The sequence below is a fragment of the Streptomyces sp. NPDC055815 genome (genome assembly GCF_053616475.1).
On record NZ_JBSHDU010000014.1, the window covers coordinates 1 to 57,391 of the forward strand.

At 72.5% G+C, this 57,391-nt stretch carries 50 protein-coding genes (1 of these 50 cut by a window edge); 38 read left to right on the forward strand and 12 right to left on the reverse strand.

What is annotated here, in order from left to right:
- Positions 1-380 precede the first annotated feature (380 nt).
- The 9 genes from leuS to ACWGN5_RS12065 all read left to right on the forward strand — a co-directional run bounded on the left by leuS (position 381) and on the right by ACWGN5_RS12065 (position 12,640).
- Positions 381-3,257: a leucine--tRNA ligase gene (gene leuS, locus ACWGN5_RS12025; RefSeq protein WP_453513752.1), complete on the forward strand. Its 2,877-nt coding sequence runs from the start codon at positions 381-383 to the stop codon at positions 3,255-3,257.
- A gap of 129 nt (positions 3,258-3,386) precedes the next feature.
- Positions 3,387-4,136 carry a hypothetical protein gene (locus ACWGN5_RS12030; RefSeq protein WP_453513754.1) on the forward strand — a complete coding sequence of 250 codons (750 nt, stop codon included), beginning with the start codon at positions 3,387-3,389 and terminating at the stop codon, positions 4,134-4,136.
- Between the two features lie 98 nt (positions 4,137-4,234).
- Complete coding sequence (locus ACWGN5_RS12035; protein WP_453513756.1) at positions 4,235-5,080, forward strand: DegV family protein; 846 nt, start codon at positions 4,235-4,237, stop codon at positions 5,078-5,080.
- 133 nt (positions 5,081-5,213) lie between these two features.
- Complete coding sequence (locus ACWGN5_RS12040) at positions 5,214-6,245, forward strand: helix-hairpin-helix domain-containing protein (protein WP_453513757.1); 1,032 nt, start codon at positions 5,214-5,216, stop codon at positions 6,243-6,245.
- A gap of 266 nt (positions 6,246-6,511) precedes the next feature.
- Positions 6,512-8,821: a ComEC/Rec2 family competence protein gene (locus ACWGN5_RS12045; RefSeq protein ID WP_453513927.1), complete on the forward strand. Its 2,310-nt coding sequence runs from the start codon at positions 6,512-6,514 to the stop codon at positions 8,819-8,821.
- An 84-nt stretch (positions 8,822-8,905) separates the two neighbouring features.
- Complete coding sequence (locus ACWGN5_RS12050; RefSeq protein WP_453513759.1) at positions 8,906-9,526, forward strand: winged helix-turn-helix domain-containing protein; 621 nt, start codon at positions 8,906-8,908, stop codon at positions 9,524-9,526.
- Positions 9,523-10,794 (forward strand): MFS transporter, encoded by a 1,272-nt coding sequence (locus ACWGN5_RS12055; protein WP_453513760.1) that lies wholly within the window; start codon positions 9,523-9,525, stop codon positions 10,792-10,794. The genes ACWGN5_RS12050 and ACWGN5_RS12055 overlap by 4 nt, the downstream gene beginning before the upstream one ends.
- A 46-nt stretch (positions 10,795-10,840) precedes the next feature.
- Positions 10,841-11,635 carry an arylamine N-acetyltransferase family protein gene (locus tag ACWGN5_RS12060; RefSeq protein ID WP_453513761.1) on the forward strand — a complete coding sequence of 265 codons (795 nt, stop codon included), beginning with the start codon at positions 10,841-10,843 and terminating at the stop codon, positions 11,633-11,635.
- Positions 11,636-11,749: 114 nt separating this feature from the next.
- Entirely contained in the window at positions 11,750-12,640 is an 891-nt protein-coding gene (locus ACWGN5_RS12065) for a YceI family protein (RefSeq protein WP_453513762.1), read from the forward strand.
- Between the two features lie 10 nt (positions 12,641-12,650).
- On the opposite strand, the gene ACWGN5_RS12070 is transcribed toward ACWGN5_RS12065, so the two are convergent.
- Positions 12,651-12,893, reverse strand: coding sequence for a hypothetical protein (locus tag ACWGN5_RS12070; protein WP_453513764.1), 243 nt, complete (start codon positions 12,891-12,893; stop codon positions 12,651-12,653).
- A gap of 62 nt (positions 12,894-12,955) precedes the next feature.
- Between ACWGN5_RS12070 and holA the strand changes: the two genes are divergently transcribed.
- Positions 12,956-13,945 (forward strand): DNA polymerase III subunit delta, encoded by a 990-nt coding sequence (gene holA, locus ACWGN5_RS12075; protein ID WP_453513765.1) that lies wholly within the window; start codon positions 12,956-12,958, stop codon positions 13,943-13,945.
- An 831-nt stretch (positions 13,946-14,776) separates the two neighbouring features.
- On the opposite strand, the gene rpsT is transcribed toward holA, so the two are convergent.
- A complete protein-coding gene (rpsT, locus tag ACWGN5_RS12080; RefSeq protein ID WP_188270270.1) occupies positions 14,777-15,043 on the reverse strand; it encodes a 30S ribosomal protein S20 in 267 nt (88 codons plus the stop codon).
- Between the two features lie 185 nt (positions 15,044-15,228).
- Here rpsT and lepA point away from each other — a divergent pair, with 185 nt between their 5' ends.
- The 3 genes from lepA to hemW all read left to right on the forward strand — a co-directional run bounded on the left by lepA (position 15,229) and on the right by hemW (position 20,438).
- Complete coding sequence (gene lepA, locus ACWGN5_RS12085) at positions 15,229-17,094, forward strand: translation elongation factor 4 (protein ID WP_041129189.1); 1,866 nt, start codon at positions 15,229-15,231, stop codon at positions 17,092-17,094.
- 186 nt (positions 17,095-17,280) lie between these two features.
- Positions 17,281-19,158 carry an AMP-dependent synthetase/ligase gene (locus ACWGN5_RS12090; RefSeq protein WP_453513768.1) on the forward strand — a complete coding sequence of 626 codons (1,878 nt, stop codon included), beginning with the start codon at positions 17,281-17,283 and terminating at the stop codon, positions 19,156-19,158.
- Positions 19,159-19,205: 47 nt separating this feature from the next.
- Positions 19,206-20,438 (forward strand): radical SAM family heme chaperone HemW, encoded by a 1,233-nt coding sequence (hemW, locus tag ACWGN5_RS12095; protein ID WP_453513769.1) that lies wholly within the window; start codon positions 19,206-19,208, stop codon positions 20,436-20,438.
- A 353-nt stretch (positions 20,439-20,791) separates the two neighbouring features.
- On the opposite strand, the gene ACWGN5_RS12100 is transcribed toward hemW, so the two are convergent.
- Positions 20,792-21,595, reverse strand: coding sequence for a DUF3097 domain-containing protein (locus tag ACWGN5_RS12100; protein WP_453513771.1), 804 nt, complete (start codon positions 21,593-21,595; stop codon positions 20,792-20,794).
- 10 nt (positions 21,596-21,605) lie between these two features.
- Positions 21,606-22,334, reverse strand: coding sequence for an MBL fold metallo-hydrolase (locus tag ACWGN5_RS12105; RefSeq protein ID WP_453513772.1), 729 nt, complete (start codon positions 22,332-22,334; stop codon positions 21,606-21,608).
- 149 nt (positions 22,335-22,483) lie between these two features.
- Between ACWGN5_RS12105 and hrcA the strand changes: the two genes are divergently transcribed.
- From hrcA to ACWGN5_RS12155, 10 genes are all read left to right on the forward strand, one after another.
- A complete protein-coding gene (hrcA, locus tag ACWGN5_RS12110) occupies positions 22,484-23,503 on the forward strand; it encodes a heat-inducible transcriptional repressor HrcA (RefSeq protein ID WP_352017636.1) in 1,020 nt (339 codons plus the stop codon).
- The gene (gene dnaJ / locus ACWGN5_RS12115) at positions 23,504-24,640 is read left to right on the forward strand and encodes a molecular chaperone DnaJ (protein WP_369144189.1); all 1,137 of its coding nucleotides are present in this window, start codon (positions 23,504-23,506) and stop codon (positions 24,638-24,640) included.
- A 286-nt stretch (positions 24,641-24,926) separates the two neighbouring features.
- Entirely contained in the window at positions 24,927-26,018 is a 1,092-nt protein-coding gene (locus ACWGN5_RS12120; protein WP_453513773.1) for a nitronate monooxygenase, read from the forward strand.
- On the forward strand, positions 26,015-26,758 hold the full coding sequence (locus ACWGN5_RS12125) for a 16S rRNA (uracil(1498)-N(3))-methyltransferase (protein WP_453513775.1): 744 nt from the start codon (positions 26,015-26,017) through the stop codon (positions 26,756-26,758). Before ACWGN5_RS12120 ends, ACWGN5_RS12125 begins: the two co-directional genes overlap by 4 nt.
- A 120-nt stretch (positions 26,759-26,878) precedes the next feature.
- Positions 26,879-28,150, forward strand: coding sequence for an ATP-binding protein (locus tag ACWGN5_RS12130; RefSeq protein WP_453513776.1), 1,272 nt, complete (start codon positions 26,879-26,881; stop codon positions 28,148-28,150).
- Complete coding sequence (locus ACWGN5_RS12135; protein ID WP_453513778.1) at positions 28,147-29,241, forward strand: tetratricopeptide repeat protein; 1,095 nt, start codon at positions 28,147-28,149, stop codon at positions 29,239-29,241. The genes ACWGN5_RS12130 and ACWGN5_RS12135 overlap by 4 nt, the downstream gene beginning before the upstream one ends.
- A gap of 131 nt (positions 29,242-29,372) precedes the next feature.
- Positions 29,373-29,732: a histidine triad nucleotide-binding protein gene (locus tag ACWGN5_RS12140; RefSeq protein WP_453513779.1), complete on the forward strand. Its 360-nt coding sequence runs from the start codon at positions 29,373-29,375 to the stop codon at positions 29,730-29,732.
- A gap of 3 nt (positions 29,733-29,735) precedes the next feature.
- On the forward strand, positions 29,736-30,641 hold the full coding sequence (locus ACWGN5_RS12145) for a ribonuclease Z (RefSeq protein WP_453513780.1): 906 nt from the start codon (positions 29,736-29,738) through the stop codon (positions 30,639-30,641).
- Between the two features lie 2 nt (positions 30,642-30,643).
- A complete protein-coding gene (locus tag ACWGN5_RS12150) occupies positions 30,644-31,642 on the forward strand; it encodes an adenosine deaminase (RefSeq protein WP_453513782.1) in 999 nt (332 codons plus the stop codon).
- A gap of 103 nt (positions 31,643-31,745) precedes the next feature.
- A complete protein-coding gene (locus ACWGN5_RS12155) occupies positions 31,746-32,672 on the forward strand; it encodes an RICIN domain-containing protein (RefSeq protein ID WP_453513783.1) in 927 nt (308 codons plus the stop codon).
- Between the two features lie 56 nt (positions 32,673-32,728).
- Here the strand turns inward: ACWGN5_RS12155 and ACWGN5_RS12160 are convergent, their stop codons facing one another.
- The gene (locus ACWGN5_RS12160; protein WP_453513785.1) at positions 32,729-34,084 is read right to left on the reverse strand and encodes an MFS transporter; all 1,356 of its coding nucleotides are present in this window, start codon (positions 34,082-34,084) and stop codon (positions 32,729-32,731) included.
- A gap of 255 nt (positions 34,085-34,339) precedes the next feature.
- Here ACWGN5_RS12160 and ACWGN5_RS12165 point away from each other — a divergent pair, with 255 nt between their 5' ends.
- The 5 genes from ACWGN5_RS12165 (at position 34,340) to ACWGN5_RS12185 (ending at position 38,764) form a co-directional block, all read left to right on the forward strand.
- Positions 34,340-35,458, forward strand: coding sequence for a carbohydrate kinase family protein (locus tag ACWGN5_RS12165; protein WP_453513786.1), 1,119 nt, complete (start codon positions 34,340-34,342; stop codon positions 35,456-35,458).
- Between the two features lie 106 nt (positions 35,459-35,564).
- Positions 35,565-36,602, forward strand: coding sequence for a PhoH family protein (locus tag ACWGN5_RS12170; protein WP_453513788.1), 1,038 nt, complete (start codon positions 35,565-35,567; stop codon positions 36,600-36,602).
- Positions 36,603-36,614: 12 nt separating this feature from the next.
- Positions 36,615-37,112, forward strand: coding sequence for an rRNA maturation RNase YbeY (ybeY, locus tag ACWGN5_RS12175; protein WP_041129173.1), 498 nt, complete (start codon positions 36,615-36,617; stop codon positions 37,110-37,112).
- Positions 37,113-37,118: 6 nt separating this feature from the next.
- Positions 37,119-38,414, forward strand: coding sequence for a hemolysin family protein (locus ACWGN5_RS12180; protein WP_453513790.1), 1,296 nt, complete (start codon positions 37,119-37,121; stop codon positions 38,412-38,414).
- Positions 38,411-38,764, forward strand: a complete 354-nt coding sequence (locus tag ACWGN5_RS12185; protein ID WP_453513791.1) for an MmcQ/YjbR family DNA-binding protein — start codon at positions 38,411-38,413, stop codon at positions 38,762-38,764. Before ACWGN5_RS12180 ends, ACWGN5_RS12185 begins: the two co-directional genes overlap by 4 nt.
- A gap of 7 nt (positions 38,765-38,771) precedes the next feature.
- Here ACWGN5_RS12185 and ACWGN5_RS12190 read toward each other — a convergent pair whose 3' ends face one another.
- Complete coding sequence (locus ACWGN5_RS12190; protein ID WP_453513793.1) at positions 38,772-40,187, reverse strand: MFS transporter; 1,416 nt, start codon at positions 40,185-40,187, stop codon at positions 38,772-38,774.
- 178 nt (positions 40,188-40,365) lie between these two features.
- Between ACWGN5_RS12190 and ACWGN5_RS12195 the strand changes: the two genes are divergently transcribed.
- The 7 genes from ACWGN5_RS12195 (at position 40,366) to ACWGN5_RS12225 (ending at position 47,232) form a co-directional block, all read left to right on the forward strand.
- Positions 40,366-41,187 (forward strand): helix-turn-helix transcriptional regulator, encoded by an 822-nt coding sequence (locus ACWGN5_RS12195; RefSeq protein ID WP_453513930.1) that lies wholly within the window; start codon positions 40,366-40,368, stop codon positions 41,185-41,187.
- A gap of 27 nt (positions 41,188-41,214) precedes the next feature.
- Positions 41,215-41,577 (forward strand): cytidine/deoxycytidylate deaminase family protein, encoded by a 363-nt coding sequence (locus ACWGN5_RS12200; protein ID WP_189801886.1) that lies wholly within the window; start codon positions 41,215-41,217, stop codon positions 41,575-41,577.
- 270 nt (positions 41,578-41,847) lie between these two features.
- On the forward strand, positions 41,848-42,327 hold the full coding sequence (locus tag ACWGN5_RS12205) for a hypothetical protein (protein WP_453513795.1): 480 nt from the start codon (positions 41,848-41,850) through the stop codon (positions 42,325-42,327).
- Positions 42,328-42,569: 242 nt separating this feature from the next.
- Positions 42,570-43,901 (forward strand): beta-xylosidase, encoded by a 1,332-nt coding sequence (locus tag ACWGN5_RS12210; protein WP_453513796.1) that lies wholly within the window; start codon positions 42,570-42,572, stop codon positions 43,899-43,901.
- 64 nt (positions 43,902-43,965) lie between these two features.
- Positions 43,966-44,910, forward strand: coding sequence for a WxL protein peptidoglycan domain-containing protein (locus ACWGN5_RS12215; protein WP_453513797.1), 945 nt, complete (start codon positions 43,966-43,968; stop codon positions 44,908-44,910).
- A 21-nt stretch (positions 44,911-44,931) separates the two neighbouring features.
- A complete protein-coding gene (gene era / locus ACWGN5_RS12220) occupies positions 44,932-45,882 on the forward strand; it encodes a GTPase Era (protein ID WP_370468173.1) in 951 nt (316 codons plus the stop codon).
- Between the two features lie 42 nt (positions 45,883-45,924).
- The gene (locus ACWGN5_RS12225; protein ID WP_453513800.1) at positions 45,925-47,232 is read left to right on the forward strand and encodes a TerD family protein; all 1,308 of its coding nucleotides are present in this window, start codon (positions 45,925-45,927) and stop codon (positions 47,230-47,232) included.
- 3 nt (positions 47,233-47,235) lie between these two features.
- Here ACWGN5_RS12225 and ACWGN5_RS12230 read toward each other — a convergent pair whose 3' ends face one another.
- Together ACWGN5_RS12230 and ACWGN5_RS12235 are read right to left on the reverse strand one after the other, a co-directional pair.
- Entirely contained in the window at positions 47,236-47,487 is a 252-nt protein-coding gene (locus ACWGN5_RS12230; protein WP_453513801.1) for a protealysin inhibitor emfourin, read from the reverse strand.
- A 21-nt stretch (positions 47,488-47,508) separates the two neighbouring features.
- Positions 47,509-48,552 (reverse strand): M4 family metallopeptidase, encoded by a 1,044-nt coding sequence (locus ACWGN5_RS12235; protein WP_453513803.1) that lies wholly within the window; start codon positions 48,550-48,552, stop codon positions 47,509-47,511.
- Positions 48,553-48,845: 293 nt separating this feature from the next.
- On the opposite strand from ACWGN5_RS12235, the gene leuA reads away from it, so the two are divergent.
- The 3 genes from leuA (at position 48,846) to ACWGN5_RS12250 (ending at position 52,979) form a co-directional block, all read left to right on the forward strand.
- The gene (leuA, locus tag ACWGN5_RS12240) at positions 48,846-50,609 is read left to right on the forward strand and encodes a 2-isopropylmalate synthase (protein ID WP_453513805.1); all 1,764 of its coding nucleotides are present in this window, start codon (positions 48,846-48,848) and stop codon (positions 50,607-50,609) included.
- A 259-nt stretch (positions 50,610-50,868) separates the two neighbouring features.
- Positions 50,869-52,155, forward strand: coding sequence for a choice-of-anchor A family protein (locus tag ACWGN5_RS12245; protein WP_453513806.1), 1,287 nt, complete (start codon positions 50,869-50,871; stop codon positions 52,153-52,155).
- A 131-nt stretch (positions 52,156-52,286) separates the two neighbouring features.
- Positions 52,287-52,979, forward strand: coding sequence for a TerB family tellurite resistance protein (locus ACWGN5_RS12250; RefSeq protein ID WP_453513808.1), 693 nt, complete (start codon positions 52,287-52,289; stop codon positions 52,977-52,979).
- A 166-nt stretch (positions 52,980-53,145) separates the two neighbouring features.
- On the opposite strand, the gene ACWGN5_RS12255 is transcribed toward ACWGN5_RS12250, so the two are convergent.
- From ACWGN5_RS12255 to ACWGN5_RS12270, 4 genes are all read right to left on the reverse strand, one after another.
- On the reverse strand, positions 53,146-54,726 hold the full coding sequence (locus tag ACWGN5_RS12255) for a LuxR family transcriptional regulator (RefSeq protein ID WP_453513809.1): 1,581 nt from the start codon (positions 54,724-54,726) through the stop codon (positions 53,146-53,148).
- 63 nt (positions 54,727-54,789) lie between these two features.
- Entirely contained in the window at positions 54,790-56,160 is a 1,371-nt protein-coding gene (locus ACWGN5_RS12260) for an FAD-dependent oxidoreductase (RefSeq protein ID WP_453513811.1), read from the reverse strand.
- A 137-nt stretch (positions 56,161-56,297) separates the two neighbouring features.
- Positions 56,298-57,131, reverse strand: a complete 834-nt coding sequence (locus ACWGN5_RS12265; RefSeq protein WP_453513812.1) for a hypothetical protein — start codon at positions 57,129-57,131, stop codon at positions 56,298-56,300.
- 91 nt (positions 57,132-57,222) lie between these two features.
- Positions 57,223-57,391: the final stretch of a nuclease gene (locus ACWGN5_RS12270; RefSeq protein ID WP_453513814.1), read on the reverse strand. The gene runs 743 nt beyond the window's last position; only the last 169 of its 912 coding nucleotides appear in the window; the start codon falls outside the window, past its right edge — the gene reads right to left on this strand; the stop codon is at positions 57,223-57,225.

Here is a 57,391-nt window from a genome sequence, read left to right on the forward strand (position 1 = left end):
TTAATTCCACACGGCGGGTATATAGCTATTTTGTTAGAGCGCCTCATGGGAATGAAGGTGTAATGGATTACAATTCTCCTTAGCTCAACAGACTAGAAGCGGGCCACTCGGATCGAGTGGCCCGCTTCTTCGTTTCCCGCCCCTCCGGGCCCCGGCCGCCGCTCCGCTCCGTGGAACGCCGGTGCGGCCCGCTCGGGCCCTGCGGTACCCTGGCGCCATGCGTGCCGTACGCCTCCTGCTTACCGAGCCGCGCTGACCAGTCCCGACGGGTGACAGACATCCGTCGGAGTCGGCGCGGCATCCCCTCCTGTGCGAGGGGATTTTTCATTTCGGGCAGTTCGTGGCAGTGGGCAGAGACGATCGATGGAGCATCAAGGACCATGACCGAGATCACGACGGCCGCCGAGACGGCGGCCCCTCATCGCTACACGGCGGCCATGGCCGCCGACATCGAGGCACGCTGGCAGGACTTCTGGGACGCCGAGGGAACCTACGAGGCGCCGAACCCCACCGGTGACCTGGCGGGCGACCCCGCGGTCGCCGCCCTGCCCAAGAAGTTCATCATGGACATGTTCCCGTACCCCTCGGGTGCGGGCCTGCACGTCGGCCACCCGCTGGGCTACATCGCCACGGACGTCTTCGCCCGCCACGCGCGCATGACCGGCCACAACGTGCTGCACACCCTGGGCTTCGACGCCTTCGGCCTGCCGGCCGAGCAGTACGCCGTGCAGACGGGCACGCACCCGCGCGTGTCCACCCAGGCCAACATGGAGAACATGAAGGTCCAGCTGCGCCGGCTGGGCCTGGGCCACGACAAGCGCCGGTCGTTCGCCACGATCGACCCGGACTACTACAAGTGGACCCAGTGGATCTTCCTGCAGATCTTCAACTCCTGGTACGACGACGAGGCCAAGAAGGCCCGTCCGATCGCCGAGCTGATCGAGCAGTTCGAGAACGGCACCCGTGAGGTCCCCGGCTCCACGCGCGCGTGGAGCGAGCTGAGCGCCGCCGAGCGCTCCGACGTCCTGGGCGAGTACCGCCTGGCGTACGCCTCCGACGCGCCCGTCAACTGGTGCCCCGGCCTGGGCACCGTCCTGGCCAACGAGGAGGTCACCGCCGACGGCCGCTCCGAGCGCGGCAACTTCCCCGTCTTCAAGGCCAAGCTGCGCCAGTGGAACATGCGGATCACCGCCTACGCGGACCGTCTGCTGGACGACCTGGACGCGCTGGACTGGCCCGAGGCCATCAAGCTGCAGCAGCGGAACTGGATCGGCCGCTCCGAGGGCGCCCGCGTCGACTTCCAGGTCGGCGACACCGGTGCCATCACCGTCTTCACCACCCGCCAGGACACCCTGTTCGGCGCCACCTACATGGTCCTGGCGCCCGAGCACGACCTGGTCGAGAAGATCGTCCCGGCCGCCTGGCCCGAGGGCACTCACGAGGTGTGGACCGGCGGTCACGCCACCCCCTCCGAGGCCGTCGACGCCTACCGCAAGCAGGCCGCCTCCAAGTCCGACGTCGAGCGCCAGGCCGAGGCCAAGGACAAGACCGGCGTCTTCACCGGCGCGTACGCGACCAACCCGGTCAGCGGCCAGCAGGTCCCCGTCTTCATCGCCGACTACGTCCTGATGGGCTACGGCACGGGCGCGATCATGGCCGTCCCCGCGCACGACAGCCGCGACTTCGCCTTCGCGCGCGCCTTCGAGCTGCCGATGCGCTGCGTCGTCGAGCCGAGCGACGACCGCGGCACCGACCCCTCCACCTGGGACGACGCCTTCTCCTCCTACGAGGCGAAGCTGGTCAACTCGGCCAGTGACGAGATCTCCCTGGACGGCCTGGGAGTCGTCGACGCCAAGGCGAAGATCACCGCCTGGCTGGCCGACCGCGGCATCGGCGAGGGCACCGTCAACTTCCGGCTGCGCGACTGGCTGTTCAGCCGTCAGCGGTACTGGGGCGAGCCCTTCCCGATCGTCTACGACGAGGACGGCGTCGCCCACTCGCTGCCCGAGTCGATGCTGCCCCTGGAGCTGCCGGAGGTCGAGGACTACTCGCCGCGCACCTTCGACCCCGACGACGCGGACACCCAGCCGGAGACCCCGCTGTCCCGCAACGAGGACTGGGTCAACGTCACCCTGGACCTGGGCGACGGCCGCGGTCCGCAGCGCTACCGGCGCGAGACCAACACCATGCCCAACTGGGCCGGCTCCTGCTGGTACGAGCTGCGCTACCTGGACCCGAACAACGCCGAGAAGCTGGTCGACCCCGCCGTCGAGCAGTACTGGATGGGCCCCCGCGAGGGCATGCCGACCGGCGGCGTCGACCTGTACGTCGGCGGCGCCGAGCACGCCGTGCTGCACCTGCTGTACGCGCGCTTCTGGTCCAAGATGCTGTTCGACCTGGGCCACATCTCCTCGGCCGAGCCGTTCCACAAGCTGTACAACCAGGGCATGATCCAGGCCTTCGTCTACCGGGACGCCCGCGGCATCGCCGTGCCGGCGGCCGAGGTCGAGGAGCGGGACGGCGGCTTCTGGTACCAGGGCGAGAAGGTCAGCCGCGTCCTGGGCAAGATGGGCAAGTCCCTGAAGAACGCGGTCACGCCGGACGAGATCTGCTCCGAGTACGGCGCCGACACCCTGCGCCTGTACGAGATGGCCATGGGCCCGCTGGACGTGTCGCGCCCCTGGGACACGCGCGCGGTGGTCGGCCAGTACCGGCTGCTGCAGCGGCTGTGGCGCAACATCGTCGACGAGGCGACCGGTGAGGTCACGGTCGTCGACACCGCGCCCGACGAGGACACGCTGCGTGCCCTGCACAAGGCGATCGACGGCGTCGCGCAGGACATGGCCGCGATGCGCTTCAACACCGCCATCGCCAAGATCACCGAGCTGAACAACCACCTGACCAAGTCCGGTGGCGCGGTCTCCCGGCCGGTCGCCGAGCAGCTGGTGCTGCTGGTCGCCCCGCTGGCCCCGCACATCGCCGAGGAGCTGTGGCGCAAGCTGGGCCACACCGACTCGGTCGTCCACCAGGACTTCCCGGTCGCCGACCCGGCGTACGTCGTCGACGAGACCGTGACCTGCGTCGTGCAGATCAAGGGCAAGGTCAAGGCCCGCCTGGAGGTCTCCCCGTCGATCACGGACGCGGAGCTGGAGACCCTGGCGCTGGCCGACCCGCACGTGGTCGCGGCGCTCGGCGACGCACAGATCCGCAAGGTGATCGTGCGCGCGCCGAAGCTGGTCAACATCGTCGCCGGCTGACATCGGCCCTTCCCCTAGGGGAAGCGTGGGGGCAGGTTGAGGGTTCGAATGGAACCGTCGGCCTGCCCCTTCCGTTTACCGTGGAGGAACCACACCCGTGGGGATTCGACGGACGCCGGAGGGCCGCACATGGAAGCCACGATTATCACGATCATGGCGCTGCTCTTCTTGTCCTTCGTGGCGCTCGGAGTGTTCGTCACCGTGAAGGTCGCGAAGGCCGCCAAGCGCGGCGTCGACCGCACCATCGACCAGGCGCGGCGCACGGTCGAGGACACCACCCTGCGGGCCAAGAGCTTCGGCCAGGGCGGGGCCGCCGGGGAACTGGCCCGGCTGCGGCTCTCGCTGCGCACCTCGATGCGCGCCACGCAGGAGGCACTGCAGGCGGGCGTCGCCGAGGACGCCTCGCTGAAGGAGTCGCTCGACCTGTTCCACCGGCTCAGCGCCCACGGGCTCGAACTCGACGCGGACCTCAAGCGCCTGGAGCGCGAGCCCGACCGGGCGTGGGTGGCCGACCAGCTTCCCGAACTCGCCGCGCGGACCGAGCGGATCACCGGCTCCGCCGACGCGCTGCGGCGCGCCGCCCGGGACCGGGCGCTGAAGTTCGCCGAGGACGACCTGTCGACGCTCAGCGCGCAGATCGACGTCGAGGCCGGCGCCCTGCGCCACTGGACGGTGCAGGAGAGCGCCCCGGGGACGCCCCCGGCAGCCGCTCCCGGGGTGCCGGACGGCGCGACGGCCGACGGATGGGGGCAGCCCGCGGGGCCCGCCGCTCAGGGCGGTCCTCGGGCGGCCGGAGAGCCGTCCGCGATCACCGGGCCCGACCCTCGGCGGACCGCCTACCCCTGGGAGAAGTCCGCCCGCCCCGAGACCACCACCTGAGGGAACGGTCCTCGGCGAGACCCTGACGGGGCGCGGACTGACCGTCCGGTGGGGGGCCGGGCTGCCGCGCGACAGCCTCGGCGGGTAACCTCCCGCTCATGTCCCGGCATGTCGCGATCGTCACCGATTCCACGGCCTACCTGCCACGCCAGACGAGGGAGCGGCACGCCATCACCACGGTCCCGCTGACCGTCGTCATCGGCGACCGCGCCCTCGAGGAGGGCACCGAGATCTCGGCCAAGGCCCTTGCCGAGGCCTTGCAGAAGCGCCGGCCCGTCACCACCTCGCGGCCGAGCCCCGAGGTCTTCGCCGAGGCCTACCGCGAGGCGGCCGCGGCGGGCGCGAAGGGCGTCGTCTCGCTCCATCTGTCCGCCGAGGTCTCCGGGACCTACGACGCCGCCGTGCTCGCCGCCAAGGACGCCCCCCTGCCCGTACGGGTCGTGGACACCCGCATGGTCGGCATGGCACTGGGCTTCTGCGCCCTCGCGGCGGCGGAGGTCGCGGAGGCCGGCGGCTCCCTCGACGAGGCGGTCGCGGCGGCCGAGAAGCGTGCCGCGGGCACCTCCGCCTACTTCTACGTCGACACCCTCGACTATCTGCGCAGGGGTGGCCGCATCGGCGCCGCACAGGCGCTCCTCGGCTCCGCGCTCGCCGTGAAGCCGCTCCTCGAACTCGACGGCGGACGGATCGAACTGCGGGAGAAGGTGCGAACGGCCTCGAAGGCGATCGCGCGCCTGGAGGAGATCGCCGTGGAGCGGGCCGGCTCCGGCCCCGTCGACATCGCCGTGCACCACCTCTCCGCACCGGAGCGGGCCGACGCGCTCGCGGACCGGCTCGGGGAGCGGGTGCCGGGAATCGAGGATCTCCACGTCAGCGAGGTGGGCGCGGTCATCGGCGCGCACACAGGACCGGGGCTCCTCGCGGTCGTGGTCTCGCCGCGCTGAGACCCGTCGTCTCAGCTGGGCCGAGGCCCAGTCGTCCCCCGCAAGGGTGAGGGAGTTTTCCACAGCGGAGCGCCTGTCCACGGAAGACGGCTGAGCTCCGCACGGGCCTGCCGTGATCTCTACCGTCACGGACATGACTCTTCGTACACATATCTCATCGACCGCTTCCAGGACCCGGGGCAGGGCGGGTGGTCCGACCAGCGGGCCCGGGCGGGCGCCTGGTTCGGACGGGCGCAGTCGGCCGGGAGGGCGGGGCTCGCCCGCCGGCCGGGCCCGAAGGCGCGCCCTGGTGGTCCGGACCCTCGGGGTGCCGGGGGAGGCCGTACGGCGGCGGCGGGACGCCTTGTTCCCCACGGCGACACCGCCGGTGCCGGGGGTGGCACCGCCTCCGGTGCGCGCGCCGGAGGTCCGGGAGGTGCCGGAGGCGCCGGAGCGTGGTTCCCCGCCAGGGGTACGGGAGCGGCTGGCCGCGCTGCTCAGGGAACGGACTCCGCTGTGGGTGCAGACCAGGTGTGGGCTGGAGCCGAGGGCGCTGGCCGCGCTGACGGTGGTCCTGCTCGTGGCCGGGGGCCTCGCTGGCGGCTACTTCTGGACCGGTCGGCCGGAGGCGGTGCGCGCTCCCGAACTCGTCCGCGCCGCCGTCCCCGCCGTCCCCGCCGTCCCCGCCCCAGTGGGCGCCACCGTGCCCGCGCCGGCGCCCGTGCCGAAGGCCGGGGCGTCCGGGGCGCGGGTCGTCGTCGACATCGGTGGCAAGGTGCGCAGGCCCGGGGTGCTGACCCTGCCGGCCGGCTCGCGTGTGGCGGACGCCCTGCGGGCGGCGGGTGGGGCGGAGCCGGGTGCGGATCTCACCGGGGTCAACCGGGCCCGTGTCCTGTTCGACGGTGAGCAGGTCCTGGTCGGTCTTCCGGGGCCCCCGGCGGGCGGTTCGGGACCGGGCGGCGGCGCGGGCGGCGGTGTACCGGGCGGGCCGGGGGCGCCGTTGAGCCTCAACACCGCCACGGCGGAGCAGCTCGACGGCCTCCCGGGTGTCGGGCCCGTGCTCGCCCAGCACATCGTCGACCACAGGACGGAGCACGGCGGCTTCCGGTCGGTCGGGGAGCTGCGGGAGGTCAACGGCATCGGTGAGCGCCGGTTCGCCGATCTCGAACCGCTGGTCCGGCCGTGAAGCCCGGCGGGGCGACCGGCGGGGCGACCGGCGGGGAACCCGGCGTGCCGGGGCCGGTGCGGCGGGAGGAGACGGTCGATCTCCGGCTCGTTCCCCTCGCGCTGGCGGCCTGGGCGGCGGCGGCCTGGGCCGTGGGTGCCACCGGGTGGTGGGCGGTGGCCGGCGTCACGGTCTGCCTGGTCGGGGCGCTGGTCCTGTTGGTGCGCCGGCCGGTTCGGAGGCCCGCCGGCCGAGGTGGCGGTTCTGGCGCCGCCGAACCGGGGGCCATGCCCGGGTGGCGGTTACGGGCGACCGCGTGGGCCGGGGTGCTGCTCTGCGCCGCGGCCGGGGCCACCTCGGCGGGGCTGCACGCGGCGGACCTGCGGCGGGGGCCCGTGCCCGAACTGGCGCGGGAGTACGCGCGGGTGCGGCTGGAGGTGGCGGTCACGTCCGATCCACGGCTCACCCGGCCCAAGGTGCGGGGCAACGCGATGGCTCCGGTCTCGATCGTCCTGGACGGCGAGGTGATCCGGGTCGAGCGGTCGGACGGCTCGGTCCACCGGACCCGGACGCCGGTCCTGGTGATCGTGCCGTCGGGGGAGGGGCGGGAGGAATGGCTGCGGCTCCTGCCCTCCACCCGGTTGCGGGTCGGCGGCCGGCTCGCGCCGCCGCTGAGCCCGGGCGAGCCCTTCGCCGCGGTGCTCAAGGTCGCCGGGGCCGGACCGCCGCGGATCGTGGGACCGCCGAGCGCGCTGCAACGGACGGCGGGGGACCTGCGCGCCGGGCTGCGGAGGGCGACCGAGGGGCTCGACCCTGACGCGAGGGCGTTGCTGCCCGGACTGGTCGTGGGGGACACCTCCCGGATCGGACCCGAGCTGCGGGACGCCTTCGAGGCCACCGATCTCACCCATCTGCTCGCCGTGTCCGGGAGCAACCTCACGGTCGTGCTGCTGCTGCTCATCGGGCGGCCCGGGCGGGCGCACCAGGTGGAGCGGGGTGGGCTCGCGCCACGGATCGGGTTGTCCCTGAGGTTCACGGCGCTGGCCGGCGGAGGGCTGACACTGGCCTTCGTGATCGTCTGCCGGCCCGATCCGAGCGTGCTGCGCGCCGCGGCCTGCGGACTCGTCGCCCTGCTCGCGATCGGGACCGGACGCCGGAGATCCCTGATCCCCGCGCTGGCGGCGGTCGTCCTCGTCCTGGTGCTCTACGACCCCTGGCTCGCGCGGAGTTACGGCTTCCTGCTGTCGGTCCTGGCGACCGGGGCGCTGCTGACGATCGCCCCGCGCTGGAGCGAGGCGCTGCGCCGGCGCCGGGTGCCCGGCCGGCTGGCCGAGGCGCTGGGCGCGGCTCTGGCGGCGCAGGCGGTGTGTGCGCCGGTCGTGGTGGTCTTCGCGGCCCGGGTGAGTCTGGTCGCCGTCCCGGCGAACCTGTTCGCCGAACTCGCGGTGGCGCCGGCGACGGTGTGCGGGTTCGCCACGCTCGCCCTCGCGGCGGTCTGGATGCGGGCCGCGGAGGGGCTCGCGTGGGTGGCGGGATGGCCGGCCGGGTGGCTGGCCGGGGTGGCCCGTACGGGTGCCGCGTTGCCCGGGGCCGAGCTGGCCTGGCCCGGCGGGTGGTGGGGCGGCCTCGCGCTGGGGCTGCTCACGGCGCTGGTGGTGCTCGGGGCGCGCAGATTGCCCCACCGGGGTGTGGTCGGGGTGATCGTCGCCGGGGTGCTGCTGCTCGTGGTGGTGCGGCCGGCGCCGCTGGCCCGGTGGGTCACGGGGTGGCCGCCGCCGGGCTGGGTGTTCGCGATGTGCCAGGTGGGGCAGGGGGACGCGACGGTGCTGGCGGCGGGCGGGGACTCCGCCGTCGTGGTGGACGCGGGCCCCGATCCCGTACCCGTGGATCGCTGTCTGCGTGAACTCGGGGTGCGCCGGGTGCCGTTGCTGGTGCTCACCCACTTCCACGCGGACCATGTCGCCGGACTTCCCGGGGTGTTGCGGGGGAGGACGGTGGGCGCGATCCAGACCACGGGGCTCGAAGAGCCGCCCGGCCAGGCCGCGTTCGTGCGGCGGACGGCGGCCGCCGCCGGGGTGCCGCTGATCCGCGCGGCACCGGGCGAGCGGCGGAGGGTGGGGGCCCTGGAGTGGCGGGTGCTCTGGCCGTGGGCGGGTGGCGGGGTGCCGGCGGGCCCAGGGGCGTCGCCGGGATCGGAGGCGCCCGAGGGTTCCGAGGAGGGTGGCGGTGGGCCCAATGATGCCAGCGTGACGCTGCTCGTCCGGGCCGCCGGAGGGCTGAGTCTGCTGCTGCTCGGGGATCTCGAACCGCCGGCCCAGCGGGCGTTGACGCGGGTTCATCCGGGGCTCGGGCCGGTGGATGTGCTCAAGGTCGCCCATCACGGTTCCGCGTACCAGGACCCGGGCCTGATGCGGCTGGTGCGGCCGAGACTCGCGCTGGTGTCGGCGGGGAGCGGCAACCCGTACGGGCACCCGGCGCCCCGGACCCTTGAGGCGCTGCGGGCGGGGGGTGCGCGGGTGCTGCGGACGGATCGGGACGGGGCCGTCGCGGTGGTGGGGGCGGGGCGGGGGCTCCTGGCCGTACCGGGAGGGGGGTGAGGCCGCCGCTGAGCTTGCTCGCAGAGGAAACCCGCTTGTAGAGAAATGCTTGTAAAGGAGTCTTTCTAAAGATATCTTTTCATCATGCCGGAGATCAGGGAACCGCAGCCCGGGGGCGAACAGCCCCGCAGCATCCGACTGACCGACCCGCGCGCGCTGCGGGCCTACGCCCATCCGCTGCGGATGTCGCTGGTGGGGCTGCTGCGCAGCAGCGGGCCCTTCACCGCCACCAGGGCCGCCGAGCTGACCGGCGAATCCGTGGCCAGCTGCTCGTACCACCTGCGGATACTCGCCAAGTACGGGCTGGTGGAGGAGGCGCCCGGCGGTCGGGGGAGGGAGAAGCCCTGGCGGGCCACCGCCCGGTACACCGAATGGCCGGACTACAGCGAGGACGCGACGGTCGCCGAGGCGGCCGTAGCGCTCAGCGCCGCCGTCGTCGAGCGCTACTTCGAGCGGGTCACCCGGGCCATCGAGAACCGGCACCGGCTGCCGAAGGAGTGGCGGGAGGCCGAGCAGTTCGGCGACTCCCTGCTCCACCTCACCCCCGAGGAGCTGGCCGGCCTCGGAGAGCGGATCGGCGAACTGCTCAGGCCCTACGAGGCGCGGGGGTCCGACCCGGCCCTCAGGCCCGAGGGCGCCCGGCCCGTCAGCATCCTGCGGATCGCGTACCTGGACCAGGACATCCCCGACAGCGAAGAGGAGTGACCCAGATGGCCCTCAGGGAACGCATACCGGAGCTGCTGCGCGAGCGGACCTTCCGCCGCTACTGGACCGGGCAGACCGTCTCCCTCGCCGGGGACCAGATCTCGCTCATCGCGATCCCGCTCGCGGCCGTCCTGGTCCTCGGCGCGGACGCCACGGAGATGGGCCTGCTCAAGACGGCCGAACTCCTGCCCGCCCTGCTGCTCAACCTGCCGCTCGGCGCCTGGGCCGACCGGCAGAGGAGCCGCAGACGCGCCATGATCGTGGCCGACATCGCGCGGGCGGCGCTGCTGCTGACGCTCCCCGTGGCCTACGCCCTGGACGCGCTGACGCTCGGCCAGCTGTACGCGGTGGCCTTCGGGATCGGCGCGCTCACCGTGCTCTTCGAGGTCTGCAACACCACGCTGTTCGTCGCCCTCGTCCCCACCGAGCGCTACGTCCAGGCGAACTCGCTGGTCAACGGCAGCCGTTCGATGGCCTGGCTGGCGGGACCCGGTGTCGGGGGTCTGCTCGTGCAGTTCCTCACCGCGCCGTTCGCGCTGGTCGCGGACGCCCTCACCTACCTGGTGTCGGCCGGTTACCTGACCCGGATCAAGGCGGTCGAACCCCCGCCGGCGCCCGCCGCCAAGGGGCACTTCACCGAGGGGCTGCGCTGGGTGGTCCGGGAGCGTTCGATGCGCGCGCTCTTCGCGGCCTCCGGCACGGTCCAGTTCTTCAACTTCATGTTCAGCACCTTGTTCGTCCTCTACGCGACCACCGAACTCGGCATCGGCGCGGGCCTGCTCGGCCTCGTGCTCGCGGCCGGAGCCGTGGGCGGCCTCCTCGGGGCGCTGGCCAGCGGGGCGGTCGTCCGGCGGATCGGGATCGGGGGCTCGCTCGTCCTCGGCTTCCTCGGATTCACGACGCCGCTGCTCCTGGTGCCCCTGGTGGGCGGGCCGCTTCCGCTGGTGGCGGGCGTCCTGTTCGTCGCGGAGTTCCTCTCCTGCGCCGGGGTGATGATCGTGGACGTCGCCGCGGGATCGTTCCAGATGGCGGCGATACCCGACGCCGTGCGAGCGAGGGTCATGGGCGCCTACCGCACGCTCAACCACGGCTTCCGCCCGCTCGGCGCGCTCGCCGGCGGTCTGCTCGGCACCGCGATCGGCCTGCGCCCCACGCTGTGGATCGCCACGGCCGGGGCCGTCCTGGCCGTGCTCTGGCTGCTGCCCTCGCCGCTGGCCCGGATGCGGGAACTGCCCGTGAGGGAAGGGGAATCCGTGCCCGTCGGATAGAGAAAAGTCGGGTGATACGGGGATCACCGAGAGGCAGACTGCCGGTATGACCACACATTCACCTGCCACCATCGACGCCTATCTCCGTCGCATCGGGGCGGAGCGGCCCGCGCTCGCGGACGCCGCCGCGCTGCGCGAGCTGCATCTGCGGCACCTGCGGACCGTGCCCTTCGAGAACCTCTCCATCCATCTCGGCGAGCCCGTCGTCCTGGACGAGAAGGCGCTCCTCGACAAGGTGGTGGGCGCCCGGAGGGGCGGGTTCTGCTACGAGGTCAACACGGCGTTCGCCGTGCTGCTGCGGGGGCTCGGGTACGAGGTCGCGCTGCTCCAGGGACGCGTGATCGGGCCGGACGGGACGCCGGGCATCCCGTACGACCACATGGCGCTGCTCGTGGAGACGGCGGAGGGGGAGCGGTGGCTGGCCGACGTCGGGTTCGGCGACCACAGCCATCATCCGCTGGCCTTCGACGCGCGCGACGAGCAGGTGGACCCGGGCGGGGTCTTCCTGATCGTGGAGACCGCGGAAGGCGATCTGGACGTGCTCCGGGACGGGAAGCCGCAGTACCGGCTGGAGCGGCGGCCGCGGGAGCTCGCCGACTTCACGGCGGGCGCCTGGTACCACCAGACCTCGCCCGACTCGCACTTCCCGAAGTCCCTGATCTGCTCCCGGCTCACGGAGGACGGCCGGATCACGCTCAGTGCCCCGAAGCTCATCACCCGCGCGGGCGGCGAGCGCGAGGAGCGGGTCCTCGACGGAGAGGACGAGGTGAGGAGCGCGTACCGGGAGCTCTTCGGCATCGAGCTTGACGTGCTGCCGACCGCGCGTAAGCGGAATGCTTAATTCGGACCCTCGGTAACACTTGTCTCCACTCGCCCCGTTTGCCTCGAACGCCTCAGCGGTGATCGAATGCGACTTCGTTGCACAGTGAACGAGTCGCACGGGGGTGCGTGAAGAATGTTCGAAGGTCTCTTCGGGAAGCGTGCGTCGGGAGCCGCGCGCGGCGGTCCGCTCGCCGGCCTCGCCGTCCCCTCCTCGGCGGGCGTGCTCAGCTGCCGGGTGCTCGACCCCGTGCACGAACCCGTCCGCCAGGCCGAGTTCGTCGTCAGCGACACGGCGGGCCGCAAGGTCCTGGGCGGCGAGACGGACCCGTACGGCACGGTCCTCGCGACCGTGCCGGCCGGCGAGTACCGGGTCGCCGTCACCTCCGAGGGGTACACGCCCTACCACGGCAGCGCCGTCGTCACCGAGGGCGAGCACCAGGGCCTCGGGGACGTCCTGCTTCAGGTCGCGCCCCAGCCGCAGCTCCCGGAGCCGGGCGACTGGGAGATCGACCCCCTGCACTCGCAGATCGGCTTCACCGCGCGACACATCGGCCTCGCCAGGATCCACGGACGGTTCAACAGCTTCGCGGGCGCGGTGCGGATCGCCGAACGCATGGAGCAGTCCGCGATGCACGTCGTCATCGACGCCGCCTCCATCGACACCGGGGTGCAGATGCGCGACGACCACCTGCGCTCCGGCGACTTCCTCGACGTCGGCGCCTATCCGACGCTGGAGTTCTTCAGCGAGCGCTTCGTCCACCGGGGCGGCAGCCGCTGGGCCGTCACCGGGGCGCTCACCCTGCACGGCGTGAGCCGCACGGTGACCCTCGACACCCAGTACCTGGGCCTCGGGAACGGCCTGGAGGGCGAGACCCGGGGCGCCTGCCGGGCCACGACCGAGCTGCACCGCGAGGACTTCACGCTCACCTGGCAGACGCTGCTCGCGCGGGGGATCGCGGCGGTCGGGTCCAGCATCAGCATCGACCTCGACGTCCAGATCGTTCCGAAGACGGGGCGTTCCTGAGGGGTCGCCCCTACGGGGCCTCCAGCCAGCCCTCGTACTCGGCGGCCAGCGCGTCGAGCGCCGCCGGGTCGAGGCGGGCCTGGGGGTCCTCCACGACCACCAGCCACTGCGCGTCCTCGGCGTCGTCCTCCCCGGCCAGGGCGTCCCGCACGAGCTGCGGTTCCTCGGCCAGGCCGAAACGGTCGGGGAGCTCGCCGGCGACCTCCTCGGCGGCGTCGCGGTCGGGCAGTACCAGTACGTGTCGTTCACTCACCCCGCCATTCTCGTCCCCTTCGCGGGCGGTGGTGTCAGTGGCCCGTGGGATGCTGGATCGCGATGGCCACCAGAAAGACTTCCCCCGACGACCTCCTCGGCCCCGTGACGCTCGCCGTGGGGCAGGAGGACCTGCTCCTCGACCGAGCCGTCCAGGAGGTGGTGGCGGCCGCGCGGGCCGCCGACGCCGACACGGACGTGCGCGACCTCACCTCCGACCAGCTCCAGCCCGGGGGGCTTGCCGAGCTCACCAGTCCCTCGCTCTTCGCAGAGCGCAAGGTGCTGATCGTGCGGAACGCACAGGACCTGTCCGCCGACACGATCAAGGACGTCAAGGCGTACCTGGCCGACCCCGTCGAGGACATCTCGCTCGTCCTGCTCCACGCCGGCGGCGCCAAGGGCAAGGGGCTGCTCGACGCGGCGCGCAAGGCGGGGGCCCGGGAGGTCGCCTGCCCGAAGACGACCAAGCCGGCGGAACGGCTGACGTTCGTACGGCAGGAGTTCCGGGCGCTTGGGCGGTCCGCCACGGCCGAGGCCTGCCAGGCGCTCGTCGACTCGATCGGCAGTGATCTGCGGGAGCTCGCGTCCGCGGTCTCGCAGCTCACCGCCGACGTCGACGGGACGATCGACGAGGCGGTCGTCGGGCGGTACTACACGGGCCGGGCCGAGGCCTCCTCCTTCAACGTCGCGGACCGCGCCGTCGAGGGGCGGGCGGCGGAGGCCCTGGAGGCCCTGCGCTGGTCGCTCTCGACCGGGGTCGCGCCCGTGCTCATCACCAGCGCGCTGGCCCAGGGCGTACGGGCGATCGGCAAGCTCTCCTCGGCGCGGGGAGGGCGGCCCGCCGACCTGGCGCGGGAGCTGGGCATGCCGCCCTGGAAGATCGACCGCGTGCGGCAGCAGATGCGCGGCTGGACGCCCGACGGGGTGTCGCTGGCGCTGCGGGCGATCGCGGAGGCGGACGCGGGGGTGAAGGGCGGGGGCGACGACCCGGAGTACGCCCTGGAGAAGGCGGTGGTCGCGGTGGCGCGGGCGGCGAGGCTGCGGCGGGGGTAGTGGCCTGGGCGGGTTGCCGTGCGGCGCGGGTTGCCGTGCGGCGCGGGTTGCCGTGCGGCGCGGGGCTCGTCCTTGGTGCGGGCGCTGCGGGGTGCCGTCCGGAGGGTCCCCCCACCCCGCCCCTTCCCGAAACCCTGCCGGGGGCTGGTCGGGGTTGAGGCGAGTTCTCCGGGGGCTCCGCCCCCGGACCCCTGGGGCGGGTCGGCAGCTTCGCGCCGCCCGTTCGGCCATGCAGGCGGGCTGCGGCTTCGCGCCGCTCGTTCGGGCCCGTGCAGCGGGGCGGCGGCTTCGCGCCGCGCCCTCGGAACCTCGCAGCGGGCTGCGGTTTCGGGCCGCGTCCCGGGAACCCCGCAGCGGGCGGGGGCTTCGCGTCGCCCGTTCGGGCCCGTGCAGCGGGGCGGCGGCTTCGCGCCGCGCCCTCGGAACCTCGCAGCGGGCTGCGGTTTCGGGCCGCGTCCCGGGAACCCCGCAGCGGGCGGGGGCTTCGCGTCGCCCGTTCGGGCCCGTGCAGCGGGGCGGCGGCTTCGCGCCGCGCCCTCGGAACCTCGCAGCGGGCTGCGGCTTCGCGCCGCGTCCCGGGAACCTCGCAGCGGGCGGCGGCTTCGCGTCGCCCGTTTGGGTTCCTGTGGCAGGGCGGCGTCCAGTGAACGTTCCTGCCCCCGGTACGACGAAGGCCCCGCCGCTCCTGGGGAAGGAGGCGGTGGGGCCTTCGGCGTTACAGACGGTGGGCTCGCGCCCGCGTGGCGAACGCGTCCGCGCGCGAGTCCGGGTGGCCGGGCGGGAGCGGGGTAGAGGGCCCGCTGGGTCCCGTACAGCCGATCACATCAGAGCTCAGCCCTGGAGGGAGGCAACCTTGGTGGCCAGCGCCGACTTCTTGTTGGCGGCGGCGTTCTTGTGGATGACACCCTTCGAGACAGCCTTGTCGAGCTGACGCGAGGCGGCACGAGTGGCAACGGTGGCCTTCTCGAGGTCGCCGGCGGCGACAGCCTCACGGGCCTTGCGGATCGCGGTCTTGAGCGAGGACTTGACGGCCTTGTTGCGCAGGCGCGCCTTCTCGTTCGTCTTGTTCCGCTTGATCTGGGACTTGATGTTCGCCACGAAAAGAGCCTTTACAGGTTCGATGTTCCTTCTGGATGCGCCCCGCAGCTGAGAGGGCATGCGAGACACAGCTGTCCACACTATCAGCCACCCTCGGAGCCGCCCAAACCGGGCGCAGGGCGGCGGGCATGGGACCATGGTGTCTACGTATCCGTTCTGAACATCGCCCGAGACGAGATCCCTGCGTGCCCGCGACTCCTACCAACGTGCCCGAGCCGAGCCGTACCGACCCGGCTCTGATCCGCAACTTCTGCATCATCGCGCACATCGACCACGGCAAGTCCACGCTCGCCGACCGGATGCTCCAGCTGACCGGTGTGGTCGACCAGCGGCAGATGCGTGCCCAGTACCTCGACCGCATGGACATCGAGCGGGAGCGCGGCATCACGATCAAGTCCCAGGCGGTCCGGCTGCCGTGGGCGCCGACCGAGGGGCCGGCTCAGGGCAATACGCACATCCTGAACATGATCGACACGCCCGGGCACGTCGACTTCACCTACGAGGTCTCGCGCTCGCTGGCCGCCTGTGAGGGCACGATCCTGCTCGTCGACGCCGCGCAGGGCATCGAGGCGCAGACGCTCGCGAACCTCTATCTCGCGATGGAGAACGACCTCACGATCGTTCCCGTGCTCAACAAGATCGACCTGCCGGCCGCCCAGCCGGAGAAGTTCTCCGAGGAGCTCGCCAACCTCATCGGCTGCCAGCCGGAGGACGTCCTCAAGGTCTCCGCCAAGACCGGCATGGGTGTCGAGGCGCTGCTCGACCGTGTGGTGCAGGACGTTCCGGCCCCGGTCGGCGTCGCCGACGCGCCCGCCCGCGCGATGATCTTCGACTCGGTCTACGACTCCTACCGCGGTGTCGTGACCTACGTGCGTGTCGTGGACGGGCAGCTCAACAAGCGTGAGCGCATCCGGATGATGTCGACCGGCGCCACCCACGAGCTGCTCGAGATCGGTGTCTCCTCGCCCGAGATGACGTCGTCCGACGGTCTCGGCGTCGGCGAGGTCGGTTACATCATCACCGGCGTGAAGGACGTCCGTCAGTCCAAGGTCGGTGACACGATCACCTCCCAGAACCAGGGCGCCACCGAGCCGCTCGGCGGTTACAAGGACCCGAAGCCGATGGTCTTCTCGGGCCTCTACCCGCTGGACGGCTCCGAGTACCCGGACCTCCGCGAGGCCCTCGACAAGCTGCAGCTCAACGACGCCGCGCTCGTCTACGAGCCGGAGACCTCCGCCGCGCTCGGCTTCGGCTTCCGCGTCGGTTTCCTGGGGCTTCTCCACCTCGACGTCATCCGTGAGCGGCTGGAGCGCGAGTTCGGGCTCGACCTCATCGCCACCGCGCCGAACGTGGTCTACCGCGTGGTCATGGAGGACGGCAGCGAGCACACCGTCACCAACCCGAGTGAGTTCCCCGAGGGCAAGATCAGTGATGTGTTCGAGCCGGTGGTTCGAGCCACCATCCTCGCTCCCAGTGAGTTCATCGGCGCGATCATGGAGCTCTGCCAGACCCGTCGCGGCACGCTGATCGGCATGGACTACCTCTCCGAGGACCGGGTCGAGATCCGCTACACCCTGCCCCTCGCCGAGATCGTCTTCGACTTCTTCGACCAGCTGAAGTCCAAGACCCGCGGTTACGCCTCCCTCGACTACGAGCCCACCGGCGAGCAGGCCTCCAGCCTGGTCAAGGTCGACATCCTGCTGCACGGCGACAAGGTCGACGCCTTCTCGGCCGTCACCCACAAGGACGCCGCGTACGCCTACGGTGTCCGGCTCGTCGCCAAGCTCCGCGAGCTCATCCCGCGGCAGGCCTTCGAGGTGCCCATCCAGGCCGCCATCGGCTCCCGGGTCATCGCCCGCGAGACCATCCGCGCCATCCGGAAGGACGTCCTCGCCAAGTGCTACGGCGGTGACATCTCCCGTAAGCGGAAGCTGCTGGAGAAGCAGAAGGAAGGCAAGAAGCGCATGAAGATGGTCGGCTCGGTGGAGGTGCCCCAGGAGGCCTTCATCGCCGTCCTGTCGAGTGACGAGTCCTCCGGCAAGAAGAAGTAGCCGGCGGGGCAGGAGTAGCTGCCTTATGCACCGAATGGGCCCACGTGCGGAGCGCACGTGGGCCTGTTCGTTATCCGAGGGCCCTTACGTGGCAGCATTCCGGCCTCTACTCTGATCCCGGCTCGAAGGTTACTGGCCAGTTAGTTACGAACCACCCGAAGGCACCGCCGCCGCCCGGAGGACGTCGTGAGCGACACACAGACCCAGATCGAGAACCGGCCGCCCTCCGTGGCTGCCCTCTTCCTTGAGCGCGTCGAGCGGACCCCGGATGCGGAGGCCTACCGCTACCCGGTGCCCGCCGCCTCCGGCGCCGGCCCGGACGACTGGAAGTCGCTCAGCTGGGGGCAGGCCGCCGAGCGGGTCTACGCCATCGCCGCCGGCCTCGCCGACCTCGGCGTCCAGGCCGAGGAGCGCGTCGCCCTCGCCTCCTCCACCCGGGTCGAGTGGATCCTCGCCGACCTCGGCGTGATGTGCGCGGGCGCCGCGACCACCACGGTCTACCCGCAGACCAACGCCGAGGAGTCGGCGTTCATCCTCTCCGACTCCGAGTCGAAGGTCCTCATCGCCGAGGACGCCGCCCAGCTGGCCAAGGCCGTCGAGCGCCGCGCCGACCTGCCGAACCTCCGGCACGTCGTCGTCATCGACGCCACGGGCGTGGAGAGCGACGGCGAGTTCGTCCTCTCCCTCGCCGACCTGGAGGCGCGCGGCAGGGCCTATCTGGAGAAGCACCCCGAGGCCGTCAAGGAGCGGGTCGGCGCGATCACCTCCACGCAGCTCGCCACCCTCATCTACACCTCCGGCACCACCGGCCGCCCCAAGGGCGTTCGCCTCCCGCACGACAACTGGTCGTACATGGCCAAGGCCATCGCCGCCACCGGCCTCGTCACCCAGGACGACGTCCAGTACCTCTGGCTGCCGCTCGCCCACGTCTTCGGCAAGGTCCTCACCTCCGGCCAGATCGAGGTCGGCCACGTCACCGCCGTCGACGGCCGCGTCGACAAGATCATCGAGAACCTCCCGGTGGTCCAGCCGACCTACATGGCGGCCGTGCCCCGCATCTTCGAGAAGGTCTACAACGGGGTCGCCGCCAAGGCCCGCGCCGGCGGCGGCGCCAAGTACAAGATCTTCCAGTGGGCCGCCGACGTCGCCCGCGAGTACGCCAAGGCCACCCAGGACAACTTCCGCCGCACCGGCACCGCCTCCGCGCCCTTCGGCCTCTCGGCCAAGCACAAGGTCGCCGACGCCCTCGTCTACGGCAAGATCCGCGAGGCCTTCGGCGGCAACCTGCGCGCCTGTGTCTCCGGCTCCGCCGCCCTCGCCCCCGAGATCGGCTACTTCTTCGCCGGCGCCGGCATCCACATCCTGGAGGGCTACGGCCTCACCGAGTCCTCCGCCGCCTCCTTCGTCAACCCGGGCGAGGCCTACCGCACCGGCACCGTCGGCAAGCCGCTCCCCGGCACCGAGGTCCGGATCGCCGACGACGGCGAGATCCTGCTGCGCGGCCCCGGCATCATGGAGGGCTACCACGGCCTGCCGGAGAAGACCTCCGAGGTCCTGGAGTCCGACGGCTGGTTCCACACCGGCGACATCGGCGAGCTGTCCGCCGACGGCTACCTCCGGATCACCGACCGCAAGAAGGACCTGATCAAGACGTCCGGCGGCAAGTACATCGCGCCGGCCGAGGTCGAGGGCCAGTTCAAGGCCGTCTGCCCGTTCGTCTCGAACATCCTCGTCCACGGCGCCGACCGGAACTTCTGCACCGCCCTCATCGCCCTCGACGAGCCCTCCCTCCTCGGCTGGGCCGCCGAGCACGGCCTCGGCGGCAAGTCGTACGCGGAGGTCGTCTCCGCCCCGGAGACCGTCAAGCTCATCCAGGGCTACGTCGACCGCCTCAACGAGGGCCTCCAGCGCTGGCAGACGATCAAGAAGTTCCGCCTGCTGCCGCGCGACCTCGACATCGAGCACGGCGAGCTCACCCCGTCCCTGAAGCTGAAGCGGCCGGTCGTCGAGCGCGAGTACAAGGACCTCATCGAGGAGATGTACGCGGGCTCGCGGGAGGCCTGAGCAGCGGCGTAGGACCTTCACCCGGGCAGTACGGGACAATGGGGCTCATGCCTTCCGTACTGCCCGATGGTGAGCCCGTGCCCGACGACGGGGCGCTGCCCCCGCGCGCCCTCGAAGGGGCCGGGGAGCGGCCGCTCGGGTTCTATCTGCACGTGCCGTACTGCGCGACGCGCTGCGGCTACTGCGACTTCAACACGTACACGGCGAGCGAGCTGCGCGGTACGGGCGGTGTGCTGGCCTCCCGCGACAACTACGCCGAGCAGGTCGTCGAGGAGATCCGGCTCGCCCGGAAGGTCCTCGGGGACGACCCGCGGCCCGTGCGGACCGTCTTCGTCGGCGGCGGCACGCCGACGCTGCTCGCCGCCGGTGACCTCGTACGGATGCTGGGGGCGATCCGGGACGAGTTCGGGCTCGCGGACGACGCCGAGGTGACGACGGAGGCGAATCCGGAGTCCGTGAACCCCGCCTACCTCGCCGAGCTGCGGGAAGGGGGCTTCAACCGGATCTCCTTCGGGATGCAGAGCGCCAAGCAGCACGTCCTCAAGATCCTCGACCGCACGCACACGCCCGGGCGGCCCGAGGCGTGCGTCGGGGAGGCACGGGCCGCCGGGTTCGAGCACGTCAACCTCGATCTCATCTACGGCACGCCCGGGGAGTCCGACGACGACTGGCGGGCCTCGCTGGACGCGGCGATCGGGGCCGGGCCCGACCATGTGAGCGCCTATGCGCTGATCGTCGAGGAGGGCACGCAGCTCGCCCGGCGCATTCGGCGCGGTGAGGTGCCCATGACCGACGACGACGTCCACGCCGACCGCTATCTGATCGCCGACGCGGCCTTCGAGGCGGCGGGCTTCTCCTGGTACGAGGTGTCCAACTGGGCCACCTCCGAGGCCGGGCGCTGCCTCCACAACGAGCTGTACTGGCGCGGCGCCGACTGGTGGGGCGCGGGGCCCGGCGCGCACTCGCACGTGGGTGGCGTCCGCTGGTGGAACGTGAAGCACCCCGGCGCGTACGCGGCGGCGCTGGCCGAGGGCCGGTCGCCCGGCGCCGGGCGGGAGCTGCTCTCCGACGAGGACCGGCGCGTCGAGCGGATCCTCCTGGAGCTGAGGCTCCGGGAGGGCGTGGAGCTGTCGATCCTCAAGCCGGCGGGGGTTGCGGCGGCGCGGAGGGCGCTGGAGGACGGTCTGCTGGCCCCTGATGCGTACGGGGCGGGGCGGGCGGTCCTGACGCTGCGGGGGCGGCTGCTGGCGGACGCGGTGGTCCGGGACCTGGTGGACTAGGGCGTCGCCCGCCGCCGTCGTGGGCCTGCGCCCGCGCCCGTGTGGGCAATCGTCCCGCAGGGCGATGGGGGTCCCCCCTGCTCGAGCGAAGCCGAGAGCTTGGGGGAGGGTGGGCACACGGGACGGCGCCCTTTCGCGGCGCCTCCGCGTTCCGAGCCTGGACCCGCACCGGATGCGCGGTGCACGACGTGGTGCGGGTCCGGGCGCGGGAGCCTAGGCCCGGCAAGGGGCGCCGTCCGTTGTGCCCACCCGTTCCGCCCCAGCGGAACGATTGCCCACAACGGGGGTGGGCACCGCCCCGGCGGGACGATCGCCCACACGGCAGCGGGGCGCGGGCCCGCGGCGGGGTGGGGCTAGGGGGCCGTCACGAAGTCGATCAGTTCTTCCACTCGGCCCAGGAGCTGGGGCTCCAGGTCCTTGTAGGACGTCACGCGCTTCAGGATCGCCTGCCAGACCGCGCCCGTGTTGTCCGACGGCCAGCCGAGCGCGCGGCAGACGCCCGTCTTCCAGTCCTGGCCCCTGGGGACCGTCGGCCAGGCCGGGATGCCGAGGGAGGACGGTTTCACGGCCTCCCAGACGTCGATGTACGGGTGGCCGACGACCAGGACGTCCGGGGACGTCACCTGGGCGGCGATCCGCGACTCCTTCGAGCCCGGCACCAGGTGGTCCACCAGGACGCCGAGCCGGGCGTCGGGCCCCGGGCCGAACTCCGCGACGATCGCGGGCAGGTCGTCGACGCCCTCCAGGTACTCCACGACCACGCCCTCGATCCGCAGGTCGTCGCCCCAGACCCGCTCGACGAGCTCCGCGTCGTGCCGGCCCTCGACGTAGATGCGGCCCGCCCGCGCCACGCGCGCGCGTGCGCCCGGGACGGCGACCGAGCCGGAGGCCGTACGGGTGGGGCGGGACGGCCCCGACGCCGGGCGGACCAGGGTCACGACCTTGCCCTCCAGGAGGAAGCCGCGCGGCTCCAGCGGGAAGACCCGGTGCTTTCCGAACCGGTCCTCCAGGGTCACCGTGCCCGCCTCGCAGCGGATCACCGCCCCGCAGAAGCCGGTGGTGACCTCTTCCACGACCAGGTCGGGGTCCGCCGGGACCTCCGGGACGGGCGCCGACTTCTTCCAAGGGGGCGTCAGGTCCGGGTTGTAGCTGCGCATTCGGGCGACGCTACGACACCTCGAAGCGGCGTGCCAGTTCATCGCGCTGTGCCCGTACGAACGTGGCGTCCACCACCGCGCCGTGCCCCGGTACGTACGCCGCCTCCTCGCCGCCCAGCGCGAGCAGCCGGTCCAGGGCGTCCGGCCAGCGGGACGGGATCGCGTCCGGGCCCGCCTGCGGCTCGCCCGACTCCTCCACCAGGTCGCCGCAGAACACGACCTCCCGCGTGCCCGGGACGCAGAGCGCCAGGTCGTGGCCCGTATGGCCCGGGCCCACGTTGGCCAGGAGGACCTGGCGGTCGCCCAGGTCGAGCGTCCATTCGCCCGAGACCAGGTGCCGGGGCGCCACCAGGACGTCCGTCGCCTCCGTCGCCGCCTGCGGCTCGACCCCTTGCCGTACGGCGTCCCCGTACAGCTCCTCCCGGGCCCGCGCCCCGCTCAGGAGGTCGTCCGAGCCCACCGCGCCGAAGACCTCCGCGCCCGCGAAGACCGCCGTCCCGAGGACGTGGTCGAAATGGGGGTGGCTGAGTGCGATGTGTGTCACCTTTCGGCCGCCCGTGAGTTCCGCCACCTGCGTCCGCAGCTCCGCGCCCTCCGCGAGCGTGGAACCCGTGTCGTACAACAACACCCCCCGCGAGCCCAGGACCAGCCCCACCGTGGCGTCCCAGCCGGGCAGCCGTCGCCGGCCCACCCCGTCCGCGAGCCGCTCCCATCCGTACGCTTCCCAATCCACGTCCATGGGGCGACGCTAACCGGTGCGGGCGCCGCCTCCTTGCCAGGAGCGATGCCCGCCGCCGTACACTGGCCGGGGGATCGCTGGCACTCGGACAGGGCGAGTGCCAAAAGCGGAGCAACCGGAACGACGACGACAGCTGGAGGTGCGCCACGATGCTCAGCGAACGCAGGCTCGAGGTCCTGCGCGCCATCGTCCAGGACTACGTCGGGACGGAGGAGCCCGTCGGCTCCAAGGCGCTCACCGAGCGCCACAAGCTCGGCGTGTCGCCCGCCACCGTGCGCAACGACATGGCGGTGCTGGAAGAAGAGGGGTACATCGCCCAGCCTCATACGAGTGCCGGGCGCATTCCCACCGACAAGGGCTACCGGCTCTTCGTCGACCGGCTCGCCGGCGTCAAGCCGTTGTCGACGCCCGAGCGGCGGGCCATCCACAACTTCCTCGACGGCGCGGTCGACCTCGACGACGTCGTGGGCCGTACGGTACGACTGCTCGCCCAGCTGACCCGCCAGGTCGCCGTCGTCCAGTACCCCTCGCTGACCCGCTCGACCGTCCGGCACGTGGAGCTGCTCTCGCTGGCCCCCGCCCGCCTGATGCTCGTCCTCATCACGGACACCGGCCGGGTCGAGCAGCGCGTCGTCGACTGCCCCGCGCCCTTCGGCGAGACCTCCCTCGCCGACCTCCGGGCCCGGCTCAACAGCCGGGTCGTCGGCCGCCGGTTCGCCGACGTGCCGCAGCTGGTGCAGGACCTCCCCGAGTCCTTCGAGGAGGCCGAGGACCGTGCCACGGTCTCGACCGTGCTCGCGACCCTCCTCGAAACGCTCGTAGAGGAGCACGAGGAGCGGCTGATGATCGGCGGCACCGCCAATCTCACCCGCTTCGGACACGACTTCCCCCTGATGATCAGGCCCGTCCTGGAAGCCCTGGAGGAGCAGGTCGTGCTCCTCAAGCTGCTCGGCGAGGCCAAGGAATCGGGCATGACCGTACGCATCGGGCACGAGAACGCCCACGAGGGGCTGAGCTCCACGTCCGTCGTCTCGGTCGGCTACGGTTCGGGCGGCGAGGCAGTCGCCAAACTCGGCGTGGTCGGACCGACCCGCATGGACTACCCCGGAACGATGGGAGCGGTACGCGCAGTGGCACGTTACGTCGGACAGATCCTGGCGGAGTCGTAAGTGGCCACGGACTACTACGCCGTACTCGGCGTGCGCCGCGACGCGTCCCAGGACGAGATCAAGAAGGCGTTCCGGAGGCTCGCGCGCGAGCTGCACCCGGACGTCAATCCCGATCCGAAGACGCAGGAACGCTTCAAGGAGATCAACGCCGCCTACGAGGTCCTCTCGGACCCGCAGAAGAAGCAGGTCTACGACCTCGGCGGCGACCCGCTCTCGGCCTCTGGCGGCGGTGGCGCGGGCGGCTTCGGGGCCGGTGGCTTCGGCAACTTCTCCGACATCATGGACGCCTTCTTCGGCACGGCCTCGCAGCGCGGCCCGCGCTCGCGGACCCGCCGCGGCCAGGACGCCATGATCCGTCTGGAGATCGACCTCAACGAGGCGGCCTTCGGCACCACGAAGGACATCCAGGTCGACACGGCGGTCGTCTGCACCACCTGTTCGGGTGAGGGCGCCGCGCCCGGCACCTCCGCGCAGACCTGTGACATGTGCCGCGGCCGCGGCGAGGTCTCCCAGGTCACCCGGTCGTTCCTCGGCCAGGTCATGACCTCCCGGCCCTGCCCGCAGTGCCAGGGCTTCGGCACCGTCGTCCCGACGCCGTGCCCCGAGTGCGCCGGCGACGGCCGCGTGCGGTCCCGCCGCACGCTCACGGTCAAGATCCCGGCCGGTGTCGACAACGGCACCCGCATCCAGCTCGCGGGCGAGGGCGAGGTCGGCCCCGGCGGCGGCCCCGCCGGCGACCTGTACGTCGAGATCCACGAGACCCCGCACGAGGTCTTCCAGCGGCGCGGGGACGACCTGCACTGCACGGTCACCATCCCGATGACGGCGGGCGCGCTCGGTACGAAGGTGCCGCTGCAGACCCTCGACGGCGTCGAGGAGATCGACATCCGCCCGGGCACGCAGTCCGGCCAGTCGATCCCGCTGCACGGGCGCGGCGTCACGCACCTGCGGGGCAACGGCCGCGGCGACCTGATCGTGCACGTCGAGGTGACGACCCCGAGCAAGCTCGACGCCGAGCAGGAGCGCCTGCTGCGCGAACTGGCCAAGCTGCGCGGAGAGGAGCGGCCCACGGGCCAGTTCCAGCCTGGTCAGCAGGGGCTGTTCTCGCGGCTGAAGGACGCGTTCAACGGGCGGTAGGCGCTCGGCTGGGGGTCCGGGGGTCGTCCCCCGGGTCGGCACAGTCAGCCTGGTCAGCAGGGGCTGTTCTCGCGGCTGAAGGACGCGTTCAACGGGCGGTAGGCGCTCGGCTGGGGGTCCGGGGGTCCGTCCCCCGGGTCAGCACAGTCGGCCGGGGCAGCAGGGGCTGTTCTCGCGCTTGAAGGACGCCTTCAACGGGCGGTAGCCCTTGTGCGTACGGGAAGGGGCGGCACTCCGGTGCCGCCCCTTTTCCTGTGGCCCCGTAGGGGCATGACACGATGCCCATATGTCCACCACCGCACTGAACGATCTCTCTCGGTTTCCGATCGTGCAGGCCCCCATGGCGGGTGGCGCCTCCTGTCCCGAGCTCGTCGGAGCCGTCTGCGAGGCCGGGGCGCTCGGGTTCCTCGCCGCCGGGTACAAGACGGCCGGCGGCCTGTACCAGGAGATCAAGCAGGTCCGCGGGCTCACCGCACGCCCCTTCGGCGTCAACCTCTTCATGCCGCAGGACGGCCGGCCCGCCGACCCCGCCGCCGTCGAGGTCTACCGCCACCAGCTCGCCGGCGAGGCCACCTGGTACGACACCCCGCTCGGCGAGACCGACGACTCCCGCGACGACGCGTACGACGCCAAGTTGGCCATCCTCCTGGAGGACCCGGTCCCCGTCGTCTCCTTCACCTTCGGCTGCCCCGCGAAAGAGACGTTCCACGCCTTCGACCGCGTCGGTACGTACACGATCGTCACCGTCACCTCCGCCGACGAGGCCCTCGCCGCGCAGCGCGCCGGCGCCGACGCCGTCTGCGTCCAGGGCGTCGAGGCCGGCGGACACCAGGGCACGTACCGCGACGACCCGGCCGACGAGGACGCCTCCGGCACCGGGCTCCTCACCCTCGTCACCCAGGTCCGCGAGGCCGTCGCGCTGCCGATCGTCGCCGCCGGGGGGATCATGCGCGGCGCGCAGATCGCCGCCGTCCTCGCCGCCGGCGCCGACGCCGCCCAGCTCGGCACCGCCTTCCTCGCCTGCCCCGAGTCGGGCGCCCACCGCCTGCACAAGCAGGCCCTGACGGACCCGCTGTTCACCCGGACCGCCCTCACCCGGGCCTTCTCCGGGCGCCCGGCGCGCGGCCTCGTCAACCGCTTCATGCGCGAGCACGGGCCGTACGCCCCCGCCGCCTACCCCGAGATCCACCACCTCACCGCCCCGCTCCGCAAGGCCGCCGCCACCGCCGGAGACGCCCAGGGCATGGCCCTGTGGGCCGGCCAGGGCCACCGCCTCGCCCGCGAACTGCCCGCCGGGCAGCTGGTCGAGGTGCTGGCCGCCGAACTCGACACCGCCCTCTCCGACCTTTCCGGGCTCGCCCCCAGGAGCGCCTCATGACCGCACCCGTCTTCGTCGTCGACACCGTCCCCGGTGCCGGGAGTTTCCTCCTGGACGGGCCCGAGGGGCGGCACGCCGTCTCCGTGAAGCGGCTGCGCGCCGGGGAGGAACTCGTCCTCGCCGACGGGCGCGGCCGCTGGGCCGAGTGCGTCGTCGTCTCCGCCGAGGGCAAGGACGAGCTCACCGTGCGGGTCGACGAGGTCCACGAGGACCCCGAGGAGGAGCCGCGCATCACGGTCGTCCAGGCCCTTCCCAAGGGCGACCGGGGCGAACTCGCCGTCGAGACCATGACGGAGACCGGCGTGGACGCGATCGTGCCCTGGGCCGCCTCCCGCTGCATCACCCAGTGGAAGGGCGACCGGGGTCTCAAGGCGCTCGCCAAGTGGCGGTCCACCGCGCGCGAGGCCGGCAAGCAGTCGCGCCGCACCCGCTTCCCCGAGGTCGCCGACCTCATGACGACCAAGCAGGCCGCCGCGCTCCTCGCGGAGGCGGACTTCGCGGCCGTCCTGCACGAGGACCGCGACCACCCCAGTGGGGCCCTCGCCACCGCCGAACTCCCGGCCAAGGGCTCGATCGTGCTCGTCGTCGGCCCCGAGGGCGGGGTCTCCCCGGACGAGCTCGCCGCCTTCGAGGCCGCCGGCGCGAAGCCGTACCGCCTCGGCCGCAGCGTCCTGCGCACCTCGACGGCCGGTACGGCGGCCACGGCCCTGGTCCTGGGGCGGACGGGCCGCTGGAGCTAGGCCTCTCCGGCGGATCGCGGCCTGTCCGACCCTGATCCGCCGGGACAGGCCCAGTCCTCTTCCCGCTCCCTGCCGAACCCGGTGGACACCGGCCCCCGGAGGCTCCTTAGGCTGACCCGCATGGCCGACGAGTCCCCCCTCATCCGCAGTCTGCGCGCCGCCGTGGCCGCCGCCCCCGGTGACGTGCCCCTGCGCCTCCACTTCGCCGAGCTCCTCCTCGCGGAAGGGCGCAACGACGAGGCCGTCGCCGAGGCGGCCGTCGCCCTCCAGCACGCGCCGGGCGACGCGGACGCGCGTGCGCTGATGGTGCGGGCCATGGGGATGCCCGCGGCGCCCGCGCCGGCTCCCGAAGAGGCCGTGGAGCCGGTGCGGCCCGCGCCCGCCGCCCCTGCCGCCTCCTTCGACTGGGACGCCGCCGAGCAGCAGGTGCAGGACCTCGTCGGGCCCCGGTTCCTCGACGACCCGCAGGCCGACGGCGGGGACGGGATCGCGGGGGACGCCGCCGCCTGGGACGTCGACGCCCCCGGGGCCGTACGCCTCGCCGACGTCGGCGGCATGGAGGAGGTCAAGGAGCGTCTGGAGGCGGCCTTCCTCGCCCCCATGCGCAACCCCGAACTGCGCAGGCTGTACGGGAAGTCGCTGCGCGGCGGCCTGCTCCTGTACGGCCCGCCCGGCTGCGGCAAGACCTTCATCGCGCGGGCCGTCGCGGGCGAGCTCGGCGCCAACTTCCTCACCGTCTCGCTCTCCGACGTCCTCGACATGTGGATCGGGGCCTCCGAGAAGAACATCCACGACATCTTCGAGACCGCCCGCCGCCAGGCGCCCTGCGTCGTCTTCCTCGACGAGCTGGACGCCCTCGGCGCCAAGCGCTCCCGCACGCACCACAGCGGCCTGCGCAACGTCGTCAACCAGCTGCTGACCGAGCTCGACGGCATCGCGAGCGGCGCCGGCAACGAGGGCGTCTTCGTCCTCGCCGCCACCAACGTGCCCTGGGACGTGGACATCGCGCTGCGCCGCCCCGGCCGCCTCGACCGCACCCTGCTCGTGCTGCCGCCGGACGCCGCCGCCCGCGAGGCGATCCTCCGCTACCACCTGCGCGAGCGCCCCATCGAGGCCGTCGACCTCGGCAAGCTCGTCAAGGCCACCGAGGACTTCTCCGGCGCGGACCTCGCCCATGTCTGCGAGACGGCCGCCGAGGCCGCGCTCCTCGAATCGGCCCGCAGCGGCTCCGTACGCCTGATCACCACCAAGGACCTGCTCGGCGCGGCCAAGCAGATCAAGCCGTCGACGGAGCCGTGGTTCGCCGCCGCCCGGAACGTCGCCATGTTCGCCAACGAGGGCGGTCTGTACGACGACCTCCTCGCCCACCTCAAGCGGAAGCGCAAGCTGTGACCGCGTCCACCGCGCTCGCCCGCGCCGAGGCGCTCTACGAGGCCGGGCGGTACGCGCAGGCCGGTGAACTCGTCGCCCGGCACCTGGCGACCGAACCGGAGGACGCCGAGGCGCTCGTCCTGCTCGCCCGGTGCCATCACCGGGCCGGCGACCGGGCCGCCGCCCTGACCGCCGTCGACCAGGCGCTGCGGGCCGAGCCCGAGCTGCTCGGCGGCTGGCTGATGCGCGTCCACATCCTCCTCGCCGACCGGCGGTTCCCGGAGGCGGAGGCCACCGCCCGGCACGCCGTCGAACTCGCCCCGAACCACTGGGGCACCCACTACGCGCTCGGCACCGCCCTCGCCGAGCACGCCGAACGCACCCGCACGCCCGCGCGTACCGTCGAGGCGTACGAGGCGGCGCGCACCGCCGTCGGCCTCGCGCCGGAGGAGGACGCCGCCCACTTCCTGGTCGGCCTGACCGCCCAGCGGCGCGGCGACCACGCCACCGCACAGCGCGCGTACGAGACGACCCTGCGCCTCAACCCGCAGAGCAGCGAGGCCCACAACAACCTGTCGCTGCTGCGGCTGCGCCGCCGCTGGTTCCGGCGCGGTGCCTGGACCCAGGCCGCCGAGGGCTTCGTCGCCTCCGCCGCGCTCGACCTCCAGGACCGCAAGGCCCGCTACAACCTGGAGGCCATGGCCTGGAACACCGCCGCGGGCGCCCGCTGGGTCGCCCTCGTCGGCTTCCTGGCCGCCGCCCTCGCCGATGCCGCGATCCCCACCCCCGCGACCTGGGCCGACGCGGCCGTCCCGTTCCTGGTCGGCGAGGCCGTGATCCTCGGAGCCTGGGGCGGCTGGGCGGTGTGGATGGCCCGCCGGGTGCCGCCGCGGCTGCGCCGGCCGCTGCTCCTCGTGGCGCGCAACTGCCGGCCCGTGCTGTTCATGGCGGGGGCCGTCGGGCTCCTCGGGCTCTACTCGCTCGCCTCGCTCGCCCTGTGGTCCTTCGACTCGGGCGTGGTGACCGGACTGGGCACGCTCCTGTTCTGGGGCGTGATCATCACGTACTGGGTGAGCCGCTCGGCGCTCAACCGCCGCGCACCGAAGGACTGACGGTTTTCCACAGGCTTCCGGCGGCTTCCACCGGTGGTGGGAGGCGGCGGATAGCATGACCGGGTAGTTGATCGTCACGGCACGGCCAGTACATGGTCAGTGGTCGGCATCAGACCGAGGAGGTCCGGGACATGGCCGGAGAGCCGCAGAGCGACTGCCTGTTCTGCAAGATCGTGGCCGGGGAGGTGCCGGCGACGATCGTGCGCGAGACGGAGACCACCGTCGCGTTCCGCGACATCAACCCGCAGGCGCCCACGCACGTCCTCGTGATCCCGCGCGTCCACTACCCCGACGCCGCCTCGCTCGCCGCCGCCGCGCCGACCGTCGCCGCCGACATACTGCGCGAGGCGGGGGAGGTCGCCGAGCAGGAGAAGGTCGACGGCAGCGGTTTCCGGATCGTGTTCAACACCGGCGCCGGCGCCGGCCAGACCGTCTTCCACGCCCACGCGCACGTGCTGGGCGGCCGCGGTCTCAACTGGCCCCCCGGATAACCCGTGTCCGTACGCGAACTGGTCGTCCTCGGGACCGCGAGCCAGGTCCCGACCCGGCACCGCAACCACAACGGCTATGTGCTCCGCTGGGACGGCAGAGGGATCCTCTTCGACCCGGGCGAGGGCACCCAGCGGCAGATGCTGCGGGCCGGGGTCGCCGCGCACGACCTCGACCGGATCTGCGTCACGCACTTCCACGGCGACCACTCGCTCGGCCTGGCGGGGGTGATCCAGCGGATCAACCTCGACCAGGTCCCGCACCCGGTCACCGCCCACTACCCGGCGAGCGGGCAGCGCTTCTTCGAGCGGCTGCGGTACGCGACGGCCTACCGCGAGACGGTGCGGCTGACCGAGGCGCCGGTGGCCGCCGACGGGCCGCTCGCCGTCACCGAGGAGTTCACCCTCGACGCCCGCCGGCTCTCCCATCCCGTCGAGTCCTACGGCTACCGGATCACCGAGCCCGACGGGCGCCGCATCCTGCCCGGGAAGCTCGCCGCGCACGGCATCAAGGGCCCCGACGTCGGCCGGATCCAGCGCGACGGCAGTCTCAACGGCGTCACCCTCGACGACGTGAGCGAGGTCCGGCGCGGGCAGCGCTTCGCCTTCGTCATGGACACCCGGCTCTGCGACGGGGTGCACGCCCTAGCCGAAGGCGCCGACATGCTCGTCATCGAGTCGACCTTCCTCGACGAGGACGTCCGGCTCGCCACCGACCACGGCCATCTGACGGCCGGACAGGCCGCCGCGGTCGCCCGGGACGCGGGCGTGCGGCACCTCGTCCTCACCCACTTCTCGCAGCGCTACTCCGACCCCGCGGCCTTCGAACGACAGGCGCGGGCAGCCGGGTTCGACGGCGAGCTGAGCATCGCCCAGGACCTCATGAGGGTCCCCGTACCGAAACGAACGTGAACATGCCTGTACCCAAGGCCGAACTGCACCTCCACATCGAAGGCACCCTCGAACCCGAGCTCGCCTTCGCGCTCGCGGAACGCAACGGCGTCACCCTGCCGTTCGCCGACACCGCCGCCCTCCGCGAGGCCTACCGCTTCGGTGACCTCCAGTCCTTCCTGGACCTGTACTACTCGCTGATGGCGGTCCTGCGGACCGCCGAGGACTTCACCGAGCTCGCCGACGCCTATCTGGAGCGGGCCGCCGCCCAGGGCGTCCGGCACGCCGAGATCTTCTTCGACCCGCAGGCGCACACCACCCGCGGCATCCCGATCGGCACCGTCATCGAGGGCCTTTGCGCCTCCCTCGACCGCGCCGAGGAGCGGCACGGGATCTCCACCCGGCTCATCCTCTGCTTCCTCCGCGACGAGTCGGCCGAGTCGGCGCTCGCGACCCTGGAGGCCGCGAAGCCGTACCTCCACCGGATCACCGGCGTCGGCCTCGACTCGGCGGAGGTCGGCCACCCGCCGGCCAAGTTCCGCGAGGTGTACGAGGAGGCCGCCCGGCTCGGCCTGCGGCGCGTCGCCCACGCGGGCGAGGAGGGCCCCGCCGCCTATGTCCGCGAGGCCCTGGACGTCCTCGGCGTGGAGCGGATCGACCACGGTCTGCGCTGCATGGAGGACCCGGAGCTCGTCGACCGGCTGGCCCGCGAGCGGGTGCCGCTCACGCTCTGCCCCCTGTCGAACGTCCGGCTCCGCGTGATCGACACCCTCGCCGACCATCCGCTCCGCACGATGATGTCGGCGGGTCTCCTCGTGACCGTGAACTCCGACGACCCCGCGTACTTCGGGGGCTACGTCGGGGACAACTTCGACGGGGTGCGCGAGGCGCTGGACCTCACGGAGGACCAGCTCCGCGAGCTGGCACGGAACTCGTTCCAGGCGTCGTTCCTGGAGGACGACGAGGAGCGGCGGGCGCGGTACCTGGCCGAGGTGGAGGCGTACGAGTTCGGGGGCCGGTGACGGCAGAAGGGCGTAAGGCGTACGTGTTTTCGGATTGCGGGTTTCCGGGTCCGGCCGTGGGGTGATACTCGGGCGACGACCGTTGTTTCGGGGGGAGCAGCACGTGTCAGACACGCCCGGTACCGCAGGGGACACCGCGGCCACGCCGCCGGGTCCCGGAGCCTCGGGAGCCGCGTCGGGAGCCGCCCCGGCGGCCGCCCCGGCCGACCGGCCGGCCCCGCATCCGCCCCGATGGGCCTGGTGGGTGGCCGGGGTGGTGGTGCCGCTGGTCGGCGCCCTGGCGACCGTCCTGACCCAGACCCAGCGCACCGGCAACGCGTCCGCGCCGCCGCCCGCGCAGGTCGCGCCCACGGGCGCCTCGTCCACCGCGGGCGGGACGCCCGGCACCGGGCCGACGTCCGCGACGCCGTCCCCGACGGCGACGGGAACGACCGCGCCGGGAACGGCCGCGCCCAGCTCCGCACCGGGACCGACCGGCGCCCCCACCCGGGCACCGGGGACGACGACCCCGCCCACCCGGCCTTCCCCGACACGGGTGCCGCCCGCGCTGCGGGACGGCGGCGCCGCGGCGCCCCCGGTGGGCCCGGCGGTACGGATCGTGAACGGCAACAGCGGCCTGTGCCTCGCGGTGCCCGGTGGCTCGACCGCGGTCGTCGACCTGAACCAGTTCGGCTGCGGCCCGTACGCCGACCACTTCTGGCACCTCCGGCCCGCCGGCGCGGACGGCTCGGGGCGGGCCCGCTACCGGATCGTGAACAACAACAGCGGGTACTGCGCGGCCGTCCCGGGGGCCAGCAAGGCCACCGCCGTGAACGTCAACCAGTACCCCTGCGGCGACTACCCGGACCACCTGTGGCGGGTCGAGTACCAGAAGCGCGACACGGCCGGACGCCCGCTCTACCGGATCGTCAACGCCAACAGCGGGCTCTGCCTCGCGGTCCCCGGGGCGAGCACCCGGGAGACCGCGCCGGTCAACCAGTACCCCTGCGGCCCGTACCCCGATCACTTCTGGCGGTTCGGGCAGGGGTGACCCGCACGCCTCAGCCCCGCACGCCTCAGACGCGCCCCCCCTCAGACCCGCACGCCTCAGCCCCGGTCCGAAGGACGGGCCAGCCGGAACGCCGACTTCGCCGCCCCGCGGCGGCCCGCGGCGACCGGGATCGGGGTGACCTCCTGCTCCGGCGCTCCCATCTGCGGGACCAGGACCGTTCCCGAGCCCCGGCCCGCGAGGACCGCGGCGGGGGCCCCGCCGCGGCGGCGGATCGAGCCCGGGACCAGGGGGCGGCCGGAGGCGTGGCGGGCGACGGCCGTCATCGGGGCGGCGACCAGCAGCAGCAGGGCGCAGAGGACGAGGCCCATGCCCGGGTAGCCGGCGCGGTCGGAGAGCAGGGAGCCGGTCACCGGGCCGCAGGCCACGCCGAGGGAGGAGGCCGAGCCGACCATGACGGCCCAGCGGCCGCGCGGGTCCAGGGAGGCCGCCAGGCCGAGCAGGTAGGACAGGACGACCGGGTAGAAGGCGTTCCAGAGGATCTCGCCGGTCGCGAAGCCCGCGAGGTTCTCCGCGGTCGAGCTCAGCAGGACGCAGCCCGCGATCGCCACCGTGCCCGCGCCGATCGGGACCGCCCGGCCCAGGCGTGAGCCGAGCGCGCCGGCCGCCGTGACGCCGGCGAGGCCCGCGCCGAGGGCCGCCGCGAAGACCGCGCCGACGGTGACCTCGGAGAGGCCGGCCTGGGTGAGGCCGATGCGGCCGCTCACGCCCCAGAGGGCGTTCTGCGCGAGGGACCAGCACAGGATGCCCCCGGCGAGCACCGCGCCCGCCCGCCGGTGGGGGAGGGGACCGGAGACGCCCGCGCCCTCTCGGGCGCCGAGGACGCCCGTGGTCTCGCGAGCCGTGTGCGCGGTGGTCGGCAGTCCGCTCGTGAACGGCCACACCAGGGCCGCCCCGCACGCGATCGCGAGGAGCGGGGCGGCGTGGCCGCCGCCCAGGTGCGGAAGGGTCAGGTAGAGGGCGCCGGCCGCCGCCGAGACGGAGAGCAGGCCGAGGGTGGAGGCCCGGTGCGGGTCGCGCCTCCCGGCGATCCCGGCCACGGCCACCGCCGTCGCCGTGCCCGAGCCGAGGCCGCCGAGGACGGCGCCCGCGACGACAAGCGGCACGAGGCCGGTCGCGGCGGCGGAGCCGTATCCGACGGCCATCGCGAGCAGGCCCGCGCGGGCGGCCCTGCGTGGCCCGATCCGCTCCCCGCGCGCGGCGAGCGTGAAGCCGGCGGCGGAGGAGCCGAGGAGCAGGACGGAGCCGATCAGACCCGCCTGGGACGGGCTGAGGCCGAGACCGGCGGAGAGGCGGCCGACGACGGTCGGCAGGAGGTACGGGGCGAGGTAGCCGGCCGTGAAGAGGGCGACGAGGGCGACGAGGGCCCCCGCGCCACGAGTCCGCGAGGACATGGGCGTTCCCGGAACGGAAGGGGAGGGGTGGAGCGCCCGGTGGTGTGCGCGGGGCACGGGGTCGCGGACCATGTGTATCAAGCGGGCGAGGGGCGGGAGAAGGCGGTTTCCGCCGGTTCGGCATGTGATCCGGGACACTCTTTGTTTGAGGGGCGGGTTCGTGGGTATCGAGGTGTCTTCTTGCAGCGTCCCACCCGTCACCCCACCCCCATCGGGCACACTGATCTGATCCGCACCGCGACCGGGGAGCCTGCCGTGACCACAGCAAGGGGAGAGCAGCCGCAACACGACGCCGAGGTCGATCCGTTGGTGTGCCTGCGCGAGCCCACGGACCCCGCCTGCGACGTCTTCCTCACGGGCACGGTCTTCCTCGACATCATCTTCACCGGCCTGGACAGCGCTCCCGTCCGCGGCACCGAGTCCTGGGCCCGGGGCATGGGATCGAGCCCGGGCGGCGTCGCCAACATGGCCACCGCCCTGGCCCGCCTCGGCCTGCGGACCTCGCTCGCCGCGGCGTTCGGCGACGACCACTACGGCGAGTACTGCTGGGACGCCCTGGAGCAGGGCGAGGGCATCGACCTCTCGCTCTCCCGCACCGTCCCCGGCTGGCACTCCCCGGTCACCGTCTCCATGGCCTACGAGGGCGAGCGGACGATGGTCTCGCACGGCCACGAGGCCCCGCCGCTCGACGGCGCCCTGCCCGCCTACCCGCCGCACGCGCGCGCGGCCGTCGCCTCCCTCGTGCCCGGCCGCTCCGAGGACTGGGTCGCCCAGGCCGCCCGCGGCGGCGCCAAGGTCTTCGCCGACGTCGGCTGGGACGACACCGGCCGCTGGGACCTGGCCGGCCTCACCGACCTCCAGCACTGCGAGGCCTTCCTGCCGAACGCCGCCGAGGCGATGCGCTACACCCGCACCGACTGCCCCCGGGCCGCCGCCCGCGCCCTGGCCGACAAGGTCCGTTACGCGGTGGTCACGCTCGGCTCCGAGGGCGCCTACGCCGTCGACGGCGCCACCGGCGAGACCGCCGAGGTCCCCGCGATCCAGGTCTCCGCCCTCGACCCGACCGGCGCCGGGGACGTCTTCGTCGCCGGTTTCGTCACCGGCACCCTCGCCGACTGGCCGCTCGCCGACCGGCTCGCCTTCGCCGGGTTGACCGCCGCCCTCTCCGTGCAGGAGTTCGGGGGCTCGCTGTCCGCCCCGACCTGGGGCGAGATCGCCGCCTGGTGGCAGCACGTCCAGGGCCACGCCCGCCAGGACCCCGAGGCGCTGCGCGGCCGCTACGCCTTCCTGGAGCGGCTCCTGCCCGCCCCGGCCCGCCCGTGGCCGCTGCGCAGGGCCGTGCCGACGATCGGGTTCCGGGCCGCTCATTCGTAAACCCTTACGAGTCTGTCGGTGCCTGGTCGTAGGCTTGGTAGCCGAGAGGTTGTCGAGCAGCGAGAACCCTGCAACGGGAGGTATGTGCAGGCCACAGTGCCGGCCCATGACTCAGACACCCACAGCCCACAACGGAGCGCCCCACGACGGGGCGCCTGGACAGGCCCGCGCCCACTTCACCGTCCCGGCGAAGCACCCCATGGTGACCGTCCTCGGCTCCGGTGACTCCCTGCTCCGCGTGATCGAGCGGTCGTTCCCGCGGACCGACATCCACGTCCGGGGCAACCAGGTCAGCGCGGTCGGCGACGCCGTGGAAGTCGCCCTGATCCAGCGCCTGTTCGACGAGATGATGCTGGTGCTCCGCACCGGTCAGCCGATGACGGAGGACGCAGTGGAACGCTCGATCGCCATGCTCAGGGCGAGCGAGAACGGATCGGCGGAGGGCGGCGAGGAGATTCCCGCCGAGGTGCTCACGCAGAACATCCTCTCCAGCCGGGGACGCACGATCCGTCCCAAGACGCTCAACCAGAAGCGGTACGTCGACGCGATCGACAAGCACACGATCGTCTTCGGCATCGGCCCCGCCGGCACCGGCAAGACCTATCTCGCCATGGCGAAGGCGGTCCAGGCCCTGCAGTCCAAGCAGGTCAACCGGATCATCCTGACCCGGCCCGCCGTCGAGGCGGGCGAGCGGCTCGGCTTCCTGCCCGGCACGCTCTACGAGAAGATCGACCCGTACCTGCGCCCGCTGTACGACGCGCTGCACGACATGCTCGACCCCGACTCGATCCCCAAGCTCATGGCGAGCGGGACGATCGAGGTCGCGCCCCTGGCGTACATGCGCGGACGGACGCTGAACGACGCGTTCATCATCCTCGACGAGGCGCAGAACACGAACCCCGAGCAGATGAAGATGTTCCTCACCCGCCTCGGCTTCGACTCGAAGATCGTCATCACCGGTGACGTCACCCAGGTCGACCTGCCGAACGGGACGAAGAGCGGTCTGCGGCAGGTCCGCGACATCCTCGACGGCGTCCCGGACGTGCACTTCTCGACGCTCACGTCGCAGGATGTCGTCCGGCACAAGCTCGTCGGCCGTATCGTCGACGCGTACGAGCAGTACGACAGCCGCAACGGGAAGTAGTACACAAGCACCATGTCGATCGACGTCAACAACGAGTCCGGTACCGAGGTCGACGAGCAGGCGATCCTCGACATCGCCCGCTACGCGCTCGCGCGCATGCGCATCCACCCGCTCTCCGAGCTCTCGGTGATCGTCGTGGACGCGGAGGCGATGGAGCAGCTCCACATCCAGTGGATGGACCTGCCCGGGCCGACGGACGTCATGTCCTTCCCGATGGACGAGCTGCGCCCGCCGTCGAAGGACGACGAGGAGCCCCCGCAGGGGCTCCTCGGCGACATCGTGCTCTGCCCCGAGGTCGCCACCCAGCAGGGCAAGGACGCGCCGACGCAGCACTCCATGGACGAGGAGCTCCAGCTCCTCACCGTCCACGGGGTGCTGCACCTGCTCGGGTACGACCACGAGGAGCCCGACGAGAAGGCCGAGATGTTCGGCCTCCAGGCGGCGATCGTCGACGGCTGGCGCGCGGAGAAGGGCCTCACCGGCCCGTCCCCGGCTCCGACCGTCTCCTGACCCCCGATGGACGTGTCGCTGATCCTCGGCGCCGTCGCGCTGGTCATCGTGGCCTGGCTCGCCGCCTGCGCCGAGGCCGGTCTCGCCCGCGTCTCCAGCTTCCGCGCCGCCGAGGCCGTCCGGTCCGGGCGGCGCGGCGCGGAGAAGCTGGCCCAGGTCGCCTCCGACCCGACCCGCTATCTCAACGTCGCGCTGCTCGTCCGCGTCGCCTGCGAGATGGCGGCCGGCGTCCTCGTCACGTACGCCTGCCTGGAAGCCTTCCCGGAGACCTGGGAGGCGCTGCTCGTCGCGATCGCCGTCATGGTCCTCGTCAGTTACGTGGCCGTCGGCGTCTCGCCGCGCACCATCGGCCGCCAGCACCCGCTGAACACGGCGACCGCCGCCGCGTACGTGCTGCTGCCGCTGGCCCGGATCATGGGCCCGATCCCGCAGCTCCTCATCCTCATCGGCAACGCGCTGACGCCGGGCAAGGGCTTCCGCAAGGGCCCCTTCGCCTCCGAGGCCGAGCTGCGGGCCATGGTCGACCTCGCCGAGCAGGAGTCGCTGATCGAGGACGAGGAGCGCCGCATGGTGCACTCCGTCTTCGAGCTCGGCGACACCCTCGTACGGGAGGTCATGGTGCCCCGCACCGACCTCATCTGCATCGAGCGGTACAAGACGATCCGTCAGGCCCTCACCCTCGCGCTGCGCTCCGGCTTCTCCCGGATCCCGGTGACCGGGGAGAACGAGGACGACATCGTCGGGATCGTGTATCTGAAGGACCTCGTCCGCAAGACGCACATCAACCGCGACTCCGAGGCCGACCTGGTGTCGACCGCGATGCGGCCCGCCGCCTTCGTGCCCGACACCAAGAACGCCGGTGACCTGCTGCGCGAGATGCAGCAGGAGCGCAACCACGTCGCCGTCGTCATCGACGAGTACGGCGGCACGGCCGGGATCGTCACCATCGAGGACATCCTGGAGGAGATCGTCGGCGAGATCACCGACGAGTACGACCGGGAGCTGCCGCCCGTCGAGGAGCTCGGCGAGGACCGCTACCGGGTCACCGCCCGCCTCGACATCGGCGACCTCGGCGAGCTGTACGGCTTCGGCCCCGACGAGTACGACGACGAGGACGTGGAGACCGTCGGCGGTCTGCTCGCCAAGGCGCTCGGCCGGGTCCCGATCTCCGGGGCCAAGGCGGTCGTGGAGCTGCCCGACGGCCGCTCGCTGCGACTGACGGCCGAGGCGCCCGCCGGCCGCCGGAACAAGATCGTCACCGTGCTCGTGGAGCCGCTGGAACCGGAGGAGAAGCCGGAATGACCCCCGACGAGCTGCGCGCCTTCTGCCTGGACTTCAACGACGCCTCGGAGGAGTTCCCGTTCGGTCCGGACACCTCCGTCTTCAAGGTCGCCGGGAAGATGTTCGCGCTCTCGTGGCTGGACGGCCGGCCGCTGCGGGTCAACCTCAAGTGCGACCCGGACGACGCCGTACGGCTCCGCGAGGAGCACCCGGCGATCGCCCCGGGCTACCACATGAACAAGCGGCACTGGAACACGGTGACCGTCGCAGAGCTCCCGGACCGGATGGTCCGGGAGCTCGTCGAGGACTCGTACGACCTCGTCGTCGCCGGTCTTCCGAAGGCGGTACGGCTCCGCCTCGACCGGCCGTAGGAGGACCTCAGGACCGGCGCCGCAGGCCGAGGGCGACCAGGACCGCCGCGCCGACCACGATCGCCGCGTCCAGGGCGATCACCGTGCGGACCCCGGCGAACAGGTCGGAGCCGGTGGTGGCGAGCACACCGAGCAGCGGGATCCCGACGGTCAGACCGACCTGCTGGGTGGTGGTGACCAGACCGGTCGCGAGCCCCTGCTCCTCGTCGCGGACGCCGGAGGTGACGGTCACGCCGTACGAGATGATCGCACCGAGGTGCAGCATCGACGCCAGCGAGACGGCCACCGTCGCCAGGACCGCGCCGGACTCGCGGCCGATGCCGAGCAGCGCGGCGGTGAGCAGGCCCTGGCCGAGCAGCGAGACCACCAGGGTGCGAGGGGCGCCGAACCGGCCGATCACCTTCGGGGTCACCATGCCGGCGAGCACCGAGAACGCGCCCTGGACGCCGAAGACGATGCCGGAGGCGAAGGCCGAGAGGCCCAGCGTCTCCTGGAGGTACAGGGTCAGGACGAAGACGATCGTCGACATCATCGAGAAGGTGACCAGACCGCCCAGGTTGCCGAAGGCGACGGTACGGCGGCGCAGCACCGGCAGCGAGACCAGCGGGGCCGGGTGCCGGGACTCGATCACGCCGAAGGCCACGAGCAGCAGCACGCCCAGGCCGAGGGTGACGGGGACGTCCACGCCGCCGAAGCCGCGCTCGGCCGCCGTCGTCAGGGCGTAGATCAGGGAGAGCAGTCCACCGGTGACGGTCAGCGCGCCGGGGACGTCCAGGCGGGGCCGCTCGGGGGTGCGGGACTCGGGCAGCAGGCCCGGGGCGAGCGGCAGCACGATCAGGGTGAAGACGGCGAGCAGGCCCATCGTGGAGCGCCAGCCGAGGGTGTCGGTCATGACACCGCCGAGCACCATGCCGATGGTGAAGCCGAGGGACATCAGGGTGCCGGAGATGCCGAGCGCCCTGGCCCGCAGCGGGCCCTCGGGGAAGACGGTGGTGAGCAGCGCCATGCCGGTCGGCACGATCGCCGCCGCGCCGACGCCCTGGAGGGCGCGTCCTGCGAGGAAGGCGCCGGGGCTCCAGGCGAACGTGGCGAGCAGGGAGGCCGCGCCGAAGAGCACGAGGCCGGAGAGGAAGAGCTTCCTGCGGCCGAAGAGGTCGCCGATCCGGCCGAAGAGGAGCAGGAAGCCGCCGGAGGGCAGGGCGAAGGCGGTGACGGCCCACTGCAGGCCGGAGGGGTCGAAGCGGAGGTCGGCGCCGAGGACGGGCAGGGCGACGTTCAGGACGGAGAAGTCGAGCGCCACCATGAACTGGGCGGCGCACAGGACGAAGAGGACGAGCCGGTCGCGGCGGGTGAGGGCCGGGGGAGCGGCGGGGGCCGTGGTGGGGGTGGCGGGGGATTCGGGCGGGGTGGTCGTCGTTGCCATGCGTCCACCTTCGGCGTACGGGAACAACGCTGGGGAGCGGGAACTTATCCTGTTGGTCGCACCACCAGGCACCGCCCGGCATCCACCATGCGTCCAGGGGGAGGAAGCACACGTGGCCACCGCTCTCGAGAGCACCAGCGCGAAGCAGCACCGACTGGCCGAACTGCGCGAGTTCCTGATGAGCCGTCGGGCCCGGGTCAGCCCGGCCGAGGCGGGACTCCCGGACGGCGGCGCCCGCCGCCGCACCCCGGGCCTGCGCCGCGAGGAGGTCGCGGTCCTCGCGGGCGTCGGGGTCTCCTGGTACCAGTGGCTCGAACAGGGCCGGGACATCACGGTCTCCCCGCAGGTCCTCGACTCGGTGGCGCGGGTGCTGCGGCTGAGCCCCGCAGAGCGCCGCCATCTGTACGTCCTGGCGGCGCTGAACCCGCCGGCGCTCGAACCGGCCCCGGAGGACCGGGACATGTGCCACGGGCTCCGGCGGCTCATCGACGCGTGGATGCCGTTCCCGGCGCACATCATGGACCAGTACTGGAACACGGTGATGTGGAACGACGCGGCGTCGATCGTGCTCGGGATGCGGCCGGAGATCGTGCAGAACTGCCTGGTCGCCTTCTTCACGGACCCGCTGTACCGCGCGCGGTCGACGCGCTGGGAGGAGCTCGCGCCGAAGGTCGTCGCCCAGTTCCGCTCGGCGTGCTCGGAGTGCCCGGACGACGAGGGCTTCCAGGCGGTGGTCGAGTCGGCCAAGGAGGCGAGCGCGGAGTTCGCCGAGCTGTGGGAGCGGCGGGACATCCTGCCGGGCGGCCAGAACCGCAAGGAGATGGAGCACCCGCTGGTCGGCACGCTGGTCGTGGAGTCGACCCAGCTCAGGGTCCCGGCCCGGCCGGACCTGGTCATCGTGATGCACACCCCGCTGCCGGAGGCGGACACGGCGGAGAAGCTGGAGTGGCTGGTGTCGCCGGAGGGGCGTCGCGGGGCGATGTACCCGGTCGCGGGCTGATCGTCCTCGCGGACCTATGCTCGGTTCATGACACTCAGCAGCGAGCACGGCGACCTCGGCGCCGAGGACCTCAAGATCATCACCCTTGCGCGGAGCGCCCGCGCCCGTAACGGCGTGCCCGAGGGTGCGGCCGTACGCGACGAGACGGGCCGCACGTATGTGGCGGGCACCGTGGAGCTGGAGTCGCTCAAGCTGAGCGCGCTGCGGACCGCGGTCGCGATGGCCGTGGCCAGCGGGGCCCAGTCCCTGGAGGCGGCGGCCGTGGTGTCGAACGCCGAGGCGGCCTCGGACGAGGACCGCGCGGCGGTACGGGACCTCGGCGGCCCGGAGACCCCGGTGCTGCTCGCGGGTCCGGACGGGCAGCTGCGCGTGGCGGTCACCGCGGGCTGAGCCCGGGTGCCTAGGGCCTGATCCGACGCGAATGGTCAGACAGGCCCTCGCCGAGGCATTCGCGAGCGGCGAGATCAGGACAGCGGGGCCCGGCGACACGCCGGGCCCCGCTGTCCTTGTGTGTTTGTGAAGGATCACCGCATCTTCTCTTGCCTTCCCCGGCGGTCTGCGCGTCAATGACAGCGGTTCGTCCGACGGACCGTCAGATCTCCATCCTTCACGCAGCGTCCGCACCCCTGCGTTCGGTATCGAAAGGGGTTCGAACTCGCCATGAGAAGCAGAAGCACCTTAGGGACCGTCGCGGTACTCACCGGGGCGCTCGCCGCCGCCGGACTCGCCTTCGCCCCGACGGCCGGCGCCGTGTCGCCGGGCTCGGCGACGGCGACGTACGACTGCGGCAGCTGGGGCGGCGGCACCGCCACCCTCACGGCCACGCAGAGCGGCACCGCCGCGACCATCACCGTCAGCTCGGCCGTCACGACGCCGATCGCGGTCGGCGCCGACTCGATCAGCTCCACGCTGACGATGGCCAAGGCCGGCGGCGGCACCCGGGTCTTCACCGGGAAGAAGAACCCGGCGCTCTCCGCCGGACAGCCGGTCGTCATGGGCCCGCTGAGCGGGACCGTGGCCTCGGGCGACAGTCTCAACTCGTACTTCGCGGGGGTCGCCCTCAAGATGGTGATCTTCGGGATCACGGTGAACTGTGACGCGGTGACCTCGCAGTCGCCGGGTCCGTTCGTCTTCAGCTGAGCCTTTCGGCTGAGCCTTTCGGCTGAGCCCTTTCGGCTGAGCCCTTCAGCTGGGCCTGTACCACTCTGACCGGTGTCGCCGTGGGCGGCACCGGTCTCCGTCGTGACCTGGGGAAATGCCCGGCATGTCATGATCTTGACAGTATCTGATGGGTCATCAGTCGGTGGAATTCGATTCCATTGACTTCTCTCCGCCCGCGGCCGTCAATGGCGCCCACTCATCCCTCAGGAGGGGGCACACACATGGCACTCACCCGATCCCGGGCGGCGGCCCGAAGACGGCGCTGGACCGCCGTCCTCGGCGTCACCGCCCTCGCGGTCGCCGGCGGCGCGCTCGCCGCCCCGGCCGGCGCCGCGACCACCTCGCAGTCGGTGGAATTCCAGACCCGCTGCGTCCCGCCGCCGGTCGCCCAGATCCCGCCGATCGAGGGCGCCACCACCGCCCAGATCACGGTCGACAAGACCAGCCCCAAGGTCGGCGAGACCGTCACCGTGACCTACACGGTCACCAAGCCCGCCGCGTCCAACCCCGTCGACCTGGCGCTCCCGGCCGACATCATGACGCCCAGCGGCAAGGTGGTCCTCGGCGGCGCCCAGACCGGCACGGTCACCGTCACAGGACCCAAGAAGAACCCGCCGGTCCCCGGCAAGGGCTCCTTCCCGGCCTTCTCCATGACGGGCACCTTCACCGCCACCGCGGCCGGCTCGATCACCCTCTCGCCCGGCGACTACAACATCCACACCAGCTACCTCATGGAGCTGGACACCCCCTGTACGGTGCTCAACCCGCCCGCCCCGGTCTCCGAGACGGTCGTCGCGAGCCCCGTGACCAGCCCCAACACCCGGACGCTCCAGCTCGACAACGCCTCCGGCGACCCGGGTGTCCGCGTCACCGTCACCGGCTCCAGGTTCACCCCGCTCACCGAGGTCACCGTCGTCGGCCGCGCCGGAGCGGCGGAGACCGCCGACAAGATGACCGTCACCACCGACAGCGAGGGCGGCTTCGCCGCGCGCCTCAAGGTCAACGACCCGGCGACCACCGGGATCGTGGCGTACGAGGGCACGGCCTGGGACCCCGAGAAGGGTGCGGGCCCCGCCGCGTACAAGGTCATCGTCCCGGCGCCGCCGAACAGCCAGACGATCACCGCGGCCGTCAACGCGGGTGAGCTGTCCATGACCCAGGCAGGGGACGCCGTCCAGCTGTCCTCCGTCGACTTCGGCGCGGGCGGCGCGGCCACCGGCGCGCTCCGGACGGTGACCGTCAAGGACTTCCGCGGCGGCCCCGCCGGCTGGTCGCTGACCGGCAAGGTCACCGACTTCACCGGCCCCGGCGGCGCCATCGGCGCCGGGAACCTTTCCTGGACCCCCGCCTGCACCGCCAAGGCCGGCAGCCCCAGCGCCTGCGCCGCAGGCTCCGCGGGACCGGTCGGCAGCGGCGGCGCGACCCTCGCCTCCACGCCGAACGGCACCCTCACGGGCGGCGAGTTCACCGTCGACGCGCAGCTCTCCCTCGACGTCCCGGCGTTCACCGCGCCCGGCTCGTACGCGGGCGTGCTCACGCTGACCCTGTCCTGACCGCTCGCGGGCCGGGCGCGCACCCGGCCGGCCCGCTCCGATCCGCACCCCGGGGGTCCGCACCGTGCGCAAGCTGTCCGCACTCCTCCTGAGCACCCTCCTCGCGCTCCTCGGCCTCGCGCCGGGCGCCCGGGCCGCCGAGAACGGCGAGTGGGCCGTCTACCCGGCCGCCGCCGAGCTCGGCGGCCGCCCGTACTTCTACCTCTCCGCCGACCCCGGCACGACGCTCACCGACCGCGTCACCGTCGCCAACAAGACCGCTGCCCCGCTCACCTTCCGGCTGTACGGCGCCGACGCCTACAACACCGACCGCGACGGCGGCTTCGCCGTCCGCACCCAGAGCGAGAAGCAGACCGGCGCCGGCGCCTGGATCAAGCCCGAGCGGACCCGGATCACCGTCCCGCCCCGCTCCTCCGTCACCGTGCCGTACACGCTGACCGTCCCCGCCGACGCCGACCCCGGCGACCACCCCGGCGCCCTCGTCGCCCTCGACGAGCGGATCGCCCCGGGCGGGAAGGGCTCCGTCGCCGTCGGCGTGCAGCGCGCGGTCGGCGCCCGCGTCTACCTCCGGGTCAACGGGCCGACCGTCCCCGCCCTCGCCGTCGAGGACGTCAGCCTCGACCAGGACCGGCCGCTGGTCCCCGGCACCCGTACGAGCAGCGCCCTCGTCTCGTACACCCTGCACAACCGGGGCAACGTCACCCTCAACCCCAAGGTCGTCCTGAAGGCCGAGGGCCTCTTCGGCCGCACCCTCCTCGACCGCGACCTCGCGAAGGTCCCCGCCGAACTGCTGCCCCGCCAGAAGATCCGGCTCACGGAGCGCTGGACCGGCTCCCCGCAGCTCGACTGGGGCGACGTCACCCTCACCGCCACCGCGAAGGACGTGCGGGAGACCGGCACCGTGTCCTTCCTCGCCCTGCCCTGGCTCGCCGCCGCGATCCTCGCCGCGGGCGGCGCGGCCGGGCTCTACGGCCTGCGGATACGCCGCCGCCGGGCACTGAGTACGTGACGCGGGCGCTCATCGGGGACAATGGCCCCCATGAGCGCTCGCAACCAAGAAACCGAAGCCGTCCACCGGGCCGGCTTCGCCTGCTTCGTCGGCCGCCCCAACGCGGGCAAGTCCACCCTCACGAACGCTCTGGTCGGCCAGAAGGTGGCCATCACCTCGAACCGGCCGCAGACCACCCGGCACACCGTCCGCGGCATCGTGCACCGCCCGGACGCCCAGCTGATCCTGGTCGACACCCCCGGCCTCCACAAGCCGCGCACCCTCCTCGGCGAGCGGCTCAACGACGTCGTCCGCACCACCTGGGCCGAGGTCGACGTGATCGGCTTCTGCCTGCCCGCCGACCAGAAGCTCGGCCCCGGCGACCGCTTCATCGCCAAGGAGCTCGCCGGGATCAAGAAGACGCCCAAGGTCGCGATCATCACCAAGACCGACCTGGTCGACTCCAAGACCCTCGCCGAGCAGCTCATCGCGATCGACCAGCTCGGCAAGGAGCTCGGCTTCGAGTGGGCGCAGATCGTGCCGGTCTCGGCCGTCGGCAACAAGCAGGTCCAGCTCGTCGCCGACCTGCTGATCCCGCTCCTGCCGGAGTCCCCGCCGCTCTACCCGGAGGGCGACCTCACGGACGAGCCGGAGCAGGTCATGGTCGCGGAGCTGATCCGCGAGGCCGCGCTCGAAGGCGTACGGGACGAGCTGCCGCACTCGATCGCGGTGGTCGTCGAGGAGATGATCCCGCGCGAGAACCGCCCGGCGGACCGGCCGCTGCTCGACATCCACGCCAACGTGTACATCGAGCGCCCCAGCCAGAAGGGCATCATCATCGGCCCGAAGGGCAGCCGCCTCAAGGAGGTCGGCATGAAGTCCCGCAAGCACATCGAGGCCCTCCTCGGCACCCCGGTCTTCCTCGACCTGCACGTGAAGGTCGCGAAGGACTGGCAGCGGGACCCGAAGCAGCTGAGGAAGCTCGGCTTCTAGGTCTGCCGGACAGCCTCCGGGGGCGCGTGTCAGCATGGCGGCGTGACAGAGATCGTCAAGGGGGGAAACCTGCCGGTCCCCGGGCAGGTGTGGCGGATCGCGGTCGTCCGGCGGGCCGCCGGCGAGGGCGTGCCGGAGGTCGACGCCTCGGCACTGCTGCTCGACGCCGAGGGCCGGGTCAGGGGCGACGGCGACCTGGTCTTCTACAACCAGCCCGTGCACGCGTCCGGCGCGGTGCGCCTGCTCGGGCAGGTGCAGGACGGGGAGGAGCGGGTCGCCGACTGGCTGGAGATCGACACCGGGCGCGTGGAGCCCGCCGTCCAGCGCATCGTGATCACCGCCTCCAGCGAGGACGGCACGTTCGGCCAGGTGCCGGGGCTCCACATACGGACGACCAGCGCCGCCACCGGCGAGCAGCTGGCGCTGTACGAGGTCGACGACGCGAGCACCGAGACGGCGTTCCTCCTCGGCGAGTACTACCGGCGCGACGGGGCCTGGAAGTTCCGGGCCGTGGGCCAGGGGTACGCCTCCGGGCTCGTCGGCCTCGCCGAGGACTTCGGCATCGTGGGCAGGGACCCGGAGCCGGCCGCCGAGGAAGAGCCCGTCCCCGAGGACGCCCCGCCCGGGCCGGAGGCCATCCCCGAGGAGCTCCTTGCGAAGGTCCGCGAGGACGAGGCCGCCGCTGCGCGGACACCGGCACGGGTCCCCGTCCAGCGGCCGCCGCGACTCGGCCCCCGGTCGGACGTCGAGCTCTTCGGCGAGGACTTCCCGGAGTTCTTCCGCAGCGGCAAGGGCCAGGCCGTCATCACCGTCGACGTGCCGATTCCGGCCGGTTACCTCGTCGTCGACACGACCCGGAGGGGCGACGGCTACTTCTCCGTGCGGACCCTCGACGAGAAGGACAACGGCGACGTCCTGCTCGCGAGCACGACCCTGAAGGACCACGAGGGCCGTGGGCTCCTGCGGTACGACGGCAAGCGCCCGCTGCGCCTGCGCGTGAGCGGCCACGACGAGCAGTGGACGGTCGCCCTCCGTCCGGTGAGCACCGTGGAGGCCCTGGACGGCACCGCCGAGGGGCGGGGCGGCGACGTCCTGCTGTACACGGGGCCCGCCGCCCTGCTCAGCTCCCGGCTTCACACGAGGCTCGGCCACGCGTACTTCAGCGTGCGGGGCCACGAGCCGGACGGCCGCGATCACCTGCTCGCCACGGACGCGAGCAGGCTCCCCAGGGACACGCGTCCGCTGCCCGAAGGGCCCCTGCTCGTGCAGGTCCGCAGCGCCGAGGGCGACTGGTCCCTGAAGGTCAGGCCGCCGAAGGAGAACCGGTTCTGGCGCCGCGCCTCCCGCTAGGTCCTACGCCCCTTCCTTGAGGACCCTCGTGACGAGGGTCCTCTGGGCGTCCGTGAGGTGCGGGTCGCGGCAGCGGACCGTGCGGCCGTCGACGGTGATCTCGTACGAGAAGCCGTCCGGCACGCCCTTGGCGTCACCGTCGCTCTCCGCGAGGACGGTGGAGGTCAGGGAGTCCCATTCGGGTCCCGCGACCTCCACCTCCGCCGACCGCTCGATGCCCGCGAAACCGCCCGTGCGCCGCACTCGAATCCGCATGGGCCCTGTCTACCAGTCCGCTCAGGACGTGGACACTCCGACGCCCGACCAGGCGCGGCGCACGGCCTCGGCCGTCTCGTCGTCGTAGAGGTCCCGCGCCGACGTCACCGTCGCCCGCGCGAACTCGCCGAACCGGGCCTCCTCGGTCAGGGTCCCGCCGGTCATCGTCGCGTACCAGATCCGGCCGGGCCGCTCCCAGGCGTTGCCGCCGAGCTCGGTGGCGAGCAGGTAGAAGGCGTGGTTGGGGATGCCCGAGTTGATGTGCACCCCGCCGTTGTCGGAGCTGGTGCGGACGTAGTCGTCCATGTGCGCGGGCTGCGGGTCCTTGCCGAGGACGTCGTCGTCGTACGCGGTGCCGGGGGCCTTCATGGACCGCAGCGCCGTTCCCGCGTCGACGGCGGGGCCGAGCAGCCCGGCGCCGATGAGCCAGTCGGCCTGCTCCGCGCCCTGGCCGAGGGCGTACTGCTTCACGAGCGAGCCGAAGACGTCCGAGACGTGCTCGTTGAGCGCCCCCGACTGGCCGTAGTACGCGAGGTTCGCGGAGTACTGGGTGAAGCCGTGGGCCAGCTCGTGGCCGATGACGTCGACCGGGATCGTGAAGTCGAGGAAGAGCTCGCCGTCGCCGTCGCCGAACACCATCTGCTCGCCGTTCCAGAAGGCGTTGTCGTACTTCTCGTCGAAGTGGACGGTGGCGCGCAGCGGCAGCCCGGCGCCGTCGATCGAGTCGTGGCCGAAGGCGTTCAGGAAGAGGTCGAAGGTGGCGCCGAGGCCGGCGTAGGCGCGGTTGGCCGTGTCGTCGGTGAGCGGCGGCTCGCCCTCGTCGCGCACCTGGTGGCCGGGGAGCTGGGTGCCGTTCTTGGCGTCGTAGATCGTGCGCCGGGGCTTTCCGGCACCGTCACCCGAGGGTGCGGGCGCGGTGCGCTCGGTGCGGGTGGCGCGCTGGGTGAGGTCCACCGCGAGGGTGCGGCGGGCGGCCTCGGCGACGGCCGGATCGGCCGACCGGGCGAGCCGCTCCAGGACGTGGGGCGGGACGATCGAGCAGAAGACAGGCGGGTGGGAGGTCATAACGGCAATGTGGCACTGCGTACCGCCGGTGTCACGAGTAGCGACGACGATTGGCGAAATGGAGTGATGGGTCACCTTTCGCCCTTGACGCGGACGCCGTCCCGCATACTGAAACAGGACGTCCGCCTTTCTCGGACCTGGGCTATGGTGACGCACATCATGCGTTTCGGGCTGCTTCTCCTTAGCTGCCGCGGCGAGGGCCTGTAGTCGTAGGCCGACCCCCTCCCCGCGGGTTTTGGTGTTGCGTTCGACAGTCGGCCGTCCTTTTTGCTGGACCCGAGGAGCCCTACGCAATGTCTCAGTCGCCTTTCGTCAGCCGCCCGACGCCCATCACCAACGCGACCCACACGCAGCAGCCGTCCGGGATGCCGATCCACAAGTACGGCCAGTACGAGGCCGTGACCATCCCCGACCGGACCTGGCCCGAGCAGCGCATCACCAAGGCGCCCCGCTGGCTGTCCACGGACCTGCGCGACGGCAACCAGGCCCTGATCGACCCGATGTCCCCGGCCCGCAAGCGCGAGATGTTCGACCTGCTCGTACGCATGGGCTACAAGGAGATCGAGGTCGGCTTCCCGTCCTCCGGCGAGACCGACTTCGCGTTCGTGCGCTCCATCATCGAAGAGGGCGCGATCCCGGACGACGTCACCATCTCCGTCCTGACCCAGGCCCGCGAGGACCTGATCGAGCGGACCGTGGAGTCCCTGATCGGCGCCAAGCGCGCCACGGTCCACCTGTACAACGCCACCGCGCCCACCTTCCGCCGGGTCGTCTTCCGCGGCTCGAAGGAGCAGATCAAGCAGATCGCCGTGGACGGCACCCGGCTGGTGATGGAGTACGCGGAGAAGCTGCTGGGCCCGGAGACCACCTTCGGCTACCAGTACAGCCCCGAGATCTTCACCGACACCGAGCTGGACTTCGCCCTGGAGGTCTGCGAGGCGGTCTGTGACGTCTGGCAGCCCGGCCCGGGCCGCGAGATCATCCTCAACCTGCCCGCCACCGTGGAGCGTTCGACCCCGTCCACGCACGCGGACCGCTTCGAGTGGATGTCCCGGAACCTGACCCGCCGCGAGCACATCTGCATCTCCGTCCACCCGCACAACGACCGCGGCACGGCCGTGGCGGCTGCCGAGCTGGCGATCATGGCCGGCGCCGACCGCATCGAGGGCTGCCTGTTCGGGCAGGGCGAGCGGACCGGCAACGTCGACCTGGTGACCCTGGGCATGAACCTGTTCTCGCAGGGCGTCGACCCGCAGATCGACTTCTCCCAGATCGACGAGATCCGCCGTACGTCCGAGTACTGCAACCAGATGGAGGTCCACCCGCGCCACCCCTACGCGGGCGACCTGGTCTACACCGCCTTCTCCGGCTCCCACCAGGACGCCATCAAGAAGGGCTTCGACGCCATGGAGGCCGACGCGGCCGCCCAGGGCAAGACGGTGGACGAGATCGAGTGGGCGGTGCCGTACCTGCCGATCGACCCGAAGGACGTCGGCCGCTCCTACGAGGCCGTCATCCGGGTCAACTCGCAGTCCGGCAAGGGCGGCATCGCGTACGTCCTGAAGAACGACCACAAGCTGGACCTGCCCCGCCGGATGCAGATCGAGTTCTCGAAGATCATCCAGCAGAAGACCGACAGCGAGGGCGGCGAGGTCACGCCGGCCGCGATCTGGGCCGTCTTCCAGGACGAGTACCTGCCCAACCCGGACAACGCCTGGGGCCGCATCCAGCTGCGCTCCGGCCAGTCCACCTCGGACACGGACGGCACCGACACCCTGCGCGTCGAGGCGGTCGTCGACGGCGTCGACACCGTCCTGACCGGCTCCGGCAACGGTCCGATCTCCGCCTTCTTCGACGCCCTGCAGTCGGTCGGCGTGGACGCCCGCCTGCTCGACTACCAGGAGCACACGATGAGCGAGGGCGCCTCCGCGCAGGCCGCCTCGTACATCGAGTGCGCCATCGACGGCAAGGTCCTGTGGGGCATCGGCATCGACGCCAACACGACCCGCGCCTCCCTGAAGGCGGTCATCTCGGCGGTCAACCGCTCCGCCCGCTGACCCCGCTCCACCCCGCCGTCCGCTGCCCCGCACCCTTCCTCCCGGAGGGTGCGGGGCAGCGGCATGTGTGAGCCGCGTCACGGTTCCGGTCGCTTCAGGTTCGCTTCAGGTTCGCTTAAGGAGGATCGTCCGGCGATATCGGAATCGGTGTCATATGGGGTGAGTTGACGGCACATCACGGTCTGGCGGATGGTACGGACCATCCCCCTCGGGACCCCCCACGCCTCCCCTCTCCGTACTCCCTGACCTGGAGTTCCGTATGCGCACGACCGCTGCCGTGGCCGCCGTCCTCGCGGTGACCGGTGCCGCCCTCAGCTGGGCCCCCGCCGCCTCCGCCACCACCACGGAGTGCGTGTCGCATCCGCTCGGCACGGCCGGTCTGTACGCCGAGTTCGTCGAGAAGGACTCCGTCCGCCACGCGGACTCCGAAGGCGCGGTCGCCGTCGGCGGCGACGCCACCTTCGGCGAACCGGGCACGTCCGGCTTCTCCGTCGGCTCCCGCCTCACCGACACCGACCTCGCCGGGCTGCCCGGCGGGCACAGCCTCGTCGTCGGCGGCACCCTCAAGGCCAACGGCGTGGTCCTGGTCAAGGGAACCGGCATCGCCGGCAAGGTCGTCGACAACTCCCGGGGCGCCGGCTTCGACGTCGACGGCGACAAGGTCGCGACCGGGCCCTCCCCGATCGACTTCGGCAAGGAGTTCACCCGGCTGCGCACGCTGTCCGCCGGGTGGGCGGCCGTGCGGCCCACCGGCGAGGCGGCCGTCGACGGACGCGCCCTCTACCTCACCGGCACGGACGCGAAGCTGAACGTCTTCGCCGTGAGCAGCGCCGACCTGGAGAAGGCCGGCGAGATCTACCTCAAGGTCCCGGCCGGCTCCTCCACCCTCGTGAACGTCGTCGGCACCTCGTACGACATGGGGGCCAAGCCCACCTCCGGCGTCTGGATCTCCGACGGCGGCGCGTACGTCCAGGACGACTACGACCGGCACACCGACGGCCACAAGAGCATCCGCTCCAAGCTGCTGTGGAACTTCCCGCAGGCCGAGACCCTCAAGAAGAACAACGCCGCCTGGCCCGGCGCCATCCTCGCGCCCACCGCCGCCGTCACCATGACCAGCGGGCACGTCAACGGCTCCGTCATCGCCGAGTCGCTGGACACCGTCCCCGGCTCCGAGACCCACCGGATGAACTTCACCGGCTGCCTCCCCGAGGTGACCACCCCCGGCCCGGTCGTCACCCCCGAGCCGCCGAAGCCGACCGACACCCCGGCGCCCACCACCCCGCCGACCGAGGGCACGCCGACCACCCCGGAGGACACCGGGACCCCCACCGCGTCCCCGTCCACCCCGGGCGCCCCGAGCACCCCGGCGACCCCGGGGGAGGCCACCACCGCGCCCGCCCCCGCTCCGTCCGCCACCCCGGAGGGTGATCTCGCGACGACCGGTTCGGCCATCGGCCCGGGTGTCATCGCCGCCGCCGTGGCCGCCGTCGCCGTCGGCGGAGGCTTCCTGGCCTTCGCGAAGCGCCGCCGCCGCACTTCCTGATCTCGCGAGAGCGGTGACGTGTCTCGGCCAAGTCCGCGGTGAAGTCCTGACGGGGTGCTGACGCCACATCAAGGATGTGGCTAACATCACGCCAACGCCGGCAGTGCAGCCGGGCCGTTGAGGAGGTGCGTGTGCGGTCTGCCCGGAATTCACGTGGTGGGAAAGTGGGCGTCTGCGGAATCCGCACCTCCTGGAACACCGTCGGAGACGGCGAGTTCTTCTGCGAGGAGTGCGGGGGCGACCGCAACTACCGGCGGCGCACCGGCCGCCGCAGGTTCGCCGTCCTGGGCGTCCCCGTCCTGCCCCGGGGCTGTACCGGCCCCGTCGTCGAGTGCGCGGCCTGTCACACGCACTTCGGTACGGAGGTGCTCGACCACCCGACGACGAGCCGCTTCTCCGCGATGCTGCGGGACGCCGTGCACACCGTCGCCCTGGCCGTCCTCGCGGCCGGCGGCACCGAGTCCCGCGAGGTCCTGGACCGGGCCGTCACCGCGGTCCGGTCCGCCGGCTTCGCCGAGTGCACGGCCGTCCAGCTCGTCGACCTCGTCGAGGCCCTGGAGGCGGACACCGGGCGCTTCATGCCCGAGGTGAACCCCGAGGGCACGCTCCTGTCGATCGAGCTCCACGAGGCCCTGGAGCCGCTCACCCCGCACCTGGCGCCCGCCGGGCGGGAGTCGATCCTGGTCCAGGCGGCGCGGATCGCGCTCGCGGACGGCGCGTACACGCCGGCCGAGACGGAGGTCCTGGGGACCGTCGGGAACGCGCTGGCGCTCGCGCCCGAGGACACGGTCCGCCTCCTGACGACGGCCCGCACGGTCCCGTAGCCCCCTCGTGTGGGCAATCGTCCCGCAGGGCGATGGGGGTCCCCCCTGCTCGAGCGAAGCCGAGAGCTTGGGGGAGGGTGGGCACACGGACGGCGCCCTTCAGCGGCGCCTCCGCGTTCCGCGCCTGGACCCGCACGGGATGCGCGGTGCACGACGTGGTGCGGGTTCAGGCGCGGGAGCCTAGGCCCGGCTGGGGGCGCCGTTCCGTTGTGCCCACCCGTTCCGCCCCAGCGGAACGATTGCCCACAACGGGCGGGAGCGTGCCCACAACGGGTGGAAGCGCGCCCACAACGGGGTGGGCGACTGGGGCCGCTCCGAGGTGTTCGAGGGTGGTTCGGGAGGCGGTCAGTTCTCGGCGGGACGTTTCCTCGTCGCCCAGCGACCGCGCCGCCGTAGCCACCAGCGTCCGCGTCCGCGCGGCCTCGTACGGGATCCGTAGCTCCAGCCATCCCGCGAGCGCCCGCCGCAGCAGCCGCAGCGCGGGTTCCGGGCGGGCCTCCGCCAGGGCCACCGCGCCCCGCGCCGTGTCGGCCATCGCCCGGAGCAGCGGGACGTCCCCGGCCAGGACCTCCAGCTCCGCCGCCGCGCCCGCGGCCCCGGGCACGTCACGGACGGCGAGGGCGACCTCGGTGCGGGCGGCGAGCAGCCGCGCCCGGCCGAGGAGGTCGTGGGCGGGGTCGCGCCGGCAGGCGAGCGCCAGGCCGACGCCCGCCACCGCCGCGTCGGCGCGGCCCTGCGCGAGCCGCAGCAGCGCGAGGCCCGGCTGCGGGAGCCTGCCGAGTTCATGGGCGTGCGCGTACGAGGCGGCGGCCTCCTCCAGACGGCCCTGGCGCCGCTGGACGTCCCCGGCGGCGTAGTACGCGGCGGCCGCCGACTCCAGGCGGTCCACCGGCACCTCCCGGCAGGCGAGGCGGGCCTCCGCCTCGGCGAGCGCCCACGCGCCGAGGAGGTCGAGCACCTCGACCCGGTGCGCCCGGCACACCCCGCGGAAGGGGTTCTCACCGGAGGGGACGGTCATGGGGCCCGTACCCGTACCCGTCCACGGCGGTTCGCACCATTCCATGGCCGCGTTCGTCCACGTCACCGCGCGGCCGAAGTCCGCCGTCTCCATGCACTGGCTGATCGCCAGGTCGTAGAGGCGGCCCGTGAACATGCCGCTCAGTTCGCCGGCCGTCACCGCGCGCATCGCCTCGTCGAGGAGCGCCAGGGCCTCGGCGCGCCGGCCGTCCGCGAGGAGGACGGAGGCCTCCGCCTGCCGGCTGAGGGCCAGGAGGTCCGGGCTGCCGGAGCGGAGGGCGAGCCGGTTCATGCGGCGTGCCGCCGCGAGCGCGGCCGCGTGGTCGCCGCGGGCCGCCGCCTCCTCCGCGTCGGTCCACGCGAGGAAGCACTTCTCGGGGCAGGGCGGTTGGTCGTCCAGATGGTGATGGGCCCGGTGCAGCCAGCCGGCCGCCGCCGCGGGCCGCCCGAGGCCCTCGTACTCGTCCGACAGCCACCACGAGGCAAGGCCGGCGCCCCGGTGGTCGCCGCCCGCCACGTACGTCGCGTGGGCCCGCAGCCGGGCCGCGACGGACTCGTCCACATGGCCGGTCCACCAGGCGGCGTCGGCCAGGATCGTCAGGTCGTCGGCGCTCAGCGCGCGCGTGGGGTGCTCGTCGTGGGCGTGCAGCAGCCCGTACGCCTCGGCCCAGGACTCCCGGGCCGCCGCGGTCCTGGCCCGCGCGATCCGGTCGATCGTGGGTGCGGACATGGCCCTCACCTCTTCCGGGTCCTTCCAGGGTAGGACCGGGAGGGGGTGAGGGCCCCGCGACGGTTACTTGATCGCGCCGCTCGCGCGGAGCATGTCCTCGCGCTCGACGATCTTGATCCGCTCGCGGCCCTGCGGCTCGCCGAGCGCCTTCTCGGCGGCGTCGAGGGCGTACCAGCCCTCCCACGTCGTGTACGTGATGCCCTTGCCCTCCAGGAAGGACACGACCGCGTCCTCCTCCGGGGTCTCCGGGGTGAGCAGGCGCCCGTTCGCGAAGTCGTCCAGGAGGTTCGCGACGGTCTCGTTGGCGTCGCCCTTGGTGTGGCCGATGAGGCCGACGGGGCCGCGGCGGATCCAGCCGGTGCAGTACGTGGAGGCCATGTGCTCGCCGGTCTCCTCGATCACGCGGCCGCCCTGGTCCGGGATCGTGCCGGTCGTGGTGTCCCACGGGATCTTCGGGAGCTCGTCGGAGAGGTAGCCGACCGCGCGGTAGACCGCCTGGACGTCCCAGTCGGTGGTGGCGCCGGTGCCCTTCACGTTGCCCGTGCCGTCCAGCTCGGTGCGCTCGGTGCGCAGGCCGACGACCTGGCCGTCCTCGCCGAGGATCTCGACGGGGGACTCGAAGAAGTGCAGGAAGAGCTTGTGCGGGCGGTCGCCGACGTCGCGGATCGCCCAGTTCTCCAGGGTCTTGGCGACCATGTCCGTCTGCTTGTTCTTGCGGCGCTCGGCGATCGAGCCCTCGTCGTAGTCGATGTCCTCGGGGTTGACGATGACCTCGATGTTCGGCGAGTGGTCGAGCTCGCGCAGCTCCATGGGGCTGAACTTCGCCTGCGCCGGGCCGCGGCGGCCGAAGACGTGGATCTCGACGGCCTTGTTGGCCTTGAGGCCGTCGTAGACGTTCGCCGGGATCTCGGTGGGCAGCAGCTCGTCCGCCGTCTTGGCGAGGATGCGCGCGATGTCCAGGGCCACGTTGCCGACGCCGAGGACGGCGACCTTCTCGGCCTTCAGCGGCCAGGTGCGCGGCACGTCCGGGTGACCGTCGTACCAGGAGGCGAAGTCGGCGGCGCCGTACGAGCCGTCGAGCTCCACGCCGGGGATCTTCAGCTCGCGGTCGAACATGGCGCCGGTGGAGAAGACCACCGCGTCGTAGAAGGAGCGCAGGTCGTCGAGGTGGACGTCGGTGCCGTAGTTCACGTTGCCGAAGAGGCGGACCTGCGGCTTGTCGAGGACCTGGTGGAGGGCGGTGATGATGCCCTTGATGCGCGGGTGGTCGGGGGCGACGCCGTAGCGGATGAGGCCGAAGGGCGCGGGCATCCGCTCGAAGAGGTCGATCGACACGCCCGGCTCGGCGGCGGCCTCGGACTTCAGCAGCGCATCGGCGGCGTAGATTCCGGCGGGGCCGGCGCCGACGATCGCGACCCGGAGGGGGCGGGGCATGACGGGATTCCCTTCGCAAGCGACGTGACAGCGAAGCCGCCGACACTTAGGTCACCCTAAATAACGCCTCGCGCGGACCGGTACCCGCCCCCGGTCTATGGCCTCATAAGGTGAACTTATGACTTCCATAAGCGGTCCTAGAAGGCACTGGAGATCGACTCGGGGTGCAGGAACGCCATGACGGCCCAGGCGACCGTACCGAGCAGGCCGGGGAGCGCGAGGACGGTGAGGAACAGGCCGAGCGCGAGCTCCCCGCGCCGGAAGAGGGCGATCCTCGGAAGGACGACGTTCCCCGGGTCGTCCGCGTCGTAGCTGATCTTGACGGCCATCCCGCCGGCCCGGGTGAACACGTTGCGGATCAGGCCGGCCGGGTCCGTGTACAGGTACATCCCGGGCCTCTGCGGCACCTCGGCGGCGAAGGTCGTGATGCCGTGCCGGATCAGGCGCCACTCGCGGTACCAGTTGGCCAGCGCGTTCGCGCCGAGCGCGAGGGCCACGACCAGGACGAGCCCTCCGGGGACGAGGGCGAGCGCGGCCACCGGTTCCCCCGCGGCGGCGACGAGCCCGTACGAGAGGACGAGCAGACCGAAGGCTCCGGCCGACAGCCCCTTGATGCGGCGCAGCTTCCTCGCCCGCCGGCTCAGGGGCAGCTCCCGCGTCTCGACGAGGGCGGTCCCGTCGGCCGCCGTGTCCCGTCCGGGCGTCCCGGGCAGGGCGCCGTTCACGGTCTCGGCGAACATCGCGGCCGCCGCCTCGCTCACCCCGCTGATCCGGTGCACGTACCGCGTGGTCCCCGCCGGGGCGGTCAGCTCCACGGTGAGCGTCCGCCTCTCGGTACGGATCCGCTCGACCGCCGCGAGCGGGATGCGCGCCTCCTCGTGCGGGCGGCTCAGGAGCAGCGCGTCGCCCACGAGTTGGAGGGAGGCCTTCTTGGAGCCCTGGACGACGGGCGTGGACGGCGTGATCGACATGGACGGATGGTAGGGGCGGGGGCCGGTTCACGGGAGGGGGCCCGGACTGCTTGTCGGTCGTCCTCGGCCGGCCGACCGCCCGCGCGACGGCTCACTTCGGCTTGAAGAGGATCTTCTCCGAAGGGAGAGTCATCCTCACGGTGTTGGTGTTGGTGATCTCGACGATCCGGTGAAGCCCGATCTGCTCCTTCGGTTTGACCTGCGTCAGGTCGAGGAACTTGTCCGCGGCCCCGGCCAGATAGGCGGGGAAGGCGTCGAGC

Coding starts and splice junctions, on each gene's coding strand:
- leuS (WP_453513752.1), top strand. CDS start 381: ATGACCGAGATCACGACGGCCGCCGAGACGGCGGCCCCTCATCGCTAC.
- ACWGN5_RS12030 (WP_453513754.1), top strand. CDS start 3,387: ATGGAAGCCACGATTATCACGATCATGGCGCTGCTCTTCTTGTCCTTC.
- ACWGN5_RS12035 (WP_453513756.1), top strand. CDS start 4,235: ATGTCCCGGCATGTCGCGATCGTCACCGATTCCACGGCCTACCTGCCA.
- ACWGN5_RS12040 (WP_453513757.1), top strand. CDS start 5,214: ATGACTCTTCGTACACATATCTCATCGACCGCTTCCAGGACCCGGGGC.
- ACWGN5_RS12045 (WP_453513927.1), top strand. CDS start 6,512: ATGCCCGGGTGGCGGTTACGGGCGACCGCGTGGGCCGGGGTGCTGCTC.
- ACWGN5_RS12050 (WP_453513759.1), top strand. CDS start 8,906: ATGCCGGAGATCAGGGAACCGCAGCCCGGGGGCGAACAGCCCCGCAGC.
- ACWGN5_RS12060 (WP_453513761.1), top strand. CDS start 10,841: ATGACCACACATTCACCTGCCACCATCGACGCCTATCTCCGTCGCATC.
- ACWGN5_RS12065 (WP_453513762.1), top strand. CDS start 11,750: ATGTTCGAAGGTCTCTTCGGGAAGCGTGCGTCGGGAGCCGCGCGCGGC.
- holA (WP_453513765.1), top strand. CDS start 12,956: ATGGCCACCAGAAAGACTTCCCCCGACGACCTCCTCGGCCCCGTGACG.
- hemW (WP_453513769.1), top strand. CDS start 19,206: ATGCCTTCCGTACTGCCCGATGGTGAGCCCGTGCCCGACGACGGGGCG.
- ACWGN5_RS12100 (WP_453513771.1), bottom strand. CDS start 21,595: ATGCGCAGCTACAACCCGGACCTGACGCCCCCTTGGAAGAAGTCGGCG.
- ACWGN5_RS12105 (WP_453513772.1), bottom strand. CDS start 22,334: ATGGACGTGGATTGGGAAGCGTACGGATGGGAGCGGCTCGCGGACGGG.
- hrcA (WP_352017636.1), top strand. CDS start 22,484: ATGCTCAGCGAACGCAGGCTCGAGGTCCTGCGCGCCATCGTCCAGGAC.
- ACWGN5_RS12120 (WP_453513773.1), top strand. CDS start 24,927: ATGTCCACCACCGCACTGAACGATCTCTCTCGGTTTCCGATCGTGCAG.
- ACWGN5_RS12125 (WP_453513775.1), top strand. CDS start 26,015: ATGACCGCACCCGTCTTCGTCGTCGACACCGTCCCCGGTGCCGGGAGT.
- ACWGN5_RS12130 (WP_453513776.1), top strand. CDS start 26,879: ATGGCCGACGAGTCCCCCCTCATCCGCAGTCTGCGCGCCGCCGTGGCC.
- ACWGN5_RS12140 (WP_453513779.1), top strand. CDS start 29,373: ATGGCCGGAGAGCCGCAGAGCGACTGCCTGTTCTGCAAGATCGTGGCC.
- ACWGN5_RS12150 (WP_453513782.1), top strand. CDS start 30,644: ATGCCTGTACCCAAGGCCGAACTGCACCTCCACATCGAAGGCACCCTC.
- ACWGN5_RS12160 (WP_453513785.1), bottom strand. CDS start 34,084: ATGTCCTCGCGGACTCGTGGCGCGGGGGCCCTCGTCGCCCTCGTCGCC.
- ACWGN5_RS12170 (WP_453513788.1), top strand. CDS start 35,565: ATGACTCAGACACCCACAGCCCACAACGGAGCGCCCCACGACGGGGCG.
- ybeY (WP_041129173.1), top strand. CDS start 36,615: ATGTCGATCGACGTCAACAACGAGTCCGGTACCGAGGTCGACGAGCAG.
- ACWGN5_RS12180 (WP_453513790.1), top strand. CDS start 37,119: ATGGACGTGTCGCTGATCCTCGGCGCCGTCGCGCTGGTCATCGTGGCC.
- ACWGN5_RS12185 (WP_453513791.1), top strand. CDS start 38,411: ATGACCCCCGACGAGCTGCGCGCCTTCTGCCTGGACTTCAACGACGCC.
- ACWGN5_RS12190 (WP_453513793.1), bottom strand. CDS start 40,187: ATGGCAACGACGACCACCCCGCCCGAATCCCCCGCCACCCCCACCACG.
- ACWGN5_RS12195 (WP_453513930.1), top strand. CDS start 40,366: ATGAGCCGTCGGGCCCGGGTCAGCCCGGCCGAGGCGGGACTCCCGGAC.
- ACWGN5_RS12200 (WP_189801886.1), top strand. CDS start 41,215: ATGACACTCAGCAGCGAGCACGGCGACCTCGGCGCCGAGGACCTCAAG.
- ACWGN5_RS12205 (WP_453513795.1), top strand. CDS start 41,848: ATGAGAAGCAGAAGCACCTTAGGGACCGTCGCGGTACTCACCGGGGCG.
- ACWGN5_RS12210 (WP_453513796.1), top strand. CDS start 42,570: ATGGCACTCACCCGATCCCGGGCGGCGGCCCGAAGACGGCGCTGGACC.
- era (WP_370468173.1), top strand. CDS start 44,932: ATGGCCCCCATGAGCGCTCGCAACCAAGAAACCGAAGCCGTCCACCGG.
- ACWGN5_RS12230 (WP_453513801.1), bottom strand. CDS start 47,487: ATGCGGATTCGAGTGCGGCGCACGGGCGGTTTCGCGGGCATCGAGCGG.
- ACWGN5_RS12235 (WP_453513803.1), bottom strand. CDS start 48,552: ATGACCTCCCACCCGCCTGTCTTCTGCTCGATCGTCCCGCCCCACGTC.
- leuA (WP_453513805.1), top strand. CDS start 48,846: ATGTCTCAGTCGCCTTTCGTCAGCCGCCCGACGCCCATCACCAACGCG.
- ACWGN5_RS12245 (WP_453513806.1), top strand. CDS start 50,869: ATGCGCACGACCGCTGCCGTGGCCGCCGTCCTCGCGGTGACCGGTGCC.
- ACWGN5_RS12255 (WP_453513809.1), bottom strand. CDS start 54,726: ATGTCCGCACCCACGATCGACCGGATCGCGCGGGCCAGGACCGCGGCG.
- ACWGN5_RS12260 (WP_453513811.1), bottom strand. CDS start 56,160: ATGCCCCGCCCCCTCCGGGTCGCGATCGTCGGCGCCGGCCCCGCCGGA.
- ACWGN5_RS12265 (WP_453513812.1), bottom strand. CDS start 57,131: ATGTCGATCACGCCGTCCACGCCCGTCGTCCAGGGCTCCAAGAAGGCC.